Raw genomic sequence first — 57,671 nt, forward strand, 5'->3', positions numbered from 1 at the left:
TTACTACTTATAAATTTTTGCACGACCGCGTGCAGCAGTCGGGTTACGCTTTGATAGACTCCCAACTGCAAACCGCAATTCACCTAAAAATTGGTCGCCTATTACTAGCGAATATTTCTCCTGAGCGACAAGCAGAAAGAATTTTTGAAATTGCCGATCATTTGAATTCGGGTCGGAATTTAATCATTGATGATAACGAGAAAATTGAACTAGCTATTTTAAATTTAACAGCCGCTCGCAAAGCCAAAGATGCAACGGCTTATGCTGCAGCCAGAGACTACTTAAAAATCGGTCGAGAAATTTTACCGGGCGATATTTGGCAAGAATCCTACGAACTAGCTTTTACCTTTCATAAGGAGCTAGCAGAGGCCGAATATTTAAACGGCAATTTTGAAGAATCAGAAGCTTTAATAGAACTGGCATTTGCCCGGGCAAAATCTGAGCTAGAAAAAGCCGAAATTTACAACATTTTGATCGTGCAGTACACTCTGCTGAGTAAATATGAATCAGCAGTTCAATCGGGATTAAAAGCCCTTAAATTGCTGGGAATAGACTTGGCTGAAGATAATTTAACCGAGGCGGTTAATGCGGAAATGGCGGCAGCTAAAGCCAACTTGGCAAACCAAGAAATTGCTTCATTAAGTAATGCAGAAAAAATGAAAGATCCGGCTCAACAAATGGCAATGAAATTATTGGGCAACATGGGGCCGCTAACGTTCTTTTCATCTCAAGAACTGTGGAAGTTGACTGTGATCAAAGGGATTAACCTTTCTCTCAAGTACGGTTTTGTAGCGGGAGGGTCTTACTGCTATTCATGTTATGGAATTATCCTAAATTCAATTTTAGGGGATTACCAATCGGCTTATGAGTTTGGCCGACTTGCTCTGACTCTCAGCGAAAATTCAAATAACTTGTCTCAAAACTGCCAAGATAGTGTGATCTTTGCCAATTACTTAAACTGCTGGGTGAAACCGCTCAAAACTACTGCTGAAATTAATAACGAAGGTTATAAAGTTGGCTTGCAATCGGGCAATTTGCAATGGACGGGTTATAACCGGATGTTTCAAACCATTACCTATTTCTTCCAGGGCATGAATTTGAATAACCTCTGGGAAGATATTGGCAAGTCGCTCCATTTTTGCGAGCAAACTAAAAATTTTTGGGCAACTGATATAATTGTTGCTAATAAGATAGCAATTTTAAATTTGATGGGCGAAGAGGATGAAGTTAGCGAAAAACAGCATTTAGAAAATTTCCACAGCCGTAAAAGTATGGCCGCGCTGTGCGAGTTTTATGTTTTAAAAGCGCAGACTTTATATCTTTACGAACAGTATAGTGAGGCGCTAGAAGCATCGGAACGCGCGGCAGAACTGCTCGATTATTTGATGGGTCATATTTCTAGTGCTCACCATCATTTTTACCGTTGTCTGATCTTAACGGCTCTGTATTCAGACGTTTCTGAATCGCAGCGAAAAGATTACTGGGAGCAATTAGAAGCTCATCAGAAACAAATCAAAATTTGGGCGGACAACTGCTCGGAAAGTTTCGCACATAAATTCTCGCTAGTGGCGGCAGAAATGGCGAGAATTTCAGGTCGAGATTTGGAGGCGATGGATTTGTACGATCGCGCGATAGCTCAGGCTAGAGAGCATGATTTTATTCAGAATGAAGCGCTGGCGGCGGAACTGGCTGCTAAATTCTGGTTGGCGAAAGACAAAGAAGAATTTGCCCAAATCTACTTGACTAAAGCCCACTATTGCTACCAATACTGGGGCGCTAAACGTAAAGTGGAGAGTTTGGAGGAAAAATATCCCCAATTAATCGCGAGAACATCAGGGAAGACAACTACTCAAACAAAAGTTAACCGAACTACGAATGCGACTACTAGCAACAATTTGGGAGATACGTTAGATTTAACTACTGTGATGAAAGCTTCCGAAGCGATTTCGGGTGAAATTGTTTTGAGTCGGCTGCTGGAAAGATTGATGAAAATTGCGATCGAAAATGCGGGGGCGCAAAAAGGTTTTTTGATTTTAGAAAAAGGGGGAAACTGGGCGCTAGAGGCGGAAGGTTCGGTGAATGAGGATGAAGTTAGTGTGCTGCAATCGCTTCCTCTCAATCCAACAGCAGCTTCTGGGGGTACTCCTTTGCTGGCAAGTGCGATCGCCAATTATGTGATTCGCACTCAGGAAAATGTAGTGTTAAATAATGCCGCTCAAGAAGGACAATTTACCCGCGATCCTTATATTGCAGCCACTCAACCGAAATCAATTCTTTGTACTCCTCTGCTACACCAAGGTAAGCTGACGGGCCTTCTTTATTTGGAAAATAACTTGACTGAAGGGGCTTTTACTACCGATCGGCTAGAGTTGTTAAAACTGTTATCTGCCCAAATTGCTATTTCTATTGAGAATGCCCAACTCTATGACCAATTAGGGGAATACTCGCGAACCCTGGAACGTAAGGTTATAGAAAGAACGCAAGAATTGCAACAGGAAATGGCTATCAGAATGCAGACAGAAATAGCTTTGGGTAAGTCTGAGGAAAAGTTTTCTAAAGCCTTTCGTTCCAGTCCTAACCCGATCGCGCTCGCCCGGTTTGCAGATGGACGCTACATTGAAGTGAACGACAGTTTCCTCAGCACTTTTAGTTACTCTCGCGAACAGGTAATTGGTTTTACAGCAAGTGAGTTGAATCTTTGGGTTAATTTAGAAGAATATGACAGATACAAACAGCTATTGCAAGAATCTGGACTGGTTCGCAATCAGGAATTTGATTGTCGTACTTCTTCAGGCGAGGTCAGGAAGATGCTGGTATCAGCAGATATTATTGAGCTGGGTGGAGAAGCGTGTATTCTCTTAGTCACTAACGACATTACCGAGCGTCAAAGGGTAGAAGAAGCGCTCAAAAAAAGCGAGGCTAAATACCGTGACTTAGTTGAAACATCGCAGGATATGATTTGGTCAGTTGATGTTGAAGGGCGTTATACCTTCGTCAACGCTGCCGTCCAACAGATTTTTGGCTACTGCCCTGAAGAAATGATAGGGCGAAAATTCACTGATTTCAAGCCACCTGAACAACTTCCCAAAGATAACGAGATATTCCAACGTATGCTGAACGGAGAGTCCGTATTTCAGTATGAAACTCTACACTTAGCTAAAGACAGCAGACCTATCAATCTCCGGCTTAATTCAATTGTGGTGCGGGATTCCGAGGGAAATATTCTAGGAATAACTGGCACAGCCAGCGATATTACGGAGGGCAAAAAAGCAGAGGCAGCCTTACAACAAGCCAAAGAAGTTGCAGATGCTGCTAACCAGGCTAAAAGCGAATTTTTATCAAAAATGAGTCACGAATTGCGAACTCCCCTCAATGCGATTCTCGGCTTTACCCAAGTGCTGGGACGCGACTCATCCCTTTCTCACATACAGCAGGAACAGATCGGCATCATTAGTCGTTCTGGCGAGCATTTGCTGACGCTGATTAATGACGTGCTGGAAATGTCTAAAATCGAGGCAGGTCGGATTACCTTAAATCCTACTAGCTTTGACCTGTATCATTTGCTCAATTCTCTCGAAAAAATGCTCAAACTCAAAGCTGATTCTAAAGGTTTACAGCTCTGTTGGCACATCAATTCTAACATTCCTCAGTATGTAAAAACTGACGAAAGCAAATTGCGTCAAGTCTTAATTAATCTGCTAGGAAATGCGATCAAGTTTACTACGAAGGGAAGTGTGACACTTCGGGTTGCAGCAATTAGTGCGAAACAAAAGTCCCCAACAGCCAACGAACCACGGACTATTACGTTTGAAGTGGAAGACACGGGCCAAGGCATTGCTCCTACTGATGTAGATTCTTTATTTGAACCTTTTGTACAAACTGACGCGGGTCGGAAATCTCAAGAAGGAACGGGCTTGGGTTTACCCATCAGCAGACAATTCGTACAACTGATGGGGGGAGAAATTACCGTCAGCAGTACCTTGAATCGAGGAACAATTTTTAGTTTTGATATCCAAATTAGCTCCCCTGAGATGGCTGAAGTTGAACCTCGACAATCAAGAAGGCGCGTAATTGGTTTAGAACCCAACCAACCTTCATATCGCATCTTGGTGGTTGATGATAAATGGGAGAGCCGTTTGCTATTGGTTAATCTTCTCGAACCGCTTGGCTTGGAGGTGCGCGAAGCGGAAAATGGTCAAGAAGCTATTACAATCTGGGAAACTTGGAAACCTCACCTAATTTGGATGGATATGCAAATGCCTGTGATAGACGGGTATGAGGCTACCAGACACATTAAAGCCAAAATTCAAGACGAGGCTACCCCGATTGTTGCGTTGACCGCTAGCGCTTTTGAGGAAGAGCGAGCCATTGTTTTATCATCAGGCTGTGACGATTTTGTGAGCAAGCCTTTCCAAGAAGAAGTTATTTTTGCCAAAATGGCTGAACATTTAGGGGTACAGTATATTTATGAAGATTTACCGAACTTTACATTATCTCAGCTTGAGGGTCAAGACTTGAGTGTAAAAGAAGGAGAAAAAACTGAAATTTTAAGGACAACTTTGGCGAGAATGCCTACGGAGTGGGTGATACATTTACATCATGGAGCTATCGATGCGGATGCCGACCTGATTTTAAGTTTAGTCGCCACAATCCCTGAATCCGATACTTCTTCTGCGGAGGTTCTCACCGATTGGATTCATAATTTTCGATTTGATAAAATTACTGCCTTAACCGAAAAAATTATCCCATGAACAGCCAGCAATTAGAATCTCATGTTGCCAATCTTTTAGTGGTTGACGATACCCCAGACAACCTGCGTCTTTTATCCACTATGTTGAGCGACAAAGGATATAAAGTGCGGGGCGTAATAAACGGGGAGATGGCCTTAAAAGCAGCGCGTTCAACTCCACCAGATTTGATTTTGCTCGACATCACGATGCCCCAGATGAATGGCTACGAAGTTTGCCAACATTTAAAAGCGGATGGCAAAACTTCGGGTATTCCAGTTATTTTCTTGAGCGCCTTAGATCAAGTGTTGGATAAAGTCAAAGCATTTGCTGTGGGAGGAGTAGACTACATCACCAAGCCATTTCATTTACAAGAAGTTTTAGCTCGTGTCGAAAATCAACTAACTATTCAGCGTTTGCAAAAAAAATTGCACGAGCAAAATGCGCGATTGCAGGAGTCAGAAGCTAAAGAGCGGAAGAAATCCCAACAACTAGAGCTGGCTCTACAAGAGTTACAAAATGCACAAGCTCAACTCATCCAAAGCGAGAAAATGTCAAGTTTAGGGAATGTTGTAGCAGGGGTAGCTCACGAAATTAACAATCCGATTAGTTTCATTAAAGGGAACCTCTGCCCCATAACGGAGTACACTGAAGATTTGCTGAGGCTGGTGCAACTCTACGCAGAAGATTTCCCTAATCCCACAGCCGCTATCCAGGAACAACTCGAGGCAATCGATTTCACTTTTCTCAGGAATGACTTGCCGAAGCTAATTGCTTCTATGAGCATAGGAGTTGACCGAATCGGAGAAATAGTGCACTCGCTACGGAATTTTTCCCGACTCGATGAAGCTGAGTTGAAAGCGGTGGATATCCATGAAGGAATTGAAAGTACGCTGATGATTTTGCAGCATCGGCTAAAAGATGAAGCAGACCAAAGGATAATTAAAGTGGTAAAAGAGTATGAGGCTCTGCCAAAGATAGAATGCTATGCGGGGCAAATGAATCAGGTTTTTATGAACGTCCTGACCAATGCGATTGATGCGTTGCAGTCACAAAAAAGTTGCGCCAAGGAGGCAGGTGATAGCAGCCAAATCCCTACTATTACTATTTGCACGAAGTTACTGTCCGAAGTTCAAGTGGGTATTTATATTACTGATAATGGACCCGGCATAACCGAAGAGGTTCAACAACGCATATTTGAGCCATTTTTTACAACGAAGAAAGTGGGTCAAGGAAAGGGTTTGGGGTTATCGATTAGCTATGCTATTGTAGTGGATGAGCACGGCGGGGAACTCCGTTGTTTTTCGGTACCGACTCAAGGAGCGACATTAGCCATCGGAATTCCGATTCACCACTCTAAAAAACGTTTTTCTAAATAAGATTTGGTCGGGTTATAAGCCACACTAAAATAAAAGTAGTTAAAAAGGGTGTAAAATCAGGAACCGTGTTTATTTATCAGTCAGTTTATTGGCAATTTTTACACAAACTTCTATTAACAACAAGTTGATACTCTTAGTCACAGAGTCCGCAACCTTTTCCGGCAACGTTCCTTAAATTACCAACCGTCGCCGACTGGCTTTTTCTCAGTAGCTTATGCACGCACTCTCAAACCCAAAATAATTATGAATTTCAACCCTCATTTTTTTTCGGCAAAAACCCTAGCACTTGTTTGTGCAATTGCTGCGTTTGTTGTCCTTGGTGGCAAAGTATTTGCCACAACAATCGATTATGCACCGCCATTTAAAGAAACCAGCTTTTACAGTACGACGATATCTGCTAATAACGATTTAGCTGACATTTATTATCCTAAACCATCCGATCTTAATTCTGGTAATTACTCTTTCCCCATTGTAATTTTATTGCAAGGTGCGCTTGTAGATAAATCATTTTATTCAGATTACGCTAGCCAGGTGGCGCGGTACGGCTTTGTGGTAGTCGTTCCGAACCATTTGCGCCCTTCGCCCTTCAATCCCACTTCACCCCCTAATTTGGCGTCCGAAACTTCGCAAATTGCGGCGGTTTTGTCTCAAATGGCGATCGAAAACACAAACCCCACATCTCCGATTGCGTCTGTTATCGATACGCAGCGCCTTGGTTTATTGGGTCATTCTTTTGGTGGCGCGGTGGGGTTATCGGTGATTGCTAATAAATGTCTCCCAGAATTGTATTTGTGTCAAGAGCCATTTACGCGCCCGAAAGAACTATTAGCGGGTGCATTTTTTGGAGCTAACTTGCGGAATCCCATTGCTAATGAATTTGTACCCATCGCTAATGATGGCATTGCAGTGGCGTTGATTCAAGGCGATATCGATGGTGTCGCCCTGCCTGAACGAGCTCAAAGCACCTTTGATCAAATTCAAACACCACCCAAAGCTTTGATTACTGTTATGGGTGCAAATCACTTCGGCATTACCAATGTTAATAACCCCGCTGGTGCGAACCCCGATCGCAATACTGCTACCTTAGAGCGAGCCGTGGGTATTGAAACGATCGCCCGTTGGAGCGCGCTATTTTTGCGGGCAAATATGCTTAAAGATCGAGCTGCATTTGATTATATTTACTCTCAAGGTGACGCCCTCGATCCGAATGTCCGTGTTACCACCGTTGCAGTTCCCAAACCATCTTCTAAGTAGCTCCACCTCAAAAAACCTCAGATAGATTAAAGCTAATATAGCAATACTAAATCAGTCATAAAATTTTTACCCCACCCCAACTCTTCCCTTATCAAGGGGAGGGAGTAAGAAATTCACAAATGATTTATGATTGCTATAGCTATCTAAATAATAAGCTTTGAAATGCCATTTTTATTTACCTATAACTTTTACTCCAAAAGCTGTAATCTTTTTTTTTTAATCGTTTTTGAGCAAGGTTTTTGAATTTTTGTTAAACTCAATGGCTGCCTCCTGAGCTTTTTCGTTACTCACAGGCTTTGGTTCCTTTAAGTTGGCTTTCATGCGATAGTGTACTTGCTTGTGTAATGTTTGATATTTGACTGAGATTTGATAGTTCTCTTCTACCCATTGACCAATTTCTTTATAAGTCTTAAAATCACAGAACTCTTCACTTAATTTTTCTGATATTCCGGCTATTACGGCTGAAGGAATTACTCGGGGTCTACCAGTTGCTTGCCGTATTTCTAACAGTTCTGACAGACCCCCAGCAATATATTGTTTTAACCATCTATGTACAGTAATTCTATGTACACCTAAACGTTCAGCTACATCTGTAAGGCTTTGACTAGCTCCAGTTTTTAACCAATAAAGTGCCTGAATTTTTTGTTTATTAGGTAGAGTTCGCTGCTCGGACAGAATTATTTTTAACTCGTCTGCTGTTAAATCAATTCTTTCTTGGTAGTTTACTTTCATAAAGTATTACTCAAACTTTGTTCTTCATTGTAGCATTTCTCCGGGGCAAATGATTTTATTAACTAAATTTCCCTTTTCAGTAACGTCAGCCTGCAGCTTAAAGACTAGCAACGTAATATCATCAAACACTTTCTGCTTACCGATATGTTGCCGCACATCTACAATCACCGCATCCTTAACTCCTGCGGCAGACTTGTGCCAATTTTGACTAATTACTTGACACAATTGCTTCAGTCCATACTGCTTTTTGCGGATGTTATAGGCTTCTGGAATCCCATCAGTATAAAGCACCACGCCATCTCCAGGTTCTAGCTCAATCAGGATGTGACTGATGAAGTCTGCGATATCATCATCTAAAGCGATCGGGAAGCCTAACTCCATCGTGTCGATGCGCTCAACATCTCCATTTTTTCGCACAACTAGCGTTTCTTCATGCTGACCGCTGATGCTAATGACTCCTTGGGAGTAGCTCAAAATCGCCAGCGTCAGACTTTTCTCAGAGTTCATGCGCTGTACGTTTTTGTAGAGGGTACGGTTGAGTACATCCAGGAATCGAACGGGGTCTAGTTCACGAATCTCTTGCAGGGTGCGAACTGAGGTTTGCGCCATCAGCATCAGAATGCCGCTTTCGAGGCCGTGTCCGGTGACATCACCGATCGCCAGTGTGACAACACCATCGATCTGTAGCACGTCGTAGTAGTCACCTCCGACTTCATCAGCGGGTTCCATGTATCCGGCGATATCTAGTCCGTCAATTTCCAGTTCCTCAGGGTTAGGCAAAATCATTTGCTGGATGTGACGCGCGACATTCAATTCTGCACCTAAGCGGAGGTTGTCTACTTTGAGTTTTTCGTTGAGGGCAATGATTTCCTGATTAGCATTAGCGAGTTCTGCTGTTCGTTCTTTAACTTTGTCTTCGAGGGTTTCAAAGGATTCTTGGATTTGCCTCGCCATGCTGTTGAAAGATCGTGCCAGCAGACCGATTTCGTCTGCCGATCGCATCTTCACACGCATATCTAAGTTACCCGCCGTAAACTGGGCAACGGCTTCGGTGAGGTAAATCACAGGCTTGGTTAATAGTTGTGCGATCGCCAAAGCGATGATAGTTACAATTGTGGCGATGATTGCTAATAAAAGAAGTGCATCCTGTATTTGTTTTTCTACAGGTGCTAGGGCAACGGCAATGGGTTGTGCGAAAAGAACTGACCAAGGTTTATATTTCAGGCGGGCGATCGCTAAGAGGCTCAACTCATTATTACCCGTAGCTGCCAATCGTGTGGTTAGATAAGGCTGTTTAGTGTCTAATGCTTGCTTGAGGTCGGGCAAATTGATTGCAAGTTCTTTCGTTAGAGTCTTAGGCAAACGCCCTTCGCGTTGCAGTTTCGCTACAACATTGGGTGACAAAGGCACAATCGATTTGAAAAGGAGTTCAGGTGTAGTGCTATGTGCCAGATGGATATAGTGTTCATCTAAAAGAACTGCTAAGGATTTCGCACCCGCGTGTTCAGTTTCCCGAGTCACCAACTGCTGGACAGATGTGGCATTGTATGTCACCCGCAATACACCCAATATATTTCCCTTGGCATCGCGAACAGGACTGCTAAAGAAGAGCGTCACGAGGTTGGAAATTGTCGGCGATTGCCTAATACTAGAAACAAAAGATAGTTGAGTTTTGAGCGGTTCTTGGAAGTAATCTTGACCGGATTCATCTCGCCCAACATCCGGTGTATTCGTATCGAGGACATTCCGTCCCTCTAAGTTGAGCAAGGCATAGGAGATAATATTAAGCATATCTTTGCGACTGAGCCGGGTTAAGGTTTCAGTCGCTAACATCTCTTGCGGACTACCATTTCGCCGTTCTGGAGGTAGGCCCAGATAGGCAGCCAAACCTGGTAAAATCGCTTCTACGCGCACGGCATTGAGATTCGCATCGATAAATCCATCTATTCTGTTAGCGGTTTGGTTAGCCGCCGCAGATAGGGCTTGTCGTGCGTTGTCGGTCAATGCCTTTTGAGTTGTCTGCTTGTTGATAAATGCTAACAACAGCAACGGAATTAGAGCAACGAGGAGAAACGACACGATTAACTTTGTACGAATGCTGTTGAAAAACGAGCGCTTCATGGTTTCAGACTAGGAGGGGGGGTTAAGAAAGAAGAATTGAACAAGGTTTCTAGATTGGGAAGGCGCGTCACATTGCCAGCGCGAATAAAAAAGTCGGCATATTTCTGGGCAGTTTTGTAGATATAATTAGGGCTGTCTGATTGAAAGAACTTTTGATTTTCTGCAAGGTCAGTGAGGTCTATTCCCTCGAAAGAGCTTGTCTTGATTGGCATATTCAACGCTTTGCTCACGAGCTCGTTTCCTTCGGGAATATTTGCTTCCCAATAGGACAAGCCTTGAAGCCAGCCTCGCACAAAGGCGCGAATATCTTCGGGGCGATCGCGTATCGCCTCACCCCGAAACGCGACCAAATCCAAAATTAAGCCTGGGGTTTGCTTGCTGGTAAATAGGATATGTGCCCCTAATTTTAATGATTCAGAAAGATGCGGTTCCCAAGTGTGCCCTGCTTGGATAGCATTGTTTTGTAAGCGATTGGGAACTTCTAAACCATCAACTTTAACCAGGCTAACATCATCGCTCGTCAGCTTAGAGATTTTCAACATCTCAGTAACGAAGACTTCGCTAAAGCCGCCTAGATTTGCACCAAGCTTTTTTCCTTTCAAGTTAGGGATTGTTTTAATGTCGGATTGCGCGACTACCACATCTGCACCTGTGGATTCATCCACAACCATCACAGCTTGCATATCAGGATATGTGGCACTCAAGATCATAAAATCGCCCAAGGTCAATCCAATTCCATCATACTTCCCTGCACTGAAATCCGCTTGTTGCAATTGTAAGTAGTCTACATAGCTGAGTTCCACGTCTACCCCTTGCGCTTTGAAGAATCCTTTCTCTTGAGCAATGAGGCCCGGTCTATGGCCAACAAAAGAGATCAAACTTACTTTCAGGGGAGGACGTTTTACTTTTAGAGATTCCACAGAATGACAAGCAAACAGCAGCCCGCAGGTAATAATAATAAAGATGCTGTTGAAAAAGGAGCGCTTCATGGTTTCAGACTAGGAGGGGGGGGTTAAGAAAGAAGAATTGAACAAGGTTTCTAGATTGGGAAGGCGCGTCACATTGCCAGCGCGAATAAAAAAGTCGGCATATTTCTGGGCAGTTTTGTAGATATAATTAGGGCTGTCTGATTGAAAGAACTTTTGATTTTCTGCAAGGTCAGTGAGGTCTATTCCCTCGAAAGAGCTTGTCTTGATTGGCATATTCAACGCTTTGCTCACGAGCTCGTTTCCTTCGGGAATATTTGCTTCCCAATAGGACAAGCCTTGAAGCCAGCCTCGCACAAAGGCGCGAATATCTTCGGGGCGATCGCGTATCACCTCACCCCGAAACGCTACCAAATCTAAAATTAAGCCTGGGGTTTGTTTGCTTGTAAACAGGATATGCGCCCCTAATTTTAATGCTTCAGAAAGATGCGGTTCCCAAGTGTGCCCGGCTTGGATAGCATTGTTTTGTAAGCGATTGGGAACTTCTAAAGGCTCGACTTTAACCAGGCTAACATCATCGCTCGTCAGTTTAGAGGCTTTCAACATCTCAGTAACGAAAACCTCGCTAAAGCTGCCTAGATTTGCACCGAGCTTTTTTCCTTTCAAATTAGGGATTGTTTTAATCTCCGATTGCGCGACTACCACATCTGCACCTGTCGATTCATCCAAAACCATCACAGCTTGCATATCAGGATTTGTGGCACTCAATATCACCAAATCGCCCAAGGTCAATCCGATCCCATCATACTTGCCTGCACTGAAATCCGCGTCTTGGAATTGTGAGTAGTTTACATACCTCAGTTCCACGTCTACCCCTTGCGCTTTGAAGAATCCTTTCTCTTGAGCAATGATCAGAGGTGTATAGCTAACAAAAGGGACCAAAGATACTTTCAGGGGAGGACGTTTTACTTTTAAAGGTTGCGAAGAATGACAAGCAAACAGCAGCCAGCAGGTAATAATAAATATACAGATGTAATTGAGTAGTTTAGACATTCTAGCTAGAGCATTCCTGGTGTAGAAAAGGCAACTGATATTTTATTGAACCCGATCAACCTAAGTGCATCCTCGGCCATCGCTGCTAAACCTGTTGCGGTGGCTATATCTAGAACAAGCTTGCCCGATCGCACTTTTACCCATTTTACTAACCGAGTTGCAGCTTGTTTATGAAATTCATTTTCCTAGTCGGGGCGGTTGTTGAAGCCATTGGAAGTCTGCTGTTTGTAGGCGCTTAGCGAGTCAGTCATGCCGAATTACGGGTTTAACTCACATCTTGCACCATTCTCAAGGACGGGCTCTCCGGCCCGTTCCACAAAAGATAAATTTTCTTGTGGAACAGGCATCTTGCCTGTTCCTAAAAGACTAATTGACAATGGTGCAACAGATGAGGTGTAACTTTCTACATTGTGGCAGTTATGGTCGATCGCGACTCTCGTCCTAGGTGACATCAGCCGGCAATCTCTACAATGCCTGCAAATGTATGCAAAACCGCTACCGAGTATCAACTCTCCGGCAACAAACACCCGCCCAACTGGGATCGCGAAGCTGTAATCCGCTACAATCTGTGTTTGGTAAAGAATTTTTACAAGTTCACAGCCCATTACAGCCTTTGCGGCTTGTACTACCCAACCTGCCTGAAAATATGGATTTTGCTACTCTTGCTGCCCAGCTAAATGCTGGAACTATCTTGCCAGAGGGAATTGTCATCATCACCCTCTTGGTGGTTCTCGTCGGCGATTTAATCGTAGGCCGCAGTTCCTCGGCTTGGACTCCCTACGTTGCCGTTGCGGGTTTGTTGGCCGCCGTCGCTGCCTTGTGTTTGCAGTGGGATAACACGGATACCATCTCGTTTCTGGGCGGTTTTAACAGCGATGCCTTGAGTTTGGTGTTTCGCGGAATTATCGCTTTGAGTACGGCTGTCACTATTTTGATATCCGTCCGCTATGTACTGCAAACGGGTACTGCTTTAGCGGAATTTATCGGCATTTTGCTGACCGCTACTTTGGGGGGAATGTTCCTCAGCGGCGCTGATGAATTGGTGATGATTTTTATTTCGTTGGAAACTCTGAGTATCTCGTCTTATTTGCTGACGGGTTACACAAAACGCGACCCGCGTTCCAATGAAGCTGCTTTGAAATATTTGTTAATTGGGTCGTCTTCTTCGGCGGTGTTTCTGTACGGGCTTTCGCTGTTGTACGGGTTGTCTGGCGGCGAAACTAAGCTGAGTACGATCGCGGCTAACCTTTCTACTGTGGATGAAGGTCAATCTCTCGGTTTGGTGATTGCTTTGGTTTTTGCGATCGCCGGAATCGCCTTCAAAATCTCTGCGGTTCCCTTCCACCAATGGACTCCTGACGTTTACGAAGGTTCTCCTACACCCGTTGTTGCCTTCCTTTCTGTCGGTTCCAAAGCAGCCGGTTTTGCCCTAGCAATCCGCTTGTTAACAAGTGCTTTCCCCGCACTTACCGAACAGTGGCACTTCGTATTCACGGCCTTAGCCATTCTCAGCATGGTGTTGGGGAATGTGGTGGCCCTCGCCCAGACTAGCATGAAGCGGCTTTTGGCTTATTCGTCGATCGCCCAAGCCGGTTTTGTAATGCTGGGTTTGATTGCAGGAACAGAAGCCGGTTACTCCAGCATGATATTTTATCTGTTGGTTTACCTGTTTATGAACTTGGGTGCTTTCGCCTGCATCATCCTGTTCTCGCTGCGGACTGGAACCGACCAAATTAGCGAATACTCGGGTTTGTACCAAAAAGACCCGCTGTTAACTTTAGCCTTAAGTATTTGCCTGCTTTCTCTCGGTGGAATTCCGCCCCTGGCTGGATTTTTCGGCAAAATCTATCTGTTCTGGGCTGGCTGGCAAGCAGGACTTTACGGCTTAGTTATTCTGGGATTAATTACCAGCGTAGTTTCGATTTACTACTACATCCGCGTTGTCAAGATGATGGTAGTAAAAGAACCTCAAGAAATGTCAGACGCGGTAAAAAATTATCCCGAAATTCGCTGGAACCTTCAGGGACTGCGGCCTTTGCAAGTCAGCGTTGTACTCACCTTGGTTGCGACCACATTGGCGGGAATTTTGTCGAACCCTTTGTTTAACTTGGCTAATGATGCTATTACCAAAACTCCCATGTTGCAGTCGGCATTGAGTCATGTGCAACCTGTTGCGGGTGCGAAAATTGAATCGAATTTGGTGTCTCGCCAGGATTAAATTTTCCTGTTTGTGAAATAGTGGAAAACGCCTGACTCTTTGCAGTTGGGCGTTTATTTTTTGGTGTGATATACTGTTAATTATGATTTTTAACCGCAGATGTAGACAGATTAACGCAGATAAAAGTTAGTACAGAGGCAATAATGTTAGTACAAAGTAAGGAAAAGTTTTATACTCCAGATGAGTACCGGGAGTTAGAGGAAACTGCTGAGTTTAGAAATGAATACCGCGATCGAGAAATTGTACCAATTGCAGGCAGCACGATTAATCGCAGCCAGATTAAAGGCAATATCTGTGCTTATTTGCATACTGCTTTGCGGGGGAAGAATGCAAAAGTATTTATCAGCGATTTGGGGTTGTGGATTCCTCGGTATCGACGGGGAACTTACCCGGATGTGATGGTGATTGAAGGAGAGCCAGTTTTCACGGAAGGACGGAATGATGAAATACTAAATCCTGTGTTGATTGTAGAAGTGCTTTCTAAGTATAGCGAGGATGTTAATAGAGAAGATAAGTTTCGGTTTTATCTATAGATTCCTCAATTCCGGGAATATCTATTAGTCAGCCCCTACGAAATTTTAGTCCAACAGTATCTTAAAACTGCATCTAATGAGTGGTTTTTTCGAGAATAGGAGGGAGAAACAGCAACAGTTTTATTCGATTCATTGGAAGTAGAAATGTCAATGAGTGATATTTATGAGCTGGTTGTATTTGAGATGTTGCCACCTTGTCAAGTACCTATTTAGGAACAGGCAAGATGCCTGTTCCACAACAAGTAAATTTTCTTGTGGAACAGGCATCTTGCCTGTTCTAGAAAGCACATAAAATTATTATAGAGGTAAACGATGAATGTAATTTGGTTACTGTTAAAGGCTTCGTGGTTAAATGTTTCTATCGCCATACTCACAGGCTTAATCAGCGGCGGTTGCAGCGCTATGTTAATTTCCCTAATTAACCGTGCAATCAGCGACAATTCCAATGGTAATTTAGTCTGGTATTTTGCGGGATTAGCCATCTTGGCTCTTTTGAGTGGCTTTGTATCCCAATTTTTGTTAATTTATCTCTCTCAAGAAGCTGTTTACAATCTGCGGCTGAGTTTGAGCCGTGGCATTTTGTCTACTCCTTTGCGGAATTTGGAAGAGTTGGGCGCTAACCGCTTGCTGGCAACTCTGACTGATGATGTGGGAACGCTTTCTAATACTATATTTTTGATTCCTTTTCTCTGTGTTGATATCGCCGTTGTCGTGGGCTGCTTAACTTATTTAAGCACGATTTCGGGTACGGTTTTTGTTGTTGTCTTTTGTTTTTTGGTGCTGATGATTGGCACGGTGCAGTTGTTGCTCAGCAAAATGCGGAAATTCTTCGATTTAGCCAGAGAAGAACAAGATATATTGTTTAAGCATTTTCGCAGTATTACTGATGGAATTAAGGAACTTAAACTGCATTCCTTGCGCCGCCAAGAGTTTTTTACGGAACAATTGCAGGTGAGTGCTGATGCTTCCCGCCATTATAACGTGACTGCTTTGAATACTGGTGCAGTTGCGATTGGAGTGGGTCAGTTGCTATTTTTTATGTTGATGGGTTTGCTGCTGTTTGCTTTGCCGAAATTTGTGCCAGTGTCTACACCTGTTTTGTCAGCTTACATTCTGACAAGTACCTATTTAATGTCTCCGTTTCAGAATATTTTGCAAAGGTTGCCGGCGATTTTTCGTGCTAATACTTCTGTGGAAAAGATAGAGAGAATGGGATTGGCTTTGGCGAGTCAAGCTGAGATAAGTTTAACGGTTAAACCGATTCAAACTGCTGAGTGGGCGACGCTGGAGTTAAATCGAGTAGTTCACAGCTATCCGGGAGAAAAAGAAGACAGCAATTTTAGTTTGGGAGAGCTAAATTTGAAGTTTCAGCCCGGTCAATTGGTGTTTATAATTGGCGGGAATGGCAGCGGGAAGTCTACTTTAGCTAAGTTAATCACTGGTTTGTACATTCCTGAATCGGGAAAAATTCTCCTCGATGGTCAGCCAATTACTGAGGAAAATCGAGAGTGGTACAGGCAGCATTTTTCTGCGATTTTTTCGGATTTCTATCTGTTTGAAAGGCTTTTGGGGATGACTAATCACGATTTGGACAAGCAGGCTGCTGAATATTTGCGAGAGTTTCATTTGGAAAATAAAGTTCAGGTGAAAGATGGAGTTTTGTCAACTACGGCTTTGTCTCAGGGACAGCGAAAGCGGCTGGCTTTGCTGACGGCGTATTTGGAAGATAGACCGATTTATTTGTTTGATGAATGGGCTTCGGATCAAGACCCGTTTTTCCGGGATATTTTTTACAAGCAGTTGCTACCGGAGTTGAAGCGGCGGGGGAAAACGGTTTTTGTGATTAGTCACGACGATCGCTATTTTGATTTAGCCGATCGCGCAATTAAACTAGATTACGGTAAAGTAGAGTATGACCGATAAAATGGATAACTACCGAATTGTCGAAACTTTGACCGAAAGCCAGGTTTCCGACTTGATGAATTTGTACAAAAACGAGTTTTGGAGCGACAAGCGGACGCGGCAGGGTGTGGTGAAAATGCTGGCTTCTACTGATGTTATCATTGGTTTGGTCGATGAGAGCGATCGGCTAATTGGCATTACCCGCGTCATCACCGATTTCGTATACAGAGCAATGATTTTTGATGTCATTATCAAGCCGACACACAGAAAGATGGGACTGGGTGCGAAGTTGATGGATGCAGTTTTAACTCATCCCGAACTGCAAGGTGTCGAGCATTTTTATCTTAATTGTTTGCCGAACATGATGCCGTTTTACGAGCGTTGGGGTTTCTCGGATGATATGGGCGAACTTAAGTTTTTACGGCGAACAACAGGCTGAACTCAGCCCTTTGAAAGCCCCAATTTTTCTCTCATTGCGTCTTCTTTGAAGCCTACTAAAACAGCCGTTCCATCTTTAACGAAAAGAGGACGTTTCAGCAGCATCGCATCCTTAGCAAAAGCCTCCACCCACTGTTCGCTCGTCCAATTTTTCTTGTCGTCGCCCAAAGCGCGGTAAGATTGACCGGAAGTATTTCGCATGGGTTGAAAACCCAAAGCAGCTACCCAGCTTTGAATTGTGGCGCGAGCCGGTGGCTGTTCTTTTGTGTTAATAAACTCGTAATTAACATCGCTATCTTTGAGCCACTGGAAAGCTTTTTTGCAGGTGCCGCAGTTCGGGATTCCGTAAACTTGAATTGACATAATAATGACTGTTGACTAATGACTAATGATTACTGACTACTGACTAATCTAGCTTGTTGAACCCATTTTTGCACGCGATCGACTGAAGGAGTCAAGTCATTGCGCTGCATTGTCGCTACGTGCAGCCTTAAAACTTGTTGGTGCAATCTCTCCACGGGCATTTGAGCCAATTGAGCCGGCGAAGCAACGCCGGCGTGAAGTAACAGCCCGCAATACTCACACCCTACACTCGGAATTCGAGCCAAATTTGCCATCGCTACCCATTTATTAACATATTGAATGTTAATCTGTAATTGATTGGCTAGCAACACTTTCGCCGCCTGGGTTTTGGTCATGCGAATTAGTTGCCCGGTTGTGGTGATGCTGCACTCTTCTAGTTGAGATTGGTTTTCCTTGCTCAATCCCGGTAAGTGTGCGATCGGCCAGTCGCGTACTTGCACAGAAGTTTGAGGAGCTTTATGAGAAATTTTCATGTTTTTTCAGTTAATTTTACTTATACTTTAAATTCTCAAAGATCAAACCGTCAATATAGGCGATCGCTCACGTCACCCAATCAACAAAAACCCGATCGAGGAATTTGATTAATTGCAGGTGTTGTGACATTTCTGCTAATTGCTTGCCCAGTAGCACTTTCAGCCTTTTTTTCCTGTCTGTGGCTCAGGCTTACTGCTTAACCAAATCATCCCGGCGATGACGACAAAGACTATAAAAAAGACAGCCTATAAATGCTAGCAAAAAATCAGATAAAGATGAGAGTTTTCTCAAAAATGTCTGCCAATTTGGCAGTCTGAATTTTAGTGCTTTAATGCCGAGAATGCAAAAACTTCCCGCTGACTGCAAACCCAACTCAAACTTATCGGTTTCTACCCATGACAATTACACAAGGTTATGATTTGTTAACTAATACTTTACAGCAACGGCGGCAAAAACTGGCCAGTTTAATTAATTTTCCGGTAATTCTCTGGTCTGGCCGCAGCATTCCTCGCAATTATCCGGCACTTACTTATCCCTTTCGTGCCAGCAGTCACTTTCTATATTTTGCTGGTTTGCCCTTAGAAAATGCTGCGATTCGCTTAGAATCGGGGAAACTAGAATTGTTCTTAGATGAGGCACCTGCTAGCAGCACGCTTTGGCACGGAGAAATGCCGAAAAGAGCAGAAATTGCCGAACTAATGGGGGCTGATGCTGCTTTCCCAATGGCCGAATTGAAAGCGCGAGCGACAAATGCAGCAACGATCGCCGTTCAGGATTCTTGGACTCAGTTGCAACAGTCTCAAATTCTGGATCGCCCTCTTGCACGGCCCAACTCGCCAACCGGAATCGACCTAGAATTAACTCAGGCGATCGTATCTCTGCGCCTGAGCCACGATGCAGGCAGTTTGGCCGAATTGCGTCAAGCTGCGGCTGTTACTGTAGAAGCTCACAAAGCGGGGATGGCGGCAACTCGAAATGCTCAAATTGAAGCAGGGGTGCGCGCTGCAATGGAAAGTGTCATCATCTCCAAAAATATGACCTATGCCTATCCCAGTATCGTTACAGTACATGGAGAAGTTTTGCACAGCGAACATTATCACAATTCCCTACAAACAGGAGATTTGCTGTTAGCAGATGTCGGCGCGGAAACATCAACGGGATGGGCGGCAGATGTGACTCGCACTTGGCCGGTTTCGGGCAAGTTTTCTCCGACTCAAAGAGCGATTTATGATGTAGTTTTGGCAGCGCACGATGCTTGTATTGAGAGAATTAGTCCTGGCGTGGAATATCAAGATATTCATCTATTAGCTGCTCGGATTATGGCGGAAGGATTGGTTGATTTGGGCATCTTGCGGGGCAATGTTGAAGATTTGGTAGAGATGGACGCTCACGCGCTATTTTTTGTGCACGGTATCGGACATCTAATTGGTTTGGATGTTCACGATATGGAAGATTTAGGAGATTTGGCTGGCTATCAAGAAGGAAGAACAAGAAGCAGTCGGTTTGGGTTGGGATTTTTGCGGTTGAATCGAGTTTTGCGTCCGGGAATGCTGGTATCGATCGAACCGGGATTTTATCAAGTTCCGGCAATTTTGAATAACTCTGAAAATCGTGCCAAATATAAAAATTTTGTTAAGTGGGACGAGTTGGAAAAATTCGCAGACGTGCGGGGAATCAGGATTGAAGATGATATACTTGTCCGCGAAGGGGGCACAGAAGTATTGACAGCGAAATTGCCAACAAAAGCTCTGGAGATTGAGGAGTTAGTTGCAGTAAGTGCATAAGTATTCATCGAATTAGATCGATCGCCCGCAGTTCCATCAAGTGTGAGAAAAGATAAAAAAATATGAATAAAGCTTGGCAAATAGGTCTTTTGATGCTAGTTGAAAGGCTGGCGACGCAAGTCCAAAAATTCGCAGCACTGAGACTTGCGCGCATTATTCGCAAACCTGTATACCCGCCGCCGATGCAGGCTGCGCCTTTGCCCAGCAACGAAGAAGAGAGGCTAGAAGCACTTCACCGCTACGACATTCTAGATACAGAGGCCGAAGCAGCTTTTGATGACCTAACAGCTTTAGCATCCTATATTTGCGGCACTCCTATTGCTTTAGTAAGCTTAATAGATTCTAACAGACAGTGGTTTAAGTCAAAAGTCGGTCTGGAAGCGCCAGAAACTCCGAGAGAGTTAGCTTTTTGCGCCCACGCTATTTTAAATCCCAACGAATTGCTAGTTGTACCGAATGCTCTAGAAGACGATCGCTTTGCCGGCAATCCGTTAGTAACTTCCGATCCAAATATTCGATTTTATGCTGGAGCCCCGCTAGTAACTGCTGACGGTTTCCCTATAGGCACTTTGTGCGCGATAGATACAGTTCCTCGCACTCTCACCCCACAACAGCTAGAAGCGCTGCGGACTTTAGGACGGCAAATTATTAACCACATGGAGTTGCGAATAAATCTGACTAAATTAAAGCGCGCACAGATCAGGAACAAACAAGTAGAAGCAAAACTGCGTTCTACAGACGAGCAAATTGTCAATTTTTTAGAAGGAATGAGCGATGCTTTTTTTGCTTTAGACACCCAGTGGCGATTTACTTACGTCAATTACAAAGCAGGGCAATTTTGGCAGCGCTCCCCGGAACAACTTTATGGTAAAAATTTTTGGGAAGAGTTTCCCGAATTAGTGAATTCGGATTTTTATGAAGAGTATCATGGAGCTGTAGCCAAACAAGTTGGTGTGGCTTTTGAACAATATTATCGTCCCTTGAAAGTGTGGGTGGAAGTCCGGGTTTTTCCTTCTCACGACGGCATTTCTGTGTTTTTTCACGACATAACCAAGCGCAGGCAGATGGAAGCTGCACTCAGGAAAGAACAGAAAAAAACTGAAAGGTTACTGCTAAATATTTTGCCCGAAGCGATCGCCGACAGGTTGAAGTACCAACCGGGGGTGATTGCTGACAAGTTTGAAAAAGCAACAATTCTTTTTGCTGACTTGGTGAATTTTACCCAAATTTCTACCACCATGTCTGCAACTAAATTAGTGTACTTGCTGAATGAAATTTTCTCAGCTTTTGACGAACTGAGTGAGAAGCACGGGTTAGAAAAAATTAAGACGATCGGGGACGCTTACATGGTAGCAGGCGGTATTCCCATTGAACGTCCAGACCACGCAGAGGCGATCGCCGAAATGGGGCTGGATATGCTAGCAGCAATTAAGGAATTAAATGTGAAGCTAGACGCGAAATTTGACCTCCGCATCGGGATTAATAGCGGGCCGGTGGTAGCGGGGGTAATCGGTACTAAAAAATTCATTTACGATTTGTGGGGAAATGCAGTGAATACAGCCAGCCGCATGGAATCTCACGGCATAACAGGTCGCATTCAAGTCAGCCACTATACTTATGAGTTGCTGCAGGATAAATATGAATTTGAAGATCGTGGCGAGATCGAGATTAAAGGTAAAGGGGAAATGCAAACTTATTTGCTGACGGGCCGGAAAATAGCAAGCGATCTCAAAATCTGAGAGTAAATAAAACTAAGACTTGACAGTACCTGATTGTTGAGGGAAACTCCCGAGGCTGCGATTAATCGCTTCTTCGGGCCGATCGTCCTGTGGCAGAACGGCTGCAGCAGATCGGCCAAATAAGATTATGCTATAGACAGAGATATCCGAGCAATCCTATGCGCGGTACTCAACGTTATAAAAATACTAAGTTGAAGTCGTGGGAGCCTTTAATAATGGTTCAATTTCATATTCAAACAGATAGCGATATTCCCGCATCCACCCAACTATTCAATCAAATCAGGTTTGCGATCGCCTCGCGACAATTTCCGCCCGGACACCGCTTGCCCAGCACCAGACAGCTAGCCATGCAGACGGGTTTGCACCGCAACACCATCAGCAAAGTATACCGCCAGCTCGAAAATACCGGACTCGTAGAAGCCCAAGCAGGATCGGGCATTTACGTCCGCGCCCTAGGCAACGAAGGCGGCAACAAACTCAAATCTCCGATCCTCGAAGAATATCCCCTGGCCAATAAAATAGTGCAAGGAAGTATCGATCAACTGCTGGGACAGGGCTGTACGCTCAACCAAGCGAGGGAATTACTTTTGGCCGAAATTGACTGGCGGCTCAGGTGCAGCGCCCGAGTGGTCGTCACAGCCCCCACAGAAGACATCGGCGTGGGTGAACTGATGGCGAAAGAACTCGAACAAGCTCTTCGCATTCCCATACAGTTAGTGCCGATGGAACAGCTAGGTACTTTTTTGGATCAAATCTCTTCGGGAACTGTGATTACGAGTCGATATTTTATCGGAGAAGCAGAATCGATTTCGGCACCGCGTTCTGTGCGAGTTATTCCCGTAGACATCTACGACTACAGCCAGGAAATCCAGCTAGTCGGGAGTTTGCCCAAAGACAGCTATTTGGGTCTCGTCAGCCTGAGTCCGGGAATGCTACGATCGACCGAAGTCATCATCCACAGCATCCGGGGAGAGGATTTGCTGGTGATGACGGCATTGCTGTCAGACGCCTACAAGATTAACTCGATCGTGCGATCGGCCAGAACAATTTTTTGCGACCAACCGAGTTTTGCTACAGTAAAAGCTGCCATCAATGCGGCTAGAGAAGATATTATTCGTCCCCCGCAACTGATATGCTCCGAAAATTACATCGGATCTAAGTCAATTAATTTGCTCAAGCGCGAGTTGGGCTTGGGATGACGAAGGAAGAAGGCAGAAGGAAGAGGGAAGAAGGAAGAAGGAAGAAAAACAATTCAACTTTTTTAAGTTACCCATCCCAATCCCCAATACCCCAACCCCAATGCCCAATGCCAATGCCCAACTACCGATTACCAATTACCAATTACCCATGACAATTGAAATCCAACCTTCAATTAATGTTAAAACCGCGATCGAAAGCCGCCGCGCCGCCCGCAGCTTCAAACCCGATCCGATTCCCCCAGCAATATTGGCAGAGATTTTGCGATTGGGAGTGCGATCGCCCTCTGGTTACAATTTGCAGCCTTGGCGGTTTATCGTACTTCAAGACCCAGCCAGCAAAGAAAAATTAAAAACTTGCGCCTTCGATCAGCGCCAAGTGGTAGAAGCCCCAGTAGTATTAATCTGTTGTGGCGATCGACGCGCCGCCGGGCCCGAAAACACCGAAGCCGTCATCGAATTGGGCAAAACCACAGGCGCAATGAATGACAATTTAGCCGGTTATATGCGCCAAGCAATCCCGCAATTGTTCGAGCACCGTCCCTGCTTCGACTCCCTAGAAGCTTGGACAAACAGACATACAATGCTCGCAGTAGCCCACTTAATGATTGCAGCTAAAAGTTTTGGGGTAGACAGTTGTCCGATGGAAGGTTTTGTCAGCGCTAAGGTGAAAGAAGCCTTTCAAATTCCCGAAGAAGTAGATGTTTGCTGTTTGCTGCCACTTGGTTATGCAGCAGAACCTTTCAAACAATATGGCGGACGTTTTGACGTGACTCAAGTTTATTACAGCGAAAGTTATGGGCAGGCTTTGCAAGCTGAGATTTGAGAGTTAAGATTTTGTTGCAACTTGAATTTTAAGAGTTAAGATTTGGAATGAATCGGTGCCAAAGTTCAAACCCATCAAAAATCCCGACAGTTCTGCAATCTAAAATCTAAAATTCACAATCTAAAATCGAAAGTGGTGAGATCGGACAGAGGAGAAAATATGACAGTAGCAACGCGACAAAGCAACGCACAAATTCTAGAAGTAAAGTTGCAGCAGCACTTGCAAGCAGCCGGATTTAAAAAATTACCCCTTTATATTAGTTGCGATTTTCGAGATGAATCTTTAACGGTTGTGGGAGAACACCCGCGCAGTTTAGTTCTCAAAGCCAAACCGACTTTTGCGGTGCTAGAAGCAGCAATTCTCGAAATAGAACCAGAATCTATTCAACAGATTGGACTTTGCCTAAAAATTACCGGGCAAAAACAGCCTTATGCTTTCCATTCTTTTACCATGCACAACCCTGTTTTGTCAAGACCCAAAACAGTGCAGTTGTTCAAAAAAACCGAGAATCCCCCCCCAGAAGAAACCGGGATAGTCTTAACAGAAAATGCGGCCCAGACGGCGGATGTAGAGGAGGAGATACCGTTAGAAACGGATGGGAAAGATGCGTGGGATGAAGAATATTTCCCCAATTTGTCTGAGAGTTCCAGCAATTCCGAGCCGATCGCCTTTAAGGTAGCTGCAATACCGGTAGATATTGCCGACAATCCCTTCAATCCGCTGGATATGGAAGCGGTAACAGTTGCCCAAAAACCCAAGCATTCACCGTTTGCGATGCTGGCTGCAGCAGGAATGGTCAGCATGGCGGCGCTAATTTTGGCAGGCGGTTATTATATGCTGAGCCGCCCCTGCGTCATCGGAGAATGTACTGCATTAGCTGATGCCAAACAGTTGAGCGAGAATTCGACGAAGACTCTGAAAACGTCAAAAGTTGCCAACAGCCCCCAAGAATCGCAGCGACAGTTAAAACAGGCGATCGCCCTTTTGGAACCGATTCCCTCCTGGTCAATTCATCGCGGTGAAGCTCAAAGCGCCCTGGAAAACTACCGGAAGCAAAATCAGAATTTAAACTCTGCGATCGATGCAGCGCGCCTCGCACAGTCAGCAGCCCAGAAAACCCAAAATCCGCCTTATTCTGCCGAGGACGGCCAGGAAGCGCAAGCTCTGTGGCAAAGTGCGATCGCCGAACTCGCAGAAATCCCCCCAGACAGCCCAGCTTATCCCTTTGCTCAGAAAAAGTCAAAAGAATACCGGAAAAATTTAGCAACTGGAAATCGGCAGTTAAGCACAGAGAAACAAGCCGAAAAAACGCTGCTCGCCGCCAAAAGTACAGCCCAAATAGCAGAAGCTCGCGAAGCAGTAGCTCACACAGCCGAGACTTGGGATCAAGTGCAATCAGGTTGGGAAGAAGCCCTAGACATCCTATCAACAATTCCCACGAGCACGACATCTTACCAACAAGCTAAACTGCTAGTTCCCAAATACGAAACCAAACTTTCAGAAGCTCGCGAGCGCAAAAATGTCGAAGGAATTTCCGAAAATGCGTATACTCAAGCTGTGACTTTAGCAGCGGAAGCTCAAATTTTTGAAGGCAAAAACGCCTGGTTTAAAGCATCTGAATACTGGCGGAGAGCTTTGAGTTACGCGGAGCAAGTGCCGGCGGCAACTTCCTATTCCCAGAAAGCCCAACCGCTGATCGCTTCCTACAAAACTTCCTTGCAGCAAGCAGAAGTAAGGTTGCAGGAAGAAAGAAACCTGCAAAAAGCCCGCACAGATTTAGATAGAACTTGTAAAGGCAACCCCAAGATTTGCGACTATACTGTTAGCAAAGATTTGATTGCGGTGCAAATGACTCCAGGTTACGTGCAGAAACTGCAACAAACTTTCATCCAAGCGAACAACAACAATGCTACTAAGACTCGTCAAGCTGTAGAAAAGCACGTTCAAACATTGCAAAAAGCTTTGGAGGCGATCGCCGAAAACGCCAAAATCCCGATGCAGGTGTACGATAGCGAAGGCCAGCGAATTGGGAGTCACGAACCGAAGTAGCGCGTTAAAGTGCGTTGAAGTGCGATCGTCCTATTTTTATCCTTGGCCTTGTTCGCTGTTTTAGTCCTCGACGCACGGATGGCCAGAAACCGGGTTTTTTAACCAAAATACCTCATTGCAGCCCGCACCCAAGGTAAAAAACCTGGTTTCTTGAGCCGGAGTGCGATCGCCAACTGCCCTCTATACGTAGGGTGCGCCGGGCCGCGCACCTTACCGCTATAAGTAGCGTGTGAAACCACTTTTTGAGTAAGTCCTGACTTCGTTAACACAGACTACAAGCTCGGCAATCAAACTGTATAAAATAATATTAGCAATCCAATGCTAGAAAAGGTCAAACTTCATAACTTCAAAAGTCATAAAGATACAGAACTTAGTTTAGATAGTTCACGCCTACACGCACTGGTAGGACAAAACAGTTCGGGTAAAACATCAGTTTTGCAAGCAGTGCATTATCTCAGTCTGCTTGCTAATTCATCATTTGACAATATTTTTCAGCATGAAAGATCGCCTCAATTTATTACAACAATTGGGCAACGTAATATGTCTGTTACTGCAACTGGTTTTTGGAAACACCGAGATAAAAATGATTGGAAAGCTGCTTATGACTGGAGACAAAGCGTTAATCATAAGTGGACTTTTAGAGCATCATGGAAGGCCGATAAAAACCCGAAATATAGGCACGTAATCTCTGAAACTTCCTTAATGACTACGGAAGAGCCAATTCAGCAATCTTTGAGAAACGCAGTTCATCTTAAGCTCGTAGCCAGTAATCTTGCTAAAGCAGCTTACAGTGATGAAATTACACCGCGAGTTGAGTTCAATGGTTCCGGGTTAGCACCTACCTTAGACTATCTTCGTGACGAAGCTCCAGATAAATTTCAATCTTTACAGGAAATGTTGAAACGGATTGTACCAGGTGTACGCGAGGTAGGGGTAAGGCGAGCTAAGGTTATGGTCAATCGCCAACGCTTAATCGAAGTCGATGGAAAGTCTATCTCCTACGAAGAAAGTCAGGAAATTGCCGGGCAAGAAGTTATCTTAGACATGAATACTGGTAAGCGTATTCCAGCCCATGCCATTAGCGAAGGCACAATGCTCGCTCTCGGGTTACTGACTGTTTTGATGAATCCCAATCAACCTAATTTAGTGTTACTAGATGATGTTGAACAGGGACTCCATCCAAAAGCGCAACGAGAATTAATCGCTGTTTTCAAGGAAATTATTCAAGAAAATAGCAACCTACAAATTATTTTTTCGACTCATTCTCCTTATATTGTCGATGAACTTATTCCTTCTCAAGTTCATGTATTAAGTAACAACAATTCAGGTGTGACTCGTTGCAAACGCTTGGATGAACATCCTGATGTCGAATGGGCAAAACAAACTTTAACCACCGGAGAATTCTGGGATGCAGAGGGAGAAGATTGGGTGGTTGCAGGAGAAATAAATGATTGAGTTTGTGGTGATTGTGGAAAGTAGCGCAGATGCACGAACCGCTACTAAATTAGCCGATCGCCTTTTAGTGGATAAAATTGATTGGTTAGACTCTGGACAGCTTCAATATTTATTTCGTTGGAGTGGCTTACAAGAAAATACAGAACATTCCTGTTGGCAAGATATTAATCAAATTATAGATAATTTGCAACAAAGCTTAGGATTCCGTCCTCCAAGGTATTTAGGTCATGGTAAAGATGGAGCATTAAAAGCTGATGGTGCAGCAGCTATAAAAATTCTGAATTTAGTACGATTTCTTCAAAAAACACGACAGATTAAAGCAGTTCTCCTGATCCGGGATTTAGACAATCAACCTCAGCGAAGAGAAGGTATTGAGCAAGCACGTTCTGCACACATCAATCGACAACCTAAATTAGAAATTATTATTGGTACAGCCGACAGAATGCGGGAAGCCTGGGTCTTGAATGGGTTTATTCCATCTAATCAAGAGGAAGAACAAATTCTTAAAGATATAACGACACAATTGACGTTTAATCCTTGTAATGAGTCACACAAATTACGATCTAACTCATGGAAAGAACCCGATCGCATTAGAAATCCTAAAGTTGTTGCCGAAAAGCTAACAGGTGGCAAAGTGGAACGCGAACAACAGTGCTGGGAAGAGACGAGTCTGGAACTTCTACGAAAAAACGGTGTTCATACAGGCTTAACAGCCTATATTGATGAAATCGAGGAACGATTAATTCCCATCATTGGATCTGCTGAGTAAGATCAGCCCGATATTCCCTAAACCTGCCCAGACCGGATCTTGTGGTCGATAAAGTCACGGGGGGGGCGGGTTTATGATATTTATCATTTGTATGGGAGACATTGGTGAACCCGCCCCTAGGGTAATCATAATCAATTTACATCTACGATCACCAATTCCCTATTACCATTTGATCAATTGTGCATCTTGATTAAAAAACTTCCGGGACAATCCCTCCGTCAACAGCAGAGTTGCGATTACAGTTGCTAGCGCTAACACAAACATAATTAAAATCTGGTAAGATGCTGCATCAAGAGGACTCTCACCGCTCAGCATTTGACCTGTCATCATTCCCGGTAAAGTTACTATTCCTACCACTGTCATTGTATTTAAGAGCGGGATTAATCCAGCTTTGATGGCATCTTTGCGGTACTGTTTTACTGCTTGCTGCGGCGTCGAACCTAAACTTAAATGGGTTTCTATTTCTAACTGGCTGCTATTAACTGTACTGACAAGTCTTTCGCCGGCGATCGCCCCGGAGTTCATGGCATTGCCCAAAATCATACCCGCTAAGGGAATCAGGTATTGCGGTTCGTACCAAGGGTCAGGTTGCAAAATTAGCAAGTTTGTATAGGCGAGAGTCAAGGCCGTACTGATAAAAATTGAACCCCAAACTAAGGGCAGTAAGTTCTTGATTTTTTTGCTGATGCGGTTGCTGGCAACCATGCTAGCTGTTGTCAGCATGATTGCTAAAACTGCTAAAACCAGCCAAGGATTTTTCCCCTCCGGGTCAAATACGACTGCGAGCACGTACCCGACTAAGATTAGCTGGATCAGGGTGCGCCCCGCCGCGATCGCGATCGCCCCCTCCAATCCCAATCCCTGCCACGCCGAAAGCCCGATCGCGATCGCCACCATCCCCAAAGCCCAACCCAAATCTGTAAAATCTAGCTCAATTAACACCGGCCCACCCTTTCGATAATGTGATTGTTTGCGTGTCCAAATATAAGATATTGCAATAAAGGTTTCTGAGAAACAGTTTTGCTGCAAGAATTTGCTTTGATAATGCTTGAAATTTATGGTGTGAAGAGTGAATAATGTTCCCCCCCTCGACTTAACCCGCCAATACGCGCAGATTGGCGACGAGATAACCGCTGCGGTGCAAAAAGTGCTTGCCTCTGGCGGCTACGTAGGCGGCCCGGCCGTGAAGAGTTTTGAACGAGAGTTCGCCGACTACACTGGAGTTTCCGAGTGCGTTGGCTGTAACTCTGGCACGGATGCGCTGATTTTGGCATTGCGAGCTCTCAAAATTGGCCCCGGCGATGAAGTGATTACCACTCCTTTTACCTTTTTTGCTTCGGCTGAGACAATTAGCGCCGTCGGCGCGACTCCAGTATTTGTCGATATTGACAGCGATACTTTTAATCTGGATGTCGAACTCCTCGAAGCGGCAATTACCGACAAAACCAAGGCAATTATGCCAGTACACATCTTCGGCCAACCGGTAGACATGACTCGGTTGATGGAAATTGCGACTCGACACAATTTAGCCGTAATTGAAGATTGCGCCCAGTCTGTCGGGGCCGAGTGGCAGTCTCGAAAAGTCGGCAGCATCGGCCATGTCGGCTGCTTCAGTTTTTATCCGACCAAAAATTTAGGCGCTTGCGGTGACGGTGGCGCGGTGACGACAAACGATCCAGCCCTCGCAGCTTCGATGCGAATGCTCAAAGAACACGGACAGTCTTCTAGATATTTCTACGAAGAAATCGGGTACAACAGCCGTTTAGATGCCCTGCAAGCGGTGATTCTCAGCATTAAATTGCGGTATCTCGACAGTTGGAACGCGCAGCGGCAGGAGAAAGCGGCACTTTACAGCGAATTTCTCTCCCGCGTGCCCGGAGTTGCCGTCCCCAAAGAATTGCCGGAAGCAAAAGGAGTTTGGAATCAATACACGATCCGGCTGACAAGTCCAGAAGAGGCGCAAAATTCCTCTGGCGATTTTCGAGATTGGATGCGGGCTCAGTTGCAGGAATGCGGCATCGGTTCGATGGTTTACTATCCGTTACCTTTGCACCTGCAACCTGTTTACAAATCTTTGGGCTATTCTGCAGGTCAGTTGCCAAAGGCTGAGCAAGTTTGTCGCGAAGTCTTGTCTTTGCCGATGTTTCCGGAACTGTCGAGGGATCAACAAGAGCGGACGATTTATGGGCTGAAAGATTGCTTGGCAAAAGCCGATCGCATCCGGTAGCTTTGGCGCGATGGCATAAGCGACGGAAATGCAGCAGGAGAAAAGAATTGCAGGGTTGCAGTGTTGTGAGAATGTGCAGCGGTCAGGGAGAGCCGTTAAGTATTTTGACCGATCACTTGTACTTTTATGTACTATATTTAATGAAAAGAAACAAATTTAGGCTAGCAATCCGCCTCGAACGGGTGCATTTTCCGCTCGCCTAAACCTTGCAATGCGATCGGTCAATGATGAAGAAGGAAGAAGGAAGAGGGAAGAGGGAAGAACGAAGAAGGAAGAAGGAAGAACGAAGACTAAATAATATTTGAACTTTCGACTTTCCATCCCCGATGCCCGATGCCTGATACCTAATGCCCGATGCCCGATGGCCGATGCCCAATTCTCAATTTAACCTGTAATTTTCAGAAGATAAGAGGAAAATAAACGAGTGCCTCAGTATCAATTCACTCAGGCTAGACGCTACGATCCACAAGCGATCGCTCAGTATTACCGCAACCGTCCTTGGAAAGCAATTTGGCGCGCAATTACCGTTATTTGGTCTTTTGCAGGCTTCGTTCTGGGGATGCTGTGGGACAGTTGGCAGCACGAAGTCGCAGCACACCAGCCGGAACGGGCCGCCCACCTGCGACAAATACTCACTCGCTTGGGCCCCACTTTCATTAAAGTCGGCCAAGCCCTTTCTACCAGACCGGATTTGATCCGCAAAGATTTTCTCGAAGAATTGATCAAACTTCAGGATCAATTGCCGCCGTTTGACTCCGTGCGCGCTTTCGAGATTATTGAAGCGGAACTCGATCGCAAAATTAGCGAAACCTACAGCGAAATCTCTCCCGAACCTGTCGCCGCGGCAAGTCTCGGTCAAGTCTACCGAGCTCGCCTCCTCACCGGCGAAGCAGTAGCAGTCAAGGTTCAGCGACCGAATTTGCTGCCAGTTTTGAGCCTGGATCTTTATTTAATGCGCTGGGCCGCTGGATGGTTGGGCCCCTTGTTGCCGCTGAATCTCGGTCACGACCTTTGTTTAATAGTCGATGAATTCGGTATCAAATTGTTCGAGGAAATTGATTATCTCAATGAAGGACGGAACGCCGAGAAATTTGCTACAAATTTTGCCGACGACCCGACAGTAAAAGTTCCGAGCATTTACTGGCGCTATACTTCAAACTGCGTTCTCACTCTCGAATGGATTGAGGGCATCAAGCTGACAGATATAGAACGTGTTAAAGCCGCAGGTTTGGATACCGATAGTTTAATTGAAGTCGGAGTTCGCAGCGGTTTGCGACAGTTGCTGGAACACGGATTTTTTCACGCTGACCCCCATCCGGGAAATCTGTTTGCCTTAGCGGACGGCCGCATGGCTTACATTGATTTTGGGATGATGGATCAGATGGAAGAAACAACTAAAGAAACTTTGGTTGATTCTGTCGTTCACTTAATCAACAAAGATTACTTAGAGTTAGCTAAGGATTTTGTCAAACTGGGCTTTTTGACACCAGATACAGATATTATGCCGATCGTTCCGGCGTTGGAATCTGTATTAGGTGATATCGTCGGCGAAAAGGTGTCAGATTTTAACTTCAAGACGATTACAGACCAGTTTTCGGAGTTGATGTACGATTATCCTTTCCGGGTGCCGGCGAAATTTGCCTTAATTATTCGCTCTCTGGTGACAGAAGAAGGTTTGGCCCTGACGCTGAATCCCAATTTCAAGATAGTCGAGGTGGCGTATCCTTATGTAGCGCGGCGTTTGTTGAACGGAGAATCTCCGGCTCTGCGGCGGCGTCTGATTGAGGTATTATTCAAGGATGGCAAATTCCAGTGGAACAGGTTGGAGGACATGATCGCGATCGCCCGATCCGATCGTAGTTTCGACTTGCTACCCACAGCACAACTAGGCTTGCAATTTTTGCTGTCCGAGGAAGGGTCGTTTTTGAGACGCCAGCTAATGTTAGCTTTGATTGAGGACGATCGCCTCCACACCGAAGAAGTTCGCAGCCTGTGGAACTTAGTCAAGGAAGATTTGCAGCCCAGTCGCCTGTTCAACGTTGCTCTAGGCGCTTTGACGGAGTTTTCCACAGCAGGAGCAGCGGCGCTAACTCGGTTTTAATTAGAAGGAAGAAGGAAGAGGGAAGAAGGAAGAAGGAAGAGGGAAGAAGAAAGAAAAATAATTCTACTTTTACCGATTCCCAATTCCCAATTCTCAATTACTCACTCCCAATTCCCAATTCTCAATTACCCAAATTAAGGAATTATTCGTGTATTATTTTCCAGAACCTCCCTATTTTTTAATGTCGGCTGGACTGCTAGCAGGTATCGCCTCCGGTGTAGCATTTGAAGCAACTCTCAAACAATCCGTACAACTGTGGTCTAAAAATCGTTCTACTAGCACTTTGGCTAACCTGCAAGGGCTGCCATTGCAGATGCCTTTTCTGGGAATGGCGGGCGGTATTTGCGTATTTTTAGCTTCGGGGATGGAGATTTTTGGCTTCCCAAAACTACTTTCTTATGCCCTAGCTTTGCCACTGACGCTACTCACGGGCTGGCTAGTTTGGACTCAGCTAGGTAAGCTTTTGATCGAGTTAGAACGCGGAGGTTCCCAAGCGCTGGATCTGGATTCTTTTGAACAATGAAAGTTAACTATCAACCTCTTTTTCTCAGAAGGAAGGGGGTTGATAGTTCTCTAAGATTATCCTATTTGATGCTTTTTGAACCGCAGAGAACGCAGAGGAAGAGAAAGAAAAAGAAGACAACTTATGCAATAATTTGTGTAAAAGTTTTAAAATCTAAAATCTAAAATCTAAAATCTAAAATCGAATGAGTATTTTACTTGTTACGGGTGCGGCGGGATTTATTGGATCTAACTTAGTAGAAACTCTTTTAAATCGAGGCGAGACGGTGATCGGTGTTGATGAGTTCAACGATTATTACGAGCCGGAACTCAAGCGCAAGAATATTGCACGATTTGAAAAGTATCCGGGTTTTGAATTGGTGGAAGGCGATATTTTGTCTCAAAATTGGCGATCGCTTTTATCCGATGTTAAGGTAATATTTCATCAGGCGGCGCAAGCCGGAGTTCGTGCTAGCTGGGGCGACGGTTTTCGCAGCTATACCGAACGGAATATTAACAGCACTCAAGTATTGTTAGAAGCGGCCAAAGATGCGCCAAGATTGCAAAAGTTTGTCTATGCTTCTTCTTCTTCAATTTACGGCAATGCTGAATCTTTTCCCACGAATGAAAACGCTTGTCCGCAGCCGGTTTCTCCCTACGGAATTACGAAATTAGCCGGTGAACGTTTGTGCGGGCTTTATTACAAAAATTTCGGCCTTCCGACTACTTCGCTGCGCTATTTTACTGTTTACGGGCCGAGACAGCGCCCCGATATGGCTTTTCACAAGTTTTTTAAGTCGATTTTGTTTGACGAGGCAATTTCTATTTTCGGCGACGGATTGCAAACGCGGGATTTTACGTTTATCAGCGATTGCGTTGCGGCGAATTTAGCGGCGGCTGAGGTTCCGGAAGCTGCGGGGGAAGTTTTTAATATTGGTGGGGGAAGTCGGGTAGTTTTAAAAGAAGTTATTGATACAATAGAGAGAATTGTCGATCGACCTATTCGGATAGATTTTACTGAAGCTGCGAGGGGAGACGCGCGGCACACTAGCGCGGATGTGTCTAAAGCCCAGAAAATCTTAGGTTATCAGCCGCAGGTTGCTTTAGAAGAAGGTTTAAGGCGCGAATGGGAGTGGATTCAGTCTTTGTACAGTTAGAGTACAGTTAGATGCTATCTATCCCAGCAATTCCGCCACTTAAATTGAAAATTGTTAACTTTTTGACTTCCCCAACTTTTGAGATTTCTCTGCAAGCGAACTAGCAAATTTGGAGGCGTGAGTTTTGGTCGTGTTTGCGACGAATTCAAATAGCGGTAGTGCAGAAATACCTCTCGGTACGGAATCTCAACATCTTCGCCAGCACACAATTGAGTAAACTTTGCAGCCGAAATACTCATGTAGTGCAAGTAAGTCAGCCGCCGCCCTTTATCGTAGAGAACATAATCTATCACCTCAAATTGAGAAGACCAATGATTTCCCGTTACCCGTGCAGGTTGATGATAAGCAAAGTTATAAAAAGAGATGCCGCTGCGGGCGACTAAATAGTTAAATAAAGGTTGGTCAGTTCCCCGCAACGACAAAATTTCTGCTTCTCCCGAAGTCAATTTCTCTAACATCTGATTTGAGTTATTTCTATTTAAAATACCTTTTTTGGAAGCAAACCAACCAGCACAAAAAATTTGGGATTGCAGTTGACCAAGATTGAAAAATTCTGCTAGTTTGGGAGATGATAAGTCAAATACATAATTGAGGTCAGATTTATATTGAAAATCGTTGGCTACCCAATCAAATTCATCAAGTTTTTGATAGATGTAATCTAGAGAACCCATCAACAGAGTGTCGCAGTCAAAATAGACAAATTGGTCAAAAGGGCCGTCAAAACAGCAAAATTTTCGGTGCATTCCCAAACCATGAACTTGCCCCCAACCTTTAGCTTGCCAAACTTGTTGAGCCTTGCGGTGAGATGTCCAAGCTTGAGTCGCAAACTTTTCCCAAAAATCGATGGAATCGGTATTGTCAAACAGTGTGACATTCTGTAGGAGCGAAATGTGCGATCGCACTTTTTTCAAGTTATCATCATAGGGAATAATGCAAACAGGAATATTTTTTGCCCCATTGACTTCAAGACTGTTCAATAAAGCTACTAAGTGGTCAAACACAACATCGTTTGCTAGAATATAAATGCCATCAGCCATCGGATTTTAGATTTTAGATTTTAGATTTTAGATTGAATAATTCTACTCGTTACTAGGTGCGGCCTGTAAACCAGTTAATTTCTTATTGCGCGTGGACTTCGTTTGTGTGCTCGCGTTGCTAGCGATTTCAATCGCCTTGTGACTACAAAGAATATTATTTATCATGCCAATATCGAAATATCTTTTGCACTAAATTAGGTTTTTCCTCTTCCTCATTGAGATAACGATAATGTTTCCAAAGTTTCCAATAAGGGCTACCAGATTTAATCGGTATTCCAGCCCAATGAAGATATTTTAACCTTTTGCCTTTGTCATAAAGAACATAATCTCTTTCCTGAAAATGCTTGGAACCAGCCCAGCTTCCAGGTTCGGTTGCTGAATCTGTAACAAGATTGCAGCGTTTGGAAATCAATTTAAGAATGATATAATTTAGTATAGGTTGGTCGGTGACATTTTGAGTAAAATCAAAATATTCTCGATGCTGCGAACATTCTCGCAAAATTTCATACATTTGCGATTCTGTAATAGTTCCTTTTCTGGAGGCCCAAAAACCGCTGTTGAAGACATCTTGAAGCTGTGAGTCTGTAAAGATATTTTGTTCTTTTACAAGTGGTGAAAATACATTTCGCAGTTTTTCGCTGAGGTGGTGGTAGTCGCAGCAAAAAAAGTCTACTTCTGATAGTTTGTTTAAGTTGTCTGCGATGTCTTCAAAGACGATGATATCGGTATCGATGTACAGAAATTCGTCAAGGGGGCCAAACCAGGCGGCGAGTTTTCGCATTTTGTTGGGGAGGGCTAAAAAGTTGCGATCGAACATTTGGCCAATTTCCCTGGTAAACTGTTCGACAAACTCCAGATTTGGGAACAATCGCACCCCGTGGAGACGGCTGAGGGCGGCTGCGACTTGCTGATAATTGTCGTCGAAGGGAATCAGAAAAACAGGTACTTGACAATTGTACAGACGTATGCTGTTTAAAAGGGCGATCGCACTTTCGATCACTTTATCATTCGCCACAATATAAATCCCGCGATTCATACATTTATCCTCTGAGATTTAGTTTTAGTTTTCTGAAAATTCTATTGAAAAAATTAGGACTTTCACTATATGACCTAGAAGGTGCTGTAAAAACTGGGCGCTTTTCAGGTTCGTGCAAGTAGCGATAGTGTAAAAATAAATCTCGGTAGGGAAACTCAATATTTTCGCCGAGGCACACTGCTTCAGTAATACTTGGAGGAATTCCAATATAATGAATATAGGTGAGTCTATTACCCTTATCGTACAGAATATTATCTCGTTCTTCAAAATGTTTTGAAGTCACAGAAGACCCAGTTCTTTCGCTGTCTGGCAAATGATAAGCAAAATTATAAATCGGAATACCAGACCGCATAAACATATAGTTTAAAACAGGTTGATCGCCGGTTTGGTAAAGAATTTCCGATTCTCCTTCCTTGAGTTTTGACAATAACCACTCTATTTTTTCCTGGTCAAACAAACCTCGCTTTGAACCGTAAAATCCCGAACAAAATATTTCTGATTTAAGTTGCTGCTGTTCAAAAACATTAAACAGTTTTTGTGATTCAATATTATAGACCTTCTCTGGATGATAAAATTGAAAATCGTAGACGACACAATCATAATCATTCAACTTTTGAAAAATGCCGTCTAGTGAATTCATTAATAATGTATCAGCATCCATATAGACAAAATTATCAAAAGGGTTGTCAAAGGCACAAAAACGCCGATGTCCACCATAAATTCTGTACTTACGGTTTATACTTTGAGGACTTGCTGCTTGCATAAACATATCCCACCGCTGAATTGAGGCGCTATCTTCATAAATAAAGACGTTGGGACGGTTAACAATTTCAGCTTTGATTTGCTCTATTTGGTCGTCGAAAGGATAAATACAGACAGGAGTATTTGAGCCTAAGATAACTTCAATACTGTTGAGCAAGGCAATTAGTTGGTCATAAACTGTATCGTTGGCAAGCGTGCAAATTCCATTCATATCTATAGTCTCGCGAAGGCGGACTTTGTTTGTGTAGTTGCGGTTTCAACCGCCGAATTATTTAGTAAAATGGTAGAGAAGGGCGATCGGGGGAAAACGAGGATAAAGGCTATACCGACGCTACCGCTACGCGAAAACCTATGCCCCAGTACCTGTTGCTCAGCAAGTTCCTGTTGCGGTTGGCACTGCGGCAATTGACCGCATTGCTGTTCCACGAACCTCCACGTCGCACTCGGTAATCATGTGAGCCAGTTTCCCAGGAACTTCCGTCATTAGGTGCGCCGTTATAGTTATAGTGCCAGCGATCGCTGCACCATTCCCAAACCTGACCGTGCATATCGTACAGTCCAAAGGCATTGGCAGGAAAACTCCCCATAGTCGTTGTTTCTTCACGGTAAAGTCCTTTGGATACCGAAGCGTATGGATAGTTTCCGTTATAGTTGACTAAATCCGGGGTAATGGTTTCCCCAAAATGAAATGGCCCTGTCGTACCCGCACGACAAGCATATTCCCATTCTGCCTCGCTCAGGAGGCGATACTTTTTCCCGGTTTTTTGCGAGAGTTGAGTACAGAATTCGACTGCATTTTGCCACGATACATTTTCTACAGGACGTTTTTCACATTGAAACCATGATGGATTATTTCCCATCACTGCTTCCCATACCTCCTGAGTGATGGGGTATTTGCCTGCATAAAAAAAAGGTACTGTTACTCGATGCTGCGGACTTTGGCTCTTATCTCGATCTTTCTCTGTTGCCGGGGAACCCATCATAAATGTGCCGCCGGGAATATAAACCATTTCTAGCAAAACTCCATTTCCTAAGTCTTCGGGGAAGAAGCAAGCAGAGGAAGTATGACGACTGTTTTCTTTTCCTTCAGCATTAACTGTGATCACGTCAAACTCAAAGGTAGGAAAAGATTTTTGTAACTTGTGTAACTGCTGCTTTATATTTGGTTCATCTTTATCCTTCAGCAGCGAATAGGCGGCAAACTTCACCTGCATGGATTCATCTTCCAGTACCCCAATGATTAAATCTAAGCCAGCTTCTCCATATTTCAGTGCTTCAGACAGTGCAGCAATTTTCACCTCGACAATCGGTGAAGCAAAACGACTCTTAACACCGGGAATCCCGCCTAAAACGGCTGCACCCAATGGCGCTTGAGATTCACCGCCCTTGACGGCATCGTATTCTCTGGGTTGATTTTGGTTTTCTGTCATGGCGCTATTTCCTAAGATACAAAGTTAGACAGCCAATTGAGCAAGTTCAATTCGTGGAGAATGATTTGTCTAGCTTCAGCAATTTTTTCCCTGGCTTCATGCCAATAATCCGGCGTAGCCAAAACCTCTTTAATAAATTCTACTCCTTTCTCATCCAAACTCGGCAGCCTCAGAAAACTCCCCGCCGGCAACAACTTATCGGCCGCCGAACCGCCGTAATAAATTGGCAAACACCAAGCTAACAAAGCATCCCAAAGCTTCTCGCTGACATACCAATCGTTTTCGGCATAATTTTCAATAGCTAAGTTGTAATAGTATGGTGCGACAGCGTGCCATTTATTGTTCATAGTGCCGTTCCCGCGCGCCCAAGTTGGCAAGTTTCGCCCGTAAAGATCAAAATCCAATTCTTGTGATTGCAGCAATTTGATAAAGTCTAATCTGTGGCGGTGATTGGCGCTGCGGCTAACACCTGAAGTAATCCAAGAACAGGATTTAGTTTTCGGCGGCGCAGGCATTTCATCGAGTTCTCGAAACGAGTTAGAGTGATACCAAATCGCGGGCATATAATCGGGTTTTGGTGCGAAATCGTCGGACCCGGAAACGTAACCGCAGTAAAGTTTGGCTTGTTCGTAGTTAGCTTTGGTAATTTCAATAACTTCTGGTAATGGTGGCTCGCGGATCAGGTAAATTATGCGTTGTGTGGGGACACCGCGCAATTTTTCTTGAATGTCATTTTCTTGGTTTTGATGCCTGTAGCGACGTATTTTATCGATCCAGGATTGATTTTTGGGCGGTTGGGGAAAGTCGAATTGATACATCAGTAAAAAGTCGGGTTCTGGGTGGTTGGCGAGCATTTGAATGTTTCCCCATTTGCCGAAGTTGTGGGGGGTTTGTTGCCATAGCCAGTCGCTTTGGTTCATGCCGGGGTAGGTGGTGATTCTGCCGATGATTTTTGGGTTCATATCTAATAATAAATCTGGTTTTTGCGTGTGGGCGGGGCGGGTTTATGAGATTATTAATTTTAGGCGATGATTGTTGGTAAAACCCGCCCCTACGGATTTTAAAATTATCGGATGAGAATTAAGGAATGATTTGCGATCGCACTTGGTCATCCACATAACTTAAAATTCTCTCTATCCTATTTTCCCACGAAAATAGCTTGACAAAATCCCTTGTTTCTGCATACCCTTCGCTTTTCCTCGGATATTTGGTTAAACAATCTCGAATGCTTTGCGCGAAATGGTGCGGGTTATCCGGTTCGCACCAAGTTGCTGCTATATTTCCCGATTTAAATTCCATTAAAGAGGCAATCTCCGTCGCAACAATCGGAGTTCCCGATGCCATGTAATCAAAGAATTTTAAAGGAGATGTGAAGGTCGCGGCCTCTGTCAAACAGTGCGGGTGAGTCAAAACATCGGCTGCTTGCAGCAAGCTAGCAAGTTGATTTTGAGGCAAGTAGCCGAGAAATTTAATGTTGTTAACTTGCTTGGATTTGGCTAATTGCTGGTATGCTGTTACTTGGGATGAATCACCGCCGGCGATCGCAAATTGAACCAGCGGCAATTCCTTAGCCACATCCACCAACATATCAACACCTTTAAACGGGTAAAGTCCCCCTGCATAAACTGCTAAATGCCGTCTGTCATCTTCTAATAATTGCTGTCGCCAATTCTGGGCAGCTTCTGTTTGTCGGGCGAGAAACAAATGGTTAAAACCGTTGTGCAGCGTAATTACTTTTTCCGGCGGCATTCCATTCAAAATCATGCTGTATCGGACAGTATCTGCAACAGTTACAGCAATTTGAAAGAGAGGATTGCGAACGATTTCTGGTTCAAAATTTTTGTCTTCGTGGTGGTGCTGTTCGTAGATAGCGGGAATTCCGTTTTTAACTGCTGCTTTGACAAAGTTCCAGTCGCGGCTGTGGACAATTTTAGTGGATTTAAGCAGGTGAATGGGTAAATAGTATTTTGATACTATTGTACTCGCACTCGTCCACTTGCTGTCCCAAAGGTCGATCGGCCACGGCATGGGCAAATCTGCTACTTTTAATTTTTCCTGAATATTGTAAATTTTGGCAAGTTGGTCATCTGGTTTCCTCGGTTGAAAAGGAAAAAGCAAATCAACCGGATTCAAAGCACTCCAGCCTTTGCGGAGGTATACCAAAACTGCTGGATAACCGAGGTTTGCTGCGGCATTGGCAGAGTGTGCAACTTGAACTAAGCTCGCGATATTGGGTTGCGGTAAGATATTTCTGGTAAAAAATACATAATATTTAGACATCTTAATTGGTAGTTGGTAATTGGTAAGGGGAGGCAGAGCCTCCAAATATGTATTCCTAGGCGGACCCTGGGAACAAAGGTAAATCAACCCGACATGATATGACTTATGGCTCCTTCTTCCTAAATTCTTCCTTCTTCCTTCTTCCTTCCTCCTTCTTTCTTCTGACTATTTCTTAACAGCCTGACGCTTAATAGTCTTTTCTATAAATTCTAAAGTAGTGAAAATATTAGCAGCCGAGTGAAATGATTCTCGGATTAACTCGTCTCTTTCTTCGGGAGAGTCTACCATTTCATCTACTAGCAATTTGAGGTAAGCTATCATGGGAGTCAGGCGAGTGCGAATTTCGTAAGAACCTCTAATTAGAGCTTCATCGCGAGCGGTTTCTTCGGCAAATTGCACTGAATACAAGCGAGTGTAGTAACCTCCTTTTGCTAGCAATTCTTCGTGGGAACCCATTTCTACTACTTGTCCGCGATCAATCACGGCGATTTTGTTGGCTTTTTGGACTGTGGAGAGGCGGTGGGCGATGACTAAGGTTGTGCGATCGCAACTCAATTTCTCGATCGCCGCTTGCACGTACCTTTCCGAAACCGTATCCAGCGAACTCGTTGCCTCATCTAAAATTAAGATTTCCGGGTTTTGCAGCAAAGCTCTAGCAATTGAAATTCTCTGACGCTGGCCTCCTGATAAGATCACCCCCCGATCGCCAATTTGAGTATCCAACCCCTCCGGCAACAGTTGGATAAACTCATAAGCATTCGCTCCCTTCGCCGCTTCCACAATTTCTTCCTCAGTCGCTTGAGGCCTAGCGTAAGCAATATTTTCGCGAACTGAAGCATTAAACAAAAACGTATCTTGGCTAACAATACCCATCGCTTGTCTGAGACTTTTCAGCTCAAATTCGCGCAAATCCCTGCCATCGAGCGAGATATGACCTTCAGTAGGATCGTAAAATCTCGGCAGTAAATCTGCCAAAGTTGACTTGCCAGAACCCGAAGTTCCTACCAAAGCCAAAGTAGTGCCGTGAGGTAGGAATAAATCAACTCCTTGAAGAACTAAATTTTTGTGCTGGGGATAACTAAAAGATATTTTATTAAAATGAATTCCCGATTTCAACTGAGTGTAAGGCACAGAACCGTTCAACATAAATGGCTTGTCCTGGCAGCTCAAAAAATCATTAACCACCTCTACACTAGCCGACGTATTCGCAAATTGACTGCGCCCGCTATTCAACTGAGAAATTAAAGGAATTAGCCGAAAAAGTACCAATAAATAGGTTAATAAAATTGTAGAAATAGACTCTATCTCATTCGCAAATATTGTGCGACCTATAAATACAATCAAAATTATAACTATCAAATTAACAACTTCGTTAATTGGGGCGATCGCCGCATAATTTACCTGAGCCTGAAAATCCGCTTGTTCTCGCCTTTGAATTAAATGCTTGATCCGCTGATACTCCCTTTCCTCGTTCCCCGTTGACTTGACCAGCCGAATCCCAGTAATCGTTTCCAGCACCCTAACCGAATAATCTTTCGACATTTCAGAAAGCAGGTGGCCAAAATGCTTGGAACGGTTAATAATATATTGATTTGTCCAAGCAACTAACGCCAGCAAAACTGTAGCTGTCACCGTCAGTTTCCACGAGATAGAAAGCAGCAGAGCCACAAACACCAAAACAGTGATTGAGGTAGTAAACATTCCGATCGCCGTGCCAACTGCACTAGCAGTCCGACCAATCTCTCCGCCCAATCTATTAATTAAATCCCCGACTTTAGTTTTAGAGTAAAAATCTAAATCTACTTCTAACAACAACCGCAAACCTGCTTCTCGCAAATCAAAAGTCAGAGAGCGCGTCAGAGAAGTAGCTACTAAAGTATTGATATAACTGGCAACATTTTTTAAAAAAATTGCCAGAACAATCGCCCCAGTCATCAACATTAAGCGCTGATTTTCCGGCAGTCCCTCAAAGGGATACATCAAAGTTTTAATTAGAGGTGGAGCGCCGCGCAGCTCGATAACTTCCTCTAAAAAACTTAAAAGCACTGGTACAATCAGAGTAGTGCTGATACCGTTAAATAAAGCACCAGAAAAGCCCAGCATCACAGTTAAGAGAATCCTACCGGGATATCGTCTGGCAAATTTTAGGAGTAGCTTATTGGCAGACATGAAGCATTCCCAGCTAAACAGTACGACATCTCAAAATATTCTTTAATGACAGCCAGTTTTTCTTCCTCCATTGAGCCGTTTTAAAATTACCTCTACATACCTGCAATTATATCTGAAAGTATCGGTGTCATTGCTTGAATACTATATTTTTGCACACATCTTTCCCGAGCTTTCATTCCTTGTAAATTCGCCGCTGTCAAATTTTGAAATATCCATTGAATTTTTTGTGAAATTTGAGCGGGAGAACTCGGATCGACTAAATAACCCGTTCCCCCTAAAATTGTTGGAATATCCCCCACTCGCGTAGACAAAACAGGCTTAGCCATTGCCATGCCATCTGTCAACTTGAGCGGAAACTGAGCCACGGCTGTGAGAGTTTCTCGCTGAGGAACAACGACAACATGAGCCGCCGCTACAACGGACGGCATCGTCTCGACTGGAAACCTTGGTAGTTTAACAATCCAACGCCCCCATTGTTTCACAAGTTTATCATCATAATCATCATAAGGACTTCCGCCGACGATCGCTAATTTTAAATCGGGCTCATTTAACTGTTCGAGGGCCATCAAAACATCCTCAACACCTTTGTGAGGTCGTGGCGCACCGGGAAACATCAGAATTCTATACCCGGACAAGCCGTAACGCTGTCTGCTCAATTCAGGATTGTATTTAGCAGGGTCGAACATTGCGGTATCCTTGCCATTAGGCAAATATACGCCACCAAAACGCTGTTTTAAAAACTCAGTATCAACGGTGACTGCATCGGCACGGTGGATTAGACTTTCCATCCACTTGACATAGAGGGGATGATCGGGTTCTCTCAATTGACCGTTTTGTTTGAAAATATCTCGATAAAGTTGTTTGAAAGATGGACTGTATTTCCATTCATCTCCACCGTACCAACTCAGTTCCCAGTCGTCTATATCTAAAATTATAAAGTGGCGAGTCGCCAGTTTTTTTAGTAGCGATAAACCAAAGCTTGTAGGTTTAGGTTTGACTGCATAAATAATATCCCCATCTATTTTTTTCAAAAGTTTTTGAGTATCTCTCAAAAACCCCGGATATTTTTTACCCGGTATCGCACATACCGGGATGTCTCTGGGAGGAATAGCATACAATTCCTGGCCAAACTGAAATCCAACAACTTCTACATCACATTTAAGCTCGGTAAGGACTTGAGCTAAGAGAAAAGCACGAATTGCACCTCCTCCTGACAAATCGCTCACTACTAATGAAACTTTCACTGAGTATTTTTTTTAAAACATTTGTTTGATTTTCCTCCTTAACCGAGCTTTTGTCAAGGCGATGAGGACTTGCGCGCTCCAGACCAAAGAAACCGGGTTCTTAACAAGGGGAAAGGGCAGCAACGAAGTATTTTGGTAAAAAAAACCAGTGAGGCATCCAGGACTGTTACTCAAGCCAGCAATACTTATTCTCGGTAAATTTTCGGATATGTTGAGGCTAATTTTTTTTTATTGTTGGCTGAATTTTGTTGCTTTTGATGCAGTTGGCCAACAAACTTTAATTATTTTAAACGCCAGGGATTGTTAAGTTGATTTGGTAAAAATATTTTAGCCGTGCGATCGACTATTCTAGTAAAGAGTGATCGCGTCACGTTCTTCGCGTACTGAGGGCGGTAAGGATAAGTGCAGTGCATTACTTTAATCGGTTTGTCGATCGCATAAATTTCCTTCCACTTGTCCAAGTAGTTGTAAACCGGGGACAAAGTTGTCATTTTTGGTTTTACAGATTCAACAGCCGCCGCAAAAGCACCCTGGTCTTTTAAAAGTAGCACATTTTGATGTGCAACTACGAACTCGAAATATTTCTTAAAGTTTGTGAACAATTCCTGAGTTTTACTGCTTTTCGTAAAAGCGATAAATCCGCCATTGTATTGAATGCTATTTTCATTTAGCGGCAACCCGACAGACTGCAAAGTTGACAGAATATCCTGCTTAACTCTTAATAAATTTGCAGCTTTAGCAATCGCAGGCTGCACATCTTCCGTCACCAACAAATCCACCCCGTCAAGAAAATCAAAAACCTCATCTATTGGCGACAGCAAACAAATATCACAATCCATATAAATAGTTTTATCAAACAGAGATTCCCCGTACAAAGCCAGCTTAGCTAGCCGCGACGCTAAAACAGGATTTTCGTGAGAAGGTGCAGGTTTCAATATGACATTTCCGAACACGTCAAGTAAAGGATATAAAATTTGAGGAACTCTATCTATTAAAACAATAATCGGTTCGCGGTGAAACTTCCTGACAGACGCCAGAAAATGAACGCAATCTTGAAAAGAGTAAAGACCGGTTAATATAGTGATAAATCCCTTGGTTTCTAATTTCACTTTTCTCTCTGCGTGGGGTCAGCGACGCCCTATAATAATTAAATCAAAAATTAAGTATTATTGGTTTGAGTGGTTCCAGAGTAGGGCATTAACTCAATTACCAATCAACGCATCTAGCTTGTCCATAATTTCAGCATCTTGGTTCATATCGAATTTGCGATCACAGTGGAACTTGCCATTAGTAATTGTGGTATAATCTTGAATGGTCAGCGTGCGGGGAGAACCAGCAACTGATCCTCTCTAATCAAGGTAGCGCCGAGCGTCATTCACTAAATTAAAAGTTTTGCTATTCACCAATATAGTTTGTACAAAAGACTCTTCAGGTACGACCGTTCCTTGATAGTAGGCAACAAACTCCGGGCGACTGTCAACAAAATTTTTGATATATTCAACGCACTTTCGAGAAAGAGTATACCACGCCCGACCCCCATAGCAAATAAATTCATTGTTAAATGGAGTTGAGCGGGACGGTATCCCTACCAGTGGCCCATAAGTCAGATAAAATTTCAGCCAAGTCATTTATTTTTTTGACGATCGACAATTGCTGAAAATTTTTCAAAAAAAGGTAGCTCGATTTCCCTGGCATTCGCCAGTAAATACAATAATACCGCTTAAAACCCTTGTCTCGGTTCCAAGGTATTGGGTCAGCAAAAATATCCCAATAGCTGATAAAACCATCGCAGTCTGTGTTCGCGAGAAAGTTTTCAGTTTCTGACAGGGGTTGAGTCGGAGAGTCTTGACCAGTCAGATTGATGAGCCAGTCAAAATCAGAATTGTTTTCAAACAACCAGTTAACTGCATTTAAGTATGGTTGAACTTGACAATAAAAATCACCTCGGATTAAATACTCCTGATTTGGCAATAAATGTATATCTGACAAATCTTGAAGCGGGGTCAATCCTAAATCGCATCGATTAAAGTTGTGATTAATCAGAATTATAGCATCAGGAATCGCTCGCTTAATGGTACGAACCAGTCGATAAATTTGGTGAGGATTTTGAAGGGTTTGGATAAAATAGCAAATTTTCATGGTGATTTGACAGATAAAAGTTGATTTAACTGGCTTTGTACGCGGTTCGCTTTCAGAATTAGATAGCGACGCATCAAAAATATTTGCTGCTGCGCCAGTGATGCCATACACCAGCGGTAATAGGCAGGAACAGCTACGTTTGTCAAAAAATTACGCCACTGGAAAGTAATTTGAGTATTACCCATTTCCTGAGCTCTGATATTCCCATTGTTTACCATTTGTTGGCGCAAATTAAAATCATTTTTCAGACGAAAGAGAGCAGCAATTGCCTCCTCTGTCGAAGTTACTTCTATGTAGTCAAGTTCACTTTTGCGCTCATGGCAATAGGCTGATTCCCGCCCCAAAATGGCTGGAATTCCCGCGTGCCAAGCGTTAATCAATTTCGATGCTGGTTTCGAGTCAAAAGTGTTACTGCCCTCAAAACTCCGAACAGCCACGATTACATCAACTTCGCTGTAGTCGTGCCAGCGATCGCATTTTACCACCTCCCACCGCAAACCCATAGCACTGAGTTGTTCCTCCCACTGTGGTTGTTGCAATTGAGCAGCTAGATTGTCTAAAATGCCGAAAAAAGCAACATTTTCAAAACGAGCGCCCCGGTTGCGATCGCGCGGAATTAACTTGGATTGCAGCCAAGATCTCAGGGGATAACTCTGCCACAAAAATTGCGATCGCTTTAACAATTCATCTTGATTATTTTGCACAACTTGTAACTGAGCATATGGGTGAGGTTCTCGATCTACTTTTATACAAACAATCAGCAACTTAGAAGATGGTTTTAAGTTGTCCGACCAAAAATCTCGATGGGAAATTACAATTCCTTCCTTCGGCACAAAATTTATTAGTTTACATGACAACCCATCTGCTTTCAAATAAAGATAAGTTTGCAATGTCCAGTCATACTTTCCTCGGCCGTACCTGCTGTTCCAAGAACTCATCCAGTCGCCGTATTCCTCGGGGATTTGTGGCATATCTCCTACAGGCCACTGGCTTTTGGGAATATAAAAATAAATGGGTGGTAAACTTTCTTTCATTTCCCAATTCAATTAGCACCTAAAAAATATTGTATTTTAACTCATTTCCTGTAAAGATAGAAGGCAGAATTAAAATTTTAATTCTGCCTTCTATCTTTATAGTTATGCCTGCGAGTGGCGTTTTTGGTGCCACTGCCAAGCATGGGAGATAATGTTCTTAATGTCGGGATATTCAGGAGACCAACCCAAGGTTTCGATCGCCTTTTTGCTGCTGCCAACCAAAGCAGGCGGGTCTCCGGGACGCCGTTCACGCTCAACAGCCTTAATCTCTTTTCCCGTCACTTGGCGAGCCGTTTCTATCACCTCTTTCACCGAAAACCCGCCACCGTTGCCCAAATTAAAGAAATCAGATTTGCCACCATTTAGCAAATATTCTAATCCCAAAATGTGAGCGGATGCCAAATCGTTAACGTGAATGTAATCCCGGATGCAAGTACCGTCAGGAGTATCGTAATCCGTGCCAAAAATCGCGATCGAATCTCGTTTCCCCAAAGCAGCGAACAACACCAGCGGGATCAGGTGAGTTTCTGGATTGTGATCCTCTCCTAACAACCCGTTCGGATCGGCTCCAGCCGCGTTAAAATAGCGGAAACAAACAGACTTGAAATCGTACGCAGCGTCAAAATCCGACAAAATCCGTTCTACCATTAACTTAGTAGCACCGTAGGGATTGATCGGGTTTTGTGGGTGATCTTCTGTGAGCGGGATTTTCTGCGGTACGCCGTAAGTCGCGCAAGTAGAAGAAAACACAAATTTCTTCACGTCAGCAGCGAGCATTGCTTCCAAAAGGGTAATAGTACCGATGACATTGTTGCGGTAATATTTAGCTGGGTCGGTAACAGATTCGCCCACGTAAGCGTATGCAGAAAAGTGCATTACCGCATCAATTTTGTGCGTAGCAAACAGGTTATCGAGAAGAGTGCGATCGCTCGTATCGCCAACTATAAACTCCACCTGCAAAGCCTGCTCTACTATATCTTGGTGACCGTAAGCTAAATTATCCAAAATCACCACACCGTAACCGGCGTTTTTCAGCGCTAATACCGCGTGAGAGCCAATATATCCAGCTCCGCCCGTCACCAAAATAGTTGGTTTGTCTGCACTCATTTTCTTCTGCCTGTTTTTGTAGCTGGGATTGCCAAGAGCCTTGTTAACTTGAGACTGCCACATCAGACGCTTTCACACTAGGCCTGAGCCGGAGAATTCAAGCGAAATATATAGGCTTTGCTGTGCGGAACAGAACGATCGCACTCCTAAAAAACGCTTTTTATACTCCAGATAGATGCTGACTGTGCAAGTCTTTCTGTTCAATCGATAAACTTGAGGCGACCAATTTGGATATAATCAAATATCCGATTAATCTGATGTCGATCCTCTTCTGAAATTTTATCATCTGATAGGATAGCCGAAGTCAAAACTAAGTGCTCCCGGCGAGTGATCTTACCAGACGCTACTATCCGATCGACTTTTTGAGAAATTGTTAAGTTCGATTTGTTGTGAGATGTTCGCATTTATTCTTCGATCGCTTGTATGCTAAAATAATTAAAGCCGATTGCACTTATTGACCCAAAAATGGTGCGTACCCGACCGTAAATCACTTGGCTCAACAGCATAAATAACGTATCAGAGTTTTACTTCCCAAGATAGATACGCGGACTTAATAAATCTGCAATCAGCTTTCGGATAGCGTTCAGAACTAATTTAATTATATAATATTTTTCCTAGAGAGGCACTTTTCTATGCAGGTTTATCGGCTTCCGGTACTGTCCGACAATTACATTTTCTTGCTGCACGACCCCGATAGCCACACAGCAGCCGTCGTCGATCCAGCGCGATCGCAGCCAGTAGTAGAGCAACTGCAAGCACTCGGAGCCGAATTAACCGCAATTTTCAATACCCACCACCACCGCGACCACATAGGCGGAAATCAGGAACTGATCGATCGCTTTCCCCAAATTAAAGTTTACGGTGGGGCAGAAGATAGAGGCAGAATTCCCGGACAGCAAGTGTTTTTACAAGCGGGCGATCGAGTTTCTTTCGCCAACAGAACCGCCGAAGTCTTCTTCCTACCCGGCCACACAAAAGCTCACATCGCCTACTATTTCCCCCCCAGCAACCCCAGCGAAATCGGCGAATTGTTCTGCGGCGACACCTTATTTGCGGGAGGCTGCGGCAGGCTCAAAGAAGGCACTCCCGCCCAAATGTTAGCCTCTCTAGGACAACTGCGAAACTTGCCCGACAATACCAGAGTTTGGTGCGCCCACGAATACACGCTGAACAACCTGCAATTTGCCTTGAGTGTGGATGGCGACAATCCCGATTTACAGCAGCGCTTCGCCGAAGTCAAGGAAGCGCGGAGTCGATCGCAACCTACAATACCATCATCGATCGGCCTCGAAAAAAGCACAAACCCATTTTTGCGCTGGGATTTTCCCAACATCCAATCCGCCGCCAACACCCGCGATCCAGTGCAAACCTTCGCTCGCTTGCGTGGCATGAAAGACCAATTTTGACCTTAAAGTTTTTGTTTCTTCAGATAACTCTTAAACTTGAGTATTGGTTCGCTCAACCATCGGTCAAGTCTTTTGTATTTTACCTGAAAGCTCGACAGCCCCTTAAACTTATTTGGAATTTTTTCCAGTTCGTCCTTAAACGGTGTCTGAGACAACATATCAAGCCATAATTGATTGGGGGCGGAGCTTTCCCACGGTTTCGGTCTTGACATAAAGTGCATCACTTTACTTGACATATCATCAGTCTTGTGGTTGTTCCATATTTGATCTAATTGCTTCCACCTTCCCACTAAAACTGAATTTAATGCACCTTGATCGCGATCGCCCCAAACGTGAAACCTAGCGTTTTGGAGCAACTTTTCGGACAGTTGCTCTTCCTCCCAAAGCTTCATGTTGTAAACTAAAACACCACTATTGAAATAAGGGTTTCGATCTTGATAATTGTTGGGATTTCCCCAGACGTTGGCTGCGGCTGCTATCGGCAGAGTTTGAAAATCTAGGTTCCACAGCCCCTCTAAGCTACCCAGAACGATCGTATCGCTGTCGAGCCAAAGTAGCCTTTCTGTTTCTTTGGTATATTTTCGCGGCTCCAATTTAACGTAAGGAAGTTTAGAAGCTGATACCGAAAGAAGTTGGTCGTAATTAGATTGCAATTCTTGCCATTCAATCTGGTATTTGCAGCAATTCTGTAACTGTTCCTTTTGCTGTGAATATATCCTGGTAGATACAACGCTAATTTTGACAGGCTCCTCCCCCGATTTGCTAACATTCAGATCTACAGACTTGAGAAGTGCTGCTAACCCCAGAATATAGGTGCGATCGGCGGCTGTGAATATGTGCATACGATTAAGTTTGTGGGATGAACGGCAAACGTGACACAAACGTTGGGACTGGAGGAAGCAGGCGACCCTGTATTGAGGTAAATGCGAGCGCCCGTTTACCGTTGAGACGAACAAAATCTTGCCTAAATTTCCGGTTAGATTTACACAAAGAAACGGGGTTTCTAAGTAGGTAGGCGCAAATAAAGTTTACAATGTAACAGAATGTAAGGCGGGCATAACAAGAGTGATTGCTTCGTTTCATTCGCTCCCAGAGAGACCTTATGTATTTTCAAGCTTCATCCACTTATTTATCTGTGCACAAGTGCCATCTGTTCGCACCCGAAAACGAGCAACAGCCATTGGTAATATGCAGCCACGCGAAAAATAATGAGATGGACTAACCTGGCATTTGAAACAGCCAGAAAATTCCTCGTCGCCTGTGCTGAATCCCGCAAATGGTTCAGACGTGGGACTCTACGATAAAATAAATTGTCTAGAGATCGATATTACCGCACAACGATCGACATCCATCTTAGGTTTGAAGTGTCACCCTGCTCCAATCAAAAGTTCCTCTGGTTATTTCCCTATTATTGAGGGCGATTGGCTTTGCCCAAAGTAAAATAAGCGTTGTTAGAAACCGATGCAAAACCCCCGCAATACTGAACCCCAAGCAAAAATCGACCCCTCTGTTTCAACGGATTCTAACAAAGCGTTCTACCCAGCCGCGCCTTTGCCAACTGATGTAGGGATGGTTCTGCAATTGGCAGATGGTAGCATTCAGGGGTGCAATTCTCACGCCCAGGATCTGTTGGGGATGACAGCACAACAGATGCTCTTATGCACTTCAATCAACAGTCGGTGGCAGACTCTGCGTGAAGATGGCTCGGATTTTCCCGGCGGGACACATCCGGCGATGGTGGCGCTGCAAACCGGGCAACCATGTTTAAATGTCATCATGGGCTTCGATCGGCCACAGGGAGAATTGATTTGGTTGACGCTCAATTCTCAACCTTTATTTCAGGGAGATCGATCGACTCCCTATGCGGTAGTAACAACCTTCACTCCTATCGCTCAACCTCAGCCCGAACCAGTCTGTAACGCGCCCGCGCAACAACTCTCAGACACCCTCGAAAGTATTTCGGACGGGTTCTTTGCTTTGGATCGAGACTGGCGATTTACCTACCTCAATTCGCAAGCGGCACGGTGGCTGAATCGACCCTCGAAAGATTTGATTGGCCGCAGGATTTGGGAAGAGTTTCCCGCATCAGTGGGCAGTTTGTTTGAGCAGGAATATCGCCACGCCGCCACATTCCAAGTTACAGTTAGTTTTGAATCTTTTTATCCACCGCTCAATGCTTGGTATGCGGTACGAGCCTATCCACTCCCATCGGGGCTTGCCGTTTATTTTCAAGATGTGACTCAGCAGAAGGCGGATCGGGCTGTTTTTATTCAACAAGCCCAAACAGCACACCAACAACTAGCAGAAATCGAGGCAATTTATGCTAGTGCGCCGATCGGACTTTGCTTTATAGATACCGAGTTGCGGTTTGTCCGCCTCAACGATCGGCTAGCAGAAATTAACGGAGTTCCAGCCGCCGCCCACATCGGCAAAACATTGCGCGAAATCTTGCCAGAAATGGCAGATGATTTAGAGCCGCTTTACCGACAAGTTATTGAAACTAAAATACCACTTCAACAGCTCGAAGTTCGCGGGACGAACTCAGCACAGCCAGGAGTCGAACAGGATTGGCTGTTGAGTCTCTATCCGCTGAAAGCCGAGGACGATCGCGTTTTGGGCGTGAATGTGACGGTGCATGAAATTACCGAACGCAAAGCTACCAAAAAAGAAATTCAACGGCTCAACCAAGAATTAGAGCGACGAATTAATGAACTGCAATCGATACTTGATGCTGTACCTGTCGGTATTACGATCGCCGACGATCCAGAGTGTAAAGTAATTCGCGCTAACCGGTTTGCCCAGTCGATGTTGAAAGTGTCGCCCGATACCAATGTTTCTGGAACCGGAGAGCAAGCGGCAGTCCTTCCCTTTAGACGACTCCGCAACGGACAGGAAATTCCGGGAGAACAACTCCCCATGCAACTAGCCGTGGCTTCCGGCGTCGAAGTGCGAGATGTGGAAATTCAAATGGTGCGCGAGGACGGGGTGGCCTTTGATTGGTTGGTGAATGCGGTGCCGTTATTTGACGAACAAGGCGCAGTTCGCGGCTGTGTGGCGGCGTTTATGGATATTAGCGATCGCAAACAAGCTCTTGCTGCTTTGCGCCGTTCCGAGGAACGCTATCGCACTTTGTTTGAGTCCCTAGACGAAGGTTTTTGCGTCATCGAAATGCTGTTTGACGAAAACGAAAAGCCGATCGATTACCGCTTTTTGGAAGTCAATCCGGCCTTCTTGAAACAAACCGGACTAGAACAACCTGTGGGTCAAACGGTGCGACAGCTCGTTCCGGATATCCAAGATTATTGGTTTGAGATTTACGGCAAAGTCGCGCTGACGGGGGAACCCCTGCGCTTCGAGCACGGCTCGAAAGTCATGAACCGCTGGTTCGATGTTTTGGCGTTCCGCACTGCTGAGCCACAGAGCCGACAAGTCGCCATACTTTTCAAAGAAATCAGCGATCGCAAACAATCGGAGAATCGGTTGCGGCAGCAGGAAGAACAACTGCGGCTGTTCGTCAAACATTCGCCTGCGGGAGTGGCGATGTTTGACCGCCAGATGCGGTATATGCTGGTGAGCGACCGCTGGCTGTCAAGTTACGGGCTCGGTACTCAAAACATTGTGGGCCGATCGCACTACGACATCTTTGCCAATTTGCCCGATCGTTTTAAACAAGTCCACCAGCGCTGTCTGGCGGGAGAAGTCGAAATCTGCCAAGAAGATCAGTTTCCCCGCCCTGATGGCTTGATCGACTGGGTGCGCTGGGAAATTCATCCTTGGCGAACCAACACCAATGAGATTGGCGGCATCATGATTTTTTGCGAAATCATCACCGAGCGCAAAAACGCTGAACTTGCGCTGCAAGCGGCCAACCAACAAGTCAGCAATATTCTAGAAAGTATTACCGATGCCTTTATGGCGCTCGATTCAGAATGGCGCTATACCTACGTTAATGCCACAGCAGAAAAACTGCTTTCTCGCTCTCGATCGGACTTGCTAGGTCGATCGATCTGGGAGGTATTCCCCGCCGAGCCAGAATCCAATTCGAGGACATATCAAGAATTCCATCGAGTCGTTAACGAGCAAGTTTCTGTCAAGTTTGAAGAGTATTCGCCCTCGCTCCAGATGTATATAGAAGTGAGCGCCTATCCTGCGGCCGAAGGACTTACGGCTTATTGGAGCGATATTAGCGATCGCAAACACACAGAAGAAGAACTGCGGCAAAAAAATGCGATTTTGAATGTGATTAACGAGTCAGCGCCCACGCCAATTTTTGTCAAAAATCGAGAAGGACAGATTATTTATGCAAATCCAGCCACGCTGGAAATAATGGGCAAACCTGCTTCTGAAGTAATTGGTGGTCGCGATATCGATTTATACCCAGTAGTAGAACTTGCAGCCCGAGTCACGGAAAACGATCGGCGCATTATGGAATCTGGACAAACAGAAGTCCTCGAAGAATCTCACGATGGCATTCGGACCTTTCTGGTAATGAAAGCTCCCTACCGCAATCAGGCGGGAGAAGTCATCGGCTTGATTGGCATCTCCAGCGACATCACAAATCGCAAACAAGCAGAAGTCGCCATGCAAGAACAAACTAAGTTATTGCAAGTAATTATTGACAGCATTGGTGATGGTTTGATTTTGGCCAACCAACAAGGGGAGTTGGTGTTGTTTAACCGAGCTGCCCTGGGCATATTCGGCCCGCTATCGAATGAAAAATCCTATGAGGAATGGTCGAGCACCTACGGACTATTTTTGCATGACAAAAAAACCCTTTTCCCCAACGCTGAACTACCTCTAGCCAGAGCAATCAAAGGTGAATATGTCAATGATGTAGAGGTATTTGTGCGCCGCGAAGATTCCGAAGGTCGCTGGATCAGTATCAGCGGTTATCCGGTAGTTGATACTAGCAGCGAAATCAAAGGCGGAGTGGTTGTCTGTCGGGATATCACAGAACGCAAACAAGCCGAAGCAGCGCTGCAAGAAAGCGAAGAACGATTCCGCAATATGGCTAACAACGCTCCTTTTATGGTATGGGTAACAGACTCCACAGGCTATTGCACTTTCCTGAGCGAAAGCTGGTATGAATTCACAGGTCAAACAGAGGAAACTGGTTTGGGATTCGGTTGGGTAAACGCGGCGCATCCAGAAGACCGAGAACAGGTCAAAAAAGCCTTTTTGACCGCCAACGAACGCCAGGAACCTTACCGCGTAGAATTTCGCGTCGGGCGCAAGGATGGCGGATATTCTTGGGCGATCGATGCGGCTGCTCCCAGATTTTCCGAAAGCGGACAATTTGAGGGTTATATCGGCTCTGTTATCGACATTACAGAGCGCAAACAAGTGGAAACCGAGCGCGATATGGTTCTGCAATTAGAACAAACTGCTCGCGCGGAAGCCGAGCGAGCTAACCGCATTAAAGACGAGTTTCTGGCGGTGCTTTCTCACGAGTTGCGATCGCCCCTGAATCCGATTTTAGGCTGGTCGCAACTGCTCGTCGGTGGCAAGCTGAACGCGAGTCAAAGTGCCAAAGCCTTTGAGACGATCGAGCGCAACGCCAGACTGCAATCTCAATTAATCGAAGACTTGCTTGACGTGTCTCGGATTCTGCAAGGGAAACTCAGATTAAATGTCGCTCCGGTGAATGTAGCAACCATTATCATGTCTGCTTTGGAAACCGTGCAATTAGCAGCCGAAGCCAAAAAAATTCAAATTCAAACAATTTTAAATCCCGATGTCGGGCCAATTCTCGGCGATACAAGTCGCTTGCAGCAAATTGTCTGGAATTTGCTGTCAAACGCGGTGAAATTCACGCCCGAAGGCGGTCGAGTTGAAGTTCGATTAATGCAAATCGAAGGCCAAGCTCAAATTCAAGTCATAGACACTGGTAAAGGCATTCTTCCCAATTTCTTGCCTTATGTTTTTGACCATTTCCGACAAGAAGATGGCGCTACAACTCGCAAATTTGGCGGCTTGGGATTGGGATTGGCGATCGTCCGCCAACTCACTGAACTTCACGGCGGAACGGTGTTTGCAGAAAGCGCCGGAGAAGGTCAAGGAGCGACGTTTACGGTGAGATTACCGCTTTTAAATGATGATTCTAGAAGGCAGGAGGAGGAAGAACGTCATGGGGCTGCTCCTCCCGATCTCTCATCCTTGCCGCTAGCTGGATTGAGAATTTTGGTGGTAGATGATGAGCCTGACTCGCGAGATTTTGTCGCTTTCGTGCTTGAGGAAGCGGGTGCAGAGGTGATTTCCCTGTCATCTGCTGCTGAGGTGCTAGAGTCGATCGAACAAACTGCGCCGGATTTGCTCGTCAGCGACATTGGAATGCCGCATATGGATGGGTATATGTTGATCGATCGCATCCGCACTCAGCTTGCGCCTGAGTATCGGCAGTTGTTGGCGATCGCCTTAACGGCCTATGCTGGAGAAGCGAACGAGCGCCAAGTTTTGCAAGCCGGATTTGACAAACACTTAGCCAAGCCGATCGAGCCGACTGAGTTAGTTGCTACTGTAGCGCGATCGATCGTCGCCAAGCGCCTTGAAAATAAAGCCTGAGTGCTCGGTAAGACATTGCACTGTAGTTGATTTGGCTCATTACAGCACCCCCGTTTTGCGTAATTTCAAACTGAATTTGCCCGTTAAAAATATTATCCCTGTTTCTTCCCTCGAACCTCGAATCTCGAACCTCGAATCTCAACATCCATCGGTTACATCCGTTATATCCGTTACATCCGTTAAATAATCCGTTGGCGAACTTCCTTGCGATCGCCCCTCAAACTTCGCTATTATAAAAAGTTGCAGTTAAAATCCCACAACCCACGATCATGGCCAAGCGCGTCCAATTAGTTTTAAATAAAGATGTCAGCAAACTCGGTAAAGCTGGCGACGTAGTAGAAGTAGCCCCGGGCTACGCCCGCAACTACCTAGTACCCCAAGGAATGGGATTTAAAGCCACTCCGGGCATTCTGAAGCAAGCAGAGCGCCGCCGTGAAGAAGAAAGACTGCGCCAGCTAGAGCTCAAGCAGCAAGCTGAAGTCCGCAAAACCGCCCTCCAATCGGCTGGGCCTTTCATCATCTCCAAGCAAGTTGGCGAAGCAGACGCGATTTTTGGTACTGTCACCAACCAAGAAGTAGCAGAACTGATTTTCAACTCTACCAGTCAAGAAGTCGATCGGCGCGGCATCACTCTGCCCGAAATTCGCCAAACTGGTACATACAAAGCTGAAATCAAACTACACGCAGAAGTTACCGCCGAAGTTGATATTCAAGTTGTTCCGATGTAATTAAGAGTTATCAGTCATCAGTCATTAGTTGTTAGTCATTAGTCATTAGCTAACAACTAAGCACTGCTAACTTGCGAAGTGAGTAACGCCTTCCTTACAGATTGAGAACTGACGACTAATAACTGGCAACTAATAACTAATGACTGAGAAATATTGACTAATGAGCGATTTGATGCCGACAAATATAGAGGCAGAAGAAGCAATTTTGGGCGGGATTTTAATTGACCCCGAAGCTATTTCCCGAATTGCCGAACTGCTGCGACCGGAGTTTTTTGCCATCACCGCTCATCAAGTCATTTATCGATCGGCATTAGGGCTATTTTTACAGGGTCAACCTACCGATTTAATGACGGTAACAACTGCGCTAACCGATCGCAACCAGTTAGAGCAAGTAGGAGGACTAACTAAATTAGCACAATTAGTCGATCGCACAGTTTCTGCAGTCAACATCGACCAATATGCAGTTTTAGTTGAAGACAAATATCAGCGCCGCAAATTAATCGAAGCTGGCAACAACATAGTACAATTAGGTTACGAGACGGCAACACCACTAGAAACAGTCTTAGACCGCGCCGAACAAGAAATTTTCAGCATAACTCAAGAACGCCCGCAACAGGATTTAGTATCGATCGGCGAAACATTAAACCAAACATTTCAAGACCTAGAAAATCGCAATGAAGGCCTGACACTTCCCGGTATTCCCTGCGGCTTTTATGACTTAGATGCCATGACAGGAGGCTTTCAGCGATCGGATTTAATCATCGTTGCAGCTAGGCCGGCGATGGGCAAAACGGCCTTTTGTACCAATATCGCC

At 44.6% G+C, this 57,671-nt stretch carries 43 protein-coding genes (2 of these 43 running past the window's edge); 22 read left to right on the top strand and 21 right to left on the bottom strand.

The features are described from left to right. The 3 genes from QUA47_RS00505 to QUA47_RS00515 form a co-directional block, all read left to right on the top strand. Positions 1–4,751, top strand: the 3' portion of a protein-coding gene (locus QUA47_RS00505) for an AAA family ATPase (protein ID WP_333429283.1). The gene continues 2,059 nt to the left of window position 1, outside the view; only the last 4,751 of its 6,810 coding nucleotides appear in the window; the start codon falls outside the window, past its left edge; it ends in the stop codon at positions 4,749–4,751. Then, positions 4,748–6,106: a response regulator gene (locus QUA47_RS00510; RefSeq protein ID WP_333429284.1), complete on the top strand. Its 1,359-nt coding sequence runs from the start codon at positions 4,748–4,750 to the stop codon at positions 6,104–6,106. Before QUA47_RS00505 ends, QUA47_RS00510 begins: the two co-directional genes overlap by 4 nt. Positions 6,107–6,349: 243 nt before the next feature. Further along, positions 6,350–7,360, top strand: a complete 1,011-nt coding sequence (locus QUA47_RS00515; protein ID WP_333429285.1) for a poly(ethylene terephthalate) hydrolase family protein — start codon at positions 6,350–6,352, stop codon at positions 7,358–7,360. 216 nt (positions 7,361–7,576) lie between these two features. Here QUA47_RS00515 and QUA47_RS00520 read toward each other — a convergent pair whose 3' ends face one another. Genes QUA47_RS00520 through QUA47_RS00535 form a run of 4 tightly spaced genes read right to left on the bottom strand, consistent with a single transcriptional unit; the run spans position 7,577 to position 12,192 of the window. Beyond that, positions 7,577–8,092 (bottom strand): helix-turn-helix domain-containing protein, encoded by a 516-nt coding sequence (locus QUA47_RS00520; protein ID WP_333429286.1) that lies wholly within the window; start codon positions 8,090–8,092, stop codon positions 7,577–7,579. Between the two features lie 24 nt (positions 8,093–8,116). Next, positions 8,117–10,213 carry a SpoIIE family protein phosphatase gene (locus QUA47_RS00525; protein WP_333429287.1) on the bottom strand — a complete coding sequence of 699 codons (2,097 nt, stop codon included), beginning with the start codon at positions 10,211–10,213 and terminating at the stop codon, positions 8,117–8,119. Next, a complete protein-coding gene (locus QUA47_RS00530) occupies positions 10,210–11,202 on the bottom strand; it encodes an ABC transporter substrate-binding protein (RefSeq protein WP_333429288.1) in 993 nt (330 codons plus the stop codon). The genes QUA47_RS00525 and QUA47_RS00530 overlap by 4 nt, the downstream gene beginning before the upstream one ends. Before the next feature lie 9 nt (positions 11,203–11,211). Further along, positions 11,212–12,192, bottom strand: a complete 981-nt coding sequence (locus tag QUA47_RS00535; protein WP_333429289.1) for an ABC transporter substrate-binding protein — start codon at positions 12,190–12,192, stop codon at positions 11,212–11,214. A 646-nt stretch (positions 12,193–12,838) separates the two neighbouring features. On the opposite strand from QUA47_RS00535, the gene QUA47_RS00540 reads away from it, so the two are divergent. From QUA47_RS00540 to QUA47_RS00555, 4 genes are all read left to right on the top strand, one after another. After that, on the top strand, positions 12,839–14,410 hold the full coding sequence (locus QUA47_RS00540; RefSeq protein WP_333429335.1) for an NAD(P)H-quinone oxidoreductase subunit N: 1,572 nt from the start codon (positions 12,839–12,841) through the stop codon (positions 14,408–14,410). Positions 14,411–14,553: 143 nt separating this feature from the next. Then, the gene (locus QUA47_RS00545; RefSeq protein ID WP_333429290.1) at positions 14,554–14,943 is read left to right on the top strand and encodes a Uma2 family endonuclease; all 390 of its coding nucleotides are present in this window, start codon (positions 14,554–14,556) and stop codon (positions 14,941–14,943) included. A 312-nt stretch (positions 14,944–15,255) separates the two neighbouring features. Beyond that, the gene (locus tag QUA47_RS00550) at positions 15,256–16,866 is read left to right on the top strand and encodes a cyclic peptide export ABC transporter (RefSeq protein WP_333429291.1); all 1,611 of its coding nucleotides are present in this window, start codon (positions 15,256–15,258) and stop codon (positions 16,864–16,866) included. Beyond that, the gene (locus tag QUA47_RS00555; RefSeq protein ID WP_333429292.1) at positions 16,856–17,284 is read left to right on the top strand and encodes a GNAT family N-acetyltransferase; all 429 of its coding nucleotides are present in this window, start codon (positions 16,856–16,858) and stop codon (positions 17,282–17,284) included. The genes QUA47_RS00550 and QUA47_RS00555 overlap by 11 nt, the downstream gene beginning before the upstream one ends. A 2-nt stretch (positions 17,285–17,286) precedes the next feature. On the opposite strand, the gene QUA47_RS00560 is transcribed toward QUA47_RS00555, so the two are convergent. Both QUA47_RS00560 and QUA47_RS00565 read right to left on the bottom strand, forming a co-directional pair. Continuing rightward, positions 17,287–17,646, bottom strand: a complete 360-nt coding sequence (locus QUA47_RS00560; protein WP_333429293.1) for a Spx/MgsR family RNA polymerase-binding regulatory protein — start codon at positions 17,644–17,646, stop codon at positions 17,287–17,289. A 29-nt stretch (positions 17,647–17,675) separates the two neighbouring features. Next, on the bottom strand, positions 17,676–18,119 hold the full coding sequence (locus QUA47_RS00565) for a DUF4332 domain-containing protein (protein WP_333286182.1): 444 nt from the start codon (positions 18,117–18,119) through the stop codon (positions 17,676–17,678). 396 nt (positions 18,120–18,515) lie between these two features. On the opposite strand from QUA47_RS00565, the gene QUA47_RS00570 reads away from it, so the two are divergent. The 7 genes from QUA47_RS00570 to QUA47_RS00600 all read left to right on the top strand — a co-directional run bounded on the left by QUA47_RS00570 (position 18,516) and on the right by QUA47_RS00600 (position 27,938). Continuing rightward, complete coding sequence (locus QUA47_RS00570) at positions 18,516–19,904, top strand: aminopeptidase P family protein (RefSeq protein WP_333429294.1); 1,389 nt, start codon at positions 18,516–18,518, stop codon at positions 19,902–19,904. A gap of 182 nt (positions 19,905–20,086) precedes the next feature. After that, entirely contained in the window at positions 20,087–21,643 is a 1,557-nt protein-coding gene (locus tag QUA47_RS00575; protein WP_445302471.1) for an adenylate/guanylate cyclase domain-containing protein, read from the top strand. Between the two features lie 215 nt (positions 21,644–21,858). Then, positions 21,859–22,842 carry a GntR family transcriptional regulator gene (locus QUA47_RS00580; RefSeq protein ID WP_190659127.1) on the top strand — a complete coding sequence of 328 codons (984 nt, stop codon included), beginning with the start codon at positions 21,859–21,861 and terminating at the stop codon, positions 22,840–22,842. 100 nt (positions 22,843–22,942) lie between these two features. Beyond that, complete coding sequence (locus tag QUA47_RS00585; RefSeq protein ID WP_333429296.1) at positions 22,943–23,665, top strand: nitroreductase family protein; 723 nt, start codon at positions 22,943–22,945, stop codon at positions 23,663–23,665. Positions 23,666–23,824: 159 nt separating this feature from the next. Next, entirely contained in the window at positions 23,825–25,714 is a 1,890-nt protein-coding gene (locus QUA47_RS00590; protein WP_333429297.1) for a hypothetical protein, read from the top strand. A 318-nt stretch (positions 25,715–26,032) separates the two neighbouring features. Beyond that, positions 26,033–27,169 (top strand): AAA family ATPase, encoded by a 1,137-nt coding sequence (locus tag QUA47_RS00595; RefSeq protein WP_333429298.1) that lies wholly within the window; start codon positions 26,033–26,035, stop codon positions 27,167–27,169. Beyond that, positions 27,162–27,938: a hypothetical protein gene (locus tag QUA47_RS00600; RefSeq protein ID WP_333429299.1), complete on the top strand. Its 777-nt coding sequence runs from the start codon at positions 27,162–27,164 to the stop codon at positions 27,936–27,938. The genes QUA47_RS00595 and QUA47_RS00600 overlap by 8 nt, the downstream gene beginning before the upstream one ends. Before the next feature lie 162 nt (positions 27,939–28,100). Here the strand turns inward: QUA47_RS00600 and QUA47_RS00605 are convergent, their stop codons facing one another. After that, positions 28,101–28,880: an ABC transporter permease gene (locus QUA47_RS00605; RefSeq protein WP_333429300.1), complete on the bottom strand. Its 780-nt coding sequence runs from the start codon at positions 28,878–28,880 to the stop codon at positions 28,101–28,103. 127 nt (positions 28,881–29,007) lie between these two features. Between QUA47_RS00605 and QUA47_RS00610 the strand changes: the two genes are divergently transcribed. The 4 genes from QUA47_RS00610 to QUA47_RS00625 all read left to right on the top strand — a co-directional run bounded on the left by QUA47_RS00610 (position 29,008) and on the right by QUA47_RS00625 (position 33,924). Beyond that, positions 29,008–30,165: a DegT/DnrJ/EryC1/StrS family aminotransferase gene (locus QUA47_RS00610; RefSeq protein WP_333429301.1), complete on the top strand. Its 1,158-nt coding sequence runs from the start codon at positions 29,008–29,010 to the stop codon at positions 30,163–30,165. Positions 30,166–30,589: 424 nt separating this feature from the next. Then, on the top strand, positions 30,590–32,266 hold the full coding sequence (locus tag QUA47_RS00615) for an AarF/ABC1/UbiB kinase family protein (protein ID WP_333286165.1): 1,677 nt from the start codon (positions 30,590–30,592) through the stop codon (positions 32,264–32,266). Between the two features lie 148 nt (positions 32,267–32,414). After that, positions 32,415–32,789, top strand: coding sequence for a hypothetical protein (locus QUA47_RS00620; protein WP_190659115.1), 375 nt, complete (start codon positions 32,415–32,417; stop codon positions 32,787–32,789). Positions 32,790–32,973: 184 nt separating this feature from the next. Next, on the top strand, positions 32,974–33,924 hold the full coding sequence (locus tag QUA47_RS00625; RefSeq protein ID WP_333429302.1) for an NAD-dependent epimerase/dehydratase family protein: 951 nt from the start codon (positions 32,974–32,976) through the stop codon (positions 33,922–33,924). Positions 33,925–33,938: 14 nt separating this feature from the next. Here QUA47_RS00625 and QUA47_RS00630 read toward each other — a convergent pair whose 3' ends face one another. The 13 genes from QUA47_RS00630 to galE all read right to left on the bottom strand — a co-directional run bounded on the left by QUA47_RS00630 (position 33,939) and on the right by galE (position 48,162). Continuing rightward, positions 33,939–34,961, bottom strand: a complete 1,023-nt coding sequence (locus QUA47_RS00630) for an Npun_R2821/Npun_R2822 family protein (protein ID WP_333429303.1) — start codon at positions 34,959–34,961, stop codon at positions 33,939–33,941. A 154-nt stretch (positions 34,962–35,115) separates the two neighbouring features. Further along, positions 35,116–35,997 (bottom strand): Npun_R2821/Npun_R2822 family protein, encoded by an 882-nt coding sequence (locus QUA47_RS00635; RefSeq protein WP_333429304.1) that lies wholly within the window; start codon positions 35,995–35,997, stop codon positions 35,116–35,118. Between the two features lie 4 nt (positions 35,998–36,001). Next, positions 36,002–36,970, bottom strand: a complete 969-nt coding sequence (locus tag QUA47_RS00640; RefSeq protein ID WP_333429305.1) for an Npun_R2821/Npun_R2822 family protein — start codon at positions 36,968–36,970, stop codon at positions 36,002–36,004. 109 nt (positions 36,971–37,079) lie between these two features. Continuing rightward, positions 37,080–38,189 (bottom strand): formylglycine-generating enzyme family protein, encoded by a 1,110-nt coding sequence (locus tag QUA47_RS00645; protein WP_333429306.1) that lies wholly within the window; start codon positions 38,187–38,189, stop codon positions 37,080–37,082. 11 nt (positions 38,190–38,200) lie between these two features. Next, the gene (locus QUA47_RS00650; protein ID WP_333429307.1) at positions 38,201–39,151 is read right to left on the bottom strand and encodes a glycosyltransferase family 10 domain-containing protein; all 951 of its coding nucleotides are present in this window, start codon (positions 39,149–39,151) and stop codon (positions 38,201–38,203) included. Positions 39,152–39,269: 118 nt separating this feature from the next. Beyond that, positions 39,270–40,469: a glycosyltransferase family 4 protein gene (locus tag QUA47_RS00655; protein WP_333429308.1), complete on the bottom strand. Its 1,200-nt coding sequence runs from the start codon at positions 40,467–40,469 to the stop codon at positions 39,270–39,272. A 165-nt stretch (positions 40,470–40,634) separates the two neighbouring features. Further along, positions 40,635–42,638, bottom strand: coding sequence for an ABC transporter ATP-binding protein (locus tag QUA47_RS00660; RefSeq protein ID WP_333429309.1), 2,004 nt, complete (start codon positions 42,636–42,638; stop codon positions 40,635–40,637). A 92-nt stretch (positions 42,639–42,730) separates the two neighbouring features. Then, entirely contained in the window at positions 42,731–43,882 is a 1,152-nt protein-coding gene (locus QUA47_RS00665; protein ID WP_333429310.1) for a glycosyltransferase family 4 protein, read from the bottom strand. 281 nt (positions 43,883–44,163) lie between these two features. Next, complete coding sequence (locus QUA47_RS00670; RefSeq protein WP_333429311.1) at positions 44,164–44,991, bottom strand: hypothetical protein; 828 nt, start codon at positions 44,989–44,991, stop codon at positions 44,164–44,166. Between the two features lie 240 nt (positions 44,992–45,231). Next, positions 45,232–45,510 carry a beta-1,6-N-acetylglucosaminyltransferase gene (locus QUA47_RS30905; protein WP_445302470.1) on the bottom strand — a complete coding sequence of 93 codons (279 nt, stop codon included), beginning with the start codon at positions 45,508–45,510 and terminating at the stop codon, positions 45,232–45,234. Further along, positions 45,440–46,021, bottom strand: a complete 582-nt coding sequence (locus tag QUA47_RS00675) for a hypothetical protein (RefSeq protein ID WP_333429312.1) — start codon at positions 46,019–46,021, stop codon at positions 45,440–45,442. The genes QUA47_RS30905 and QUA47_RS00675 overlap by 71 nt, the downstream gene beginning before the upstream one ends. Beyond that, a complete protein-coding gene (locus QUA47_RS00680; protein WP_333429313.1) occupies positions 46,018–47,055 on the bottom strand; it encodes a hypothetical protein in 1,038 nt (345 codons plus the stop codon). Before QUA47_RS00680 ends, QUA47_RS00675 begins: the two co-directional genes overlap by 4 nt. Positions 47,056–47,157: 102 nt before the next feature. After that, on the bottom strand, positions 47,158–48,162 hold the full coding sequence (gene galE / locus QUA47_RS00685; protein ID WP_333429314.1) for a UDP-glucose 4-epimerase GalE: 1,005 nt from the start codon (positions 48,160–48,162) through the stop codon (positions 47,158–47,160). A 632-nt stretch (positions 48,163–48,794) separates the two neighbouring features. Between galE and gloB the strand changes: the two genes are divergently transcribed. Next, on the top strand, positions 48,795–49,568 hold the full coding sequence (gene gloB, locus QUA47_RS00690; protein ID WP_333429315.1) for a hydroxyacylglutathione hydrolase: 774 nt from the start codon (positions 48,795–48,797) through the stop codon (positions 49,566–49,568). 2 nt (positions 49,569–49,570) lie between these two features. On the opposite strand, the gene QUA47_RS00695 is transcribed toward gloB, so the two are convergent. Further along, a complete protein-coding gene (locus QUA47_RS00695; RefSeq protein WP_333429316.1) occupies positions 49,571–50,410 on the bottom strand; it encodes a glycosyltransferase in 840 nt (279 codons plus the stop codon). A 619-nt stretch (positions 50,411–51,029) separates the two neighbouring features. Between QUA47_RS00695 and QUA47_RS00700 the strand changes: the two genes are divergently transcribed. The 3 genes from QUA47_RS00700 to QUA47_RS00710 form a co-directional block, all read left to right on the top strand. Next, positions 51,030–56,129, top strand: a complete 5,100-nt coding sequence (locus tag QUA47_RS00700; protein WP_333429317.1) for a PAS domain-containing protein — start codon at positions 51,030–51,032, stop codon at positions 56,127–56,129. Between the two features lie 269 nt (positions 56,130–56,398). Beyond that, entirely contained in the window at positions 56,399–56,857 is a 459-nt protein-coding gene (rplI, locus tag QUA47_RS00705) for a 50S ribosomal protein L9 (protein WP_333108796.1), read from the top strand. Between the two features lie 160 nt (positions 56,858–57,017). Then, positions 57,018–57,671, top strand: the 5' portion of a protein-coding gene (locus tag QUA47_RS00710; RefSeq protein ID WP_333429318.1) for a replicative DNA helicase. Its footprint extends 1,959 nt past the window's final position; 654 of the gene's 2,613 nt are visible here — the first part of the coding sequence; its start codon is at positions 57,018–57,020; the stop codon falls past the right edge of the window.

Source organism: Microcoleus sp. MON2_D5 (assembly GCF_036701905.1).
In the GTDB taxonomy this organism is placed as follows: domain Bacteria; phylum Cyanobacteriota; class Cyanobacteriia; order Cyanobacteriales; family Microcoleaceae; genus Microcoleus.

Bases quoted from the DNA above. Each gene is read 5' to 3' on its own strand.
- QUA47_RS00650 (WP_333429307.1), bottom strand. From the start codon at position 39,151: ATGAACCCAAAAATCATCGGCAGAATCACCACCTACCCCGGCATGAAC.
- QUA47_RS00570 (WP_333429294.1), top strand. From the start codon at position 18,516: ATGACAATTACACAAGGTTATGATTTGTTAACTAATACTTTACAGCAA.
- QUA47_RS00520 (WP_333429286.1), bottom strand. From the start codon at position 8,092: ATGAAAGTAAACTACCAAGAAAGAATTGATTTAACAGCAGACGAGTTA.
- QUA47_RS00595 (WP_333429298.1), top strand. From the start codon at position 26,033: ATGCTAGAAAAGGTCAAACTTCATAACTTCAAAAGTCATAAAGATACA.
- QUA47_RS00585 (WP_333429296.1), top strand. From the start codon at position 22,943: ATGCCCAATGCCAATGCCCAACTACCGATTACCAATTACCAATTACCC.
- QUA47_RS00635 (WP_333429304.1), bottom strand. From the start codon at position 35,997: ATGAATCGCGGGATTTATATTGTGGCGAATGATAAAGTGATCGAAAGT.
- QUA47_RS00660 (WP_333429309.1), bottom strand. From the start codon at position 42,638: ATGTCTGCCAATAAGCTACTCCTAAAATTTGCCAGACGATATCCCGGT.
- QUA47_RS00655 (WP_333429308.1), bottom strand. From the start codon at position 40,469: ATGTCTAAATATTATGTATTTTTTACCAGAAATATCTTACCGCAACCC.
- galE (WP_333429314.1), bottom strand. From the start codon at position 48,162: ATGAGTGCAGACAAACCAACTATTTTGGTGACGGGCGGAGCTGGATAT.
- QUA47_RS00555 (WP_333429292.1), top strand. From the start codon at position 16,856: ATGACCGATAAAATGGATAACTACCGAATTGTCGAAACTTTGACCGAA.
- gloB (WP_333429315.1), top strand. From the start codon at position 48,795: ATGCAGGTTTATCGGCTTCCGGTACTGTCCGACAATTACATTTTCTTG.
- QUA47_RS00530 (WP_333429288.1), bottom strand. From the start codon at position 11,202: ATGAAGCGCTCCTTTTTCAACAGCATCTTTATTATTATTACCTGCGGG.
- QUA47_RS00675 (WP_333429312.1), bottom strand. From the start codon at position 46,021: ATGAAAATTTGCTATTTTATCCAAACCCTTCAAAATCCTCACCAAATT.
- QUA47_RS00600 (WP_333429299.1), top strand. From the start codon at position 27,162: ATGATTGAGTTTGTGGTGATTGTGGAAAGTAGCGCAGATGCACGAACC.
- QUA47_RS00525 (WP_333429287.1), bottom strand. From the start codon at position 10,213: ATGAAGCGCTCGTTTTTCAACAGCATTCGTACAAAGTTAATCGTGTCG.
- QUA47_RS00510 (WP_333429284.1), top strand. From the start codon at position 4,748: ATGAACAGCCAGCAATTAGAATCTCATGTTGCCAATCTTTTAGTGGTT.
- QUA47_RS00565 (WP_333286182.1), bottom strand. From the start codon at position 18,119: ATGAAAATTTCTCATAAAGCTCCTCAAACTTCTGTGCAAGTACGCGAC.
- QUA47_RS00680 (WP_333429313.1), bottom strand. From the start codon at position 47,055: ATGAAAGAAAGTTTACCACCCATTTATTTTTATATTCCCAAAAGCCAG.
- QUA47_RS00640 (WP_333429305.1), bottom strand. From the start codon at position 36,970: ATGAATGGAATTTGCACGCTTGCCAACGATACAGTTTATGACCAACTA.
- QUA47_RS00580 (WP_190659127.1), top strand. From the start codon at position 21,859: ATGGTTCAATTTCATATTCAAACAGATAGCGATATTCCCGCATCCACC.
- QUA47_RS00560 (WP_333429293.1), bottom strand. From the start codon at position 17,646: ATGTCAATTCAAGTTTACGGAATCCCGAACTGCGGCACCTGCAAAAAA.
- rplI (WP_333108796.1), top strand. From the start codon at position 56,399: ATGGCCAAGCGCGTCCAATTAGTTTTAAATAAAGATGTCAGCAAACTC.
- QUA47_RS00625 (WP_333429302.1), top strand. From the start codon at position 32,974: ATGAGTATTTTACTTGTTACGGGTGCGGCGGGATTTATTGGATCTAAC.
- QUA47_RS00590 (WP_333429297.1), top strand. From the start codon at position 23,825: ATGACAGTAGCAACGCGACAAAGCAACGCACAAATTCTAGAAGTAAAG.
- QUA47_RS00540 (WP_333429335.1), top strand. From the start codon at position 12,839: ATGGATTTTGCTACTCTTGCTGCCCAGCTAAATGCTGGAACTATCTTG.
- QUA47_RS00575 (WP_445302471.1), top strand. From the start codon at position 20,087: ATGCAGGCTGCGCCTTTGCCCAGCAACGAAGAAGAGAGGCTAGAAGCA.
- QUA47_RS30905 (WP_445302470.1), bottom strand. From the start codon at position 45,510: ATGACTTGGCTGAAATTTTATCTGACTTATGGGCCACTGGTAGGGATA.
- QUA47_RS00645 (WP_333429306.1), bottom strand. From the start codon at position 38,189: ATGACAGAAAACCAAAATCAACCCAGAGAATACGATGCCGTCAAGGGC.
- QUA47_RS00700 (WP_333429317.1), top strand. From the start codon at position 51,030: ATGCAAAACCCCCGCAATACTGAACCCCAAGCAAAAATCGACCCCTCT.
- QUA47_RS00515 (WP_333429285.1), top strand. From the start codon at position 6,350: ATGAATTTCAACCCTCATTTTTTTTCGGCAAAAACCCTAGCACTTGTT.
- QUA47_RS00695 (WP_333429316.1), bottom strand. From the start codon at position 50,410: ATGCACATATTCACAGCCGCCGATCGCACCTATATTCTGGGGTTAGCA.
- QUA47_RS00535 (WP_333429289.1), bottom strand. From the start codon at position 12,192: ATGTCTAAACTACTCAATTACATCTGTATATTTATTATTACCTGCTGG.
- QUA47_RS00545 (WP_333429290.1), top strand. From the start codon at position 14,554: ATGTTAGTACAAAGTAAGGAAAAGTTTTATACTCCAGATGAGTACCGG.
- QUA47_RS00550 (WP_333429291.1), top strand. From the start codon at position 15,256: ATGAATGTAATTTGGTTACTGTTAAAGGCTTCGTGGTTAAATGTTTCT.
- QUA47_RS00630 (WP_333429303.1), bottom strand. From the start codon at position 34,961: ATGGCTGATGGCATTTATATTCTAGCAAACGATGTTGTGTTTGACCAC.